This is a genomic window from Streptomyces sp. NPDC046985 (genome assembly GCF_040644415.1).
Lineage (GTDB): Bacteria > Actinomycetota > Actinomycetes > Streptomycetales > Streptomycetaceae > Streptomyces.
Genome location: NZ_JBEYWK010000012.1, coordinates 147,053 through 204,723 on the forward strand (window position 1 = coordinate 147,053; position 57,671 = coordinate 204,723).

45 protein-coding genes, 5 pseudogenes and 1 riboswitch (1 of these 51 cut by a window edge) are annotated in these 57,671 nt (G+C 72.2%); of the genes and pseudogenes, 13 read left to right on the forward strand and 37 right to left on the reverse strand.

All coding sequences use genetic code 11. The annotated features are described in order from the left end of the window. Positions 1–74 precede the first annotated feature (74 nt). The 6 genes from serA to ABZ861_RS17615 all read right to left on the reverse strand — a co-directional run bounded on the left by serA (position 75) and on the right by ABZ861_RS17615 (position 10,699). Positions 75–1,664, reverse strand: a complete 1,590-nt coding sequence (gene serA / locus ABZ861_RS17590; protein WP_361630808.1) for a phosphoglycerate dehydrogenase — start codon at positions 1,662–1,664, stop codon at positions 75–77. A 368-nt stretch (positions 1,665–2,032) separates the two neighbouring features. Next, positions 2,033–3,031 (reverse strand): ketol-acid reductoisomerase, encoded by a 999-nt coding sequence (gene ilvC / locus ABZ861_RS17595; RefSeq protein ID WP_361630811.1) that lies wholly within the window; start codon positions 3,029–3,031, stop codon positions 2,033–2,035. Between the two features lie 145 nt (positions 3,032–3,176). Then, positions 3,177–3,704 carry an acetolactate synthase small subunit gene (gene ilvN / locus ABZ861_RS17600; RefSeq protein WP_361630814.1) on the reverse strand — a complete coding sequence of 176 codons (528 nt, stop codon included), beginning with the start codon at positions 3,702–3,704 and terminating at the stop codon, positions 3,177–3,179. 43 nt (positions 3,705–3,747) lie between these two features. Beyond that, positions 3,748–5,601, reverse strand: coding sequence for an acetolactate synthase large subunit (locus ABZ861_RS17605; RefSeq protein WP_361630817.1), 1,854 nt, complete (start codon positions 5,599–5,601; stop codon positions 3,748–3,750). A gap of 278 nt (positions 5,602–5,879) precedes the next feature. Next, positions 5,880–9,260: an EAL domain-containing protein gene (locus tag ABZ861_RS17610; protein WP_361631044.1), complete on the reverse strand. Its 3,381-nt coding sequence runs from the start codon at positions 9,258–9,260 to the stop codon at positions 5,880–5,882. Positions 9,261–9,736: 476 nt separating this feature from the next. Beyond that, positions 9,737–10,699, reverse strand: a complete 963-nt coding sequence (locus ABZ861_RS17615) for a 2-hydroxyacid dehydrogenase (RefSeq protein ID WP_361630820.1) — start codon at positions 10,697–10,699, stop codon at positions 9,737–9,739. 77 nt (positions 10,700–10,776) lie between these two features. Here ABZ861_RS17615 and ABZ861_RS17620 point away from each other — a divergent pair, with 77 nt between their 5' ends. Both ABZ861_RS17620 and ABZ861_RS17625 read left to right on the forward strand, forming a co-directional pair. Beyond that, entirely contained in the window at positions 10,777–11,775 is a 999-nt protein-coding gene (locus ABZ861_RS17620; RefSeq protein ID WP_361630823.1) for an aldo/keto reductase, read from the forward strand. A gap of 199 nt (positions 11,776–11,974) precedes the next feature. Beyond that, on the forward strand, positions 11,975–13,135 hold the full coding sequence (locus ABZ861_RS17625; RefSeq protein WP_361630826.1) for a PQQ-dependent sugar dehydrogenase: 1,161 nt from the start codon (positions 11,975–11,977) through the stop codon (positions 13,133–13,135). A gap of 188 nt (positions 13,136–13,323) precedes the next feature. Here the strand turns inward: ABZ861_RS17625 and ABZ861_RS17630 are convergent, their stop codons facing one another. From ABZ861_RS17630 to ABZ861_RS17685, 12 genes and pseudogenes are all read right to left on the reverse strand, one after another. Beyond that, positions 13,324–14,046 (reverse strand): hypothetical protein, encoded by a 723-nt coding sequence (locus tag ABZ861_RS17630; protein ID WP_361630829.1) that lies wholly within the window; start codon positions 14,044–14,046, stop codon positions 13,324–13,326. Between the two features lie 41 nt (positions 14,047–14,087). Beyond that, positions 14,088–14,192, reverse strand: a pseudogene (locus ABZ861_RS17635) (RimJ/RimL family protein N-acetyltransferase); the annotation flags it as partial. Further along, positions 14,170–16,407 (reverse strand): MMPL family transporter, encoded by a 2,238-nt coding sequence (locus tag ABZ861_RS17640; RefSeq protein ID WP_361630832.1) that lies wholly within the window; start codon positions 16,405–16,407, stop codon positions 14,170–14,172. The pseudogene ABZ861_RS17635 and the gene ABZ861_RS17640, both read right to left, overlap by 23 nt. A gap of 247 nt (positions 16,408–16,654) precedes the next feature. After that, a pseudogene (locus tag ABZ861_RS17645) lies at positions 16,655–16,894 on the reverse strand (hypothetical protein); the annotation flags it as partial. Positions 16,895–17,872: 978 nt separating this feature from the next. Next, complete coding sequence (gene gatB / locus ABZ861_RS17650) at positions 17,873–19,387, reverse strand: Asp-tRNA(Asn)/Glu-tRNA(Gln) amidotransferase subunit GatB (protein ID WP_361630835.1); 1,515 nt, start codon at positions 19,385–19,387, stop codon at positions 17,873–17,875. Positions 19,388–19,402: 15 nt separating this feature from the next. Beyond that, entirely contained in the window at positions 19,403–19,645 is a 243-nt protein-coding gene (locus ABZ861_RS17655; protein ID WP_361630838.1) for a hypothetical protein, read from the reverse strand. Next, positions 19,642–21,144: an Asp-tRNA(Asn)/Glu-tRNA(Gln) amidotransferase subunit GatA gene (gene gatA, locus ABZ861_RS17660; protein ID WP_361630841.1), complete on the reverse strand. Its 1,503-nt coding sequence runs from the start codon at positions 21,142–21,144 to the stop codon at positions 19,642–19,644. The genes ABZ861_RS17655 and gatA overlap by 4 nt, the downstream gene beginning before the upstream one ends. Positions 21,145–21,149: 5 nt before the next feature. Then, positions 21,150–21,446, reverse strand: a complete 297-nt coding sequence (gene gatC / locus ABZ861_RS17665; RefSeq protein ID WP_006130840.1) for an Asp-tRNA(Asn)/Glu-tRNA(Gln) amidotransferase subunit GatC — start codon at positions 21,444–21,446, stop codon at positions 21,150–21,152. A 228-nt stretch (positions 21,447–21,674) separates the two neighbouring features. Continuing rightward, entirely contained in the window at positions 21,675–23,939 is a 2,265-nt protein-coding gene (locus ABZ861_RS17670) for a bifunctional diguanylate cyclase/phosphodiesterase (protein WP_361630844.1), read from the reverse strand. A gap of 314 nt (positions 23,940–24,253) precedes the next feature. Further along, positions 24,254–26,449, reverse strand: coding sequence for an NAD-dependent DNA ligase LigA (gene ligA, locus ABZ861_RS17675; RefSeq protein WP_361630847.1), 2,196 nt, complete (start codon positions 26,447–26,449; stop codon positions 24,254–24,256). 15 nt (positions 26,450–26,464) lie between these two features. Next, a complete protein-coding gene (locus ABZ861_RS17680) occupies positions 26,465–27,472 on the reverse strand; it encodes a methionine synthase (protein ID WP_361630850.1) in 1,008 nt (335 codons plus the stop codon). 73 nt (positions 27,473–27,545) lie between these two features. Further along, on the reverse strand, positions 27,546–28,235 hold the full coding sequence (locus ABZ861_RS17685) for an SDR family oxidoreductase (RefSeq protein WP_361630853.1): 690 nt from the start codon (positions 28,233–28,235) through the stop codon (positions 27,546–27,548). A gap of 357 nt (positions 28,236–28,592) precedes the next feature. Here ABZ861_RS17685 and ABZ861_RS17690 point away from each other — a divergent pair, with 357 nt between their 5' ends. Next, on the forward strand, positions 28,593–28,916 hold the full coding sequence (locus tag ABZ861_RS17690) for a DUF427 domain-containing protein (protein WP_361630856.1): 324 nt from the start codon (positions 28,593–28,595) through the stop codon (positions 28,914–28,916). 38 nt (positions 28,917–28,954) lie between these two features. Continuing rightward, positions 28,955–29,743 (forward strand): alpha/beta hydrolase, encoded by a 789-nt coding sequence (locus tag ABZ861_RS17695; RefSeq protein ID WP_361630858.1) that lies wholly within the window; start codon positions 28,955–28,957, stop codon positions 29,741–29,743. Between the two features lie 82 nt (positions 29,744–29,825). On the opposite strand, the gene mnmA is transcribed toward ABZ861_RS17695, so the two are convergent. From mnmA to ABZ861_RS17715, 4 genes are all read right to left on the reverse strand, one after another. Then, positions 29,826–30,956, reverse strand: coding sequence for a tRNA 2-thiouridine(34) synthase MnmA (mnmA, locus tag ABZ861_RS17700; RefSeq protein ID WP_361630861.1), 1,131 nt, complete (start codon positions 30,954–30,956; stop codon positions 29,826–29,828). A 74-nt stretch (positions 30,957–31,030) separates the two neighbouring features. Then, positions 31,031–32,200, reverse strand: a complete 1,170-nt coding sequence (locus ABZ861_RS17705) for a cysteine desulfurase family protein (protein WP_361630864.1) — start codon at positions 32,198–32,200, stop codon at positions 31,031–31,033. Between the two features lie 135 nt (positions 32,201–32,335). Then, positions 32,336–32,665: a DUF4190 domain-containing protein gene (locus tag ABZ861_RS17710; protein ID WP_361630867.1), complete on the reverse strand. Its 330-nt coding sequence runs from the start codon at positions 32,663–32,665 to the stop codon at positions 32,336–32,338. A gap of 80 nt (positions 32,666–32,745) precedes the next feature. Beyond that, a complete protein-coding gene (locus tag ABZ861_RS17715; protein ID WP_361630870.1) occupies positions 32,746–32,910 on the reverse strand; it encodes a hypothetical protein in 165 nt (54 codons plus the stop codon). Positions 32,911–33,030: 120 nt separating this feature from the next. Here ABZ861_RS17715 and ABZ861_RS17720 point away from each other — a divergent pair, with 120 nt between their 5' ends. After that, complete coding sequence (locus tag ABZ861_RS17720; RefSeq protein ID WP_361630873.1) at positions 33,031–33,657, forward strand: TetR family transcriptional regulator; 627 nt, start codon at positions 33,031–33,033, stop codon at positions 33,655–33,657. 37 nt (positions 33,658–33,694) lie between these two features. Here the strand turns inward: ABZ861_RS17720 and ABZ861_RS17725 are convergent, their stop codons facing one another. Beyond that, positions 33,695–34,573: a thioesterase family protein gene (locus tag ABZ861_RS17725; RefSeq protein WP_361630876.1), complete on the reverse strand. Its 879-nt coding sequence runs from the start codon at positions 34,571–34,573 to the stop codon at positions 33,695–33,697. 120 nt (positions 34,574–34,693) lie between these two features. Between ABZ861_RS17725 and ABZ861_RS17730 the strand changes: the two genes are divergently transcribed. Next, the gene (locus tag ABZ861_RS17730; protein WP_361631047.1) at positions 34,694–35,932 is read left to right on the forward strand and encodes an alpha/beta hydrolase-fold protein; all 1,239 of its coding nucleotides are present in this window, start codon (positions 34,694–34,696) and stop codon (positions 35,930–35,932) included. Here the strand turns inward: ABZ861_RS17730 and ABZ861_RS17735 are convergent. The 9 genes from ABZ861_RS17735 to ABZ861_RS17775 form a co-directional block, all read right to left on the reverse strand. Next, on the reverse strand, positions 35,841–36,497 hold the full coding sequence (locus ABZ861_RS17735) for a trimeric intracellular cation channel family protein (protein ID WP_361630879.1): 657 nt from the start codon (positions 36,495–36,497) through the stop codon (positions 35,841–35,843). The two genes, ABZ861_RS17730 and ABZ861_RS17735, sit on opposite strands and share 92 nt — an antisense overlap. Before the next feature lie 64 nt (positions 36,498–36,561). Further along, positions 36,562–37,953 (reverse strand): M1 family metallopeptidase, encoded by a 1,392-nt coding sequence (locus ABZ861_RS17740; protein ID WP_361630882.1) that lies wholly within the window; start codon positions 37,951–37,953, stop codon positions 36,562–36,564. Positions 37,954–38,058: 105 nt separating this feature from the next. After that, on the reverse strand, positions 38,059–39,834 hold the full coding sequence (locus ABZ861_RS17745) for a dipeptide ABC transporter ATP-binding protein (protein ID WP_361630885.1): 1,776 nt from the start codon (positions 39,832–39,834) through the stop codon (positions 38,059–38,061). Then, on the reverse strand, positions 39,831–40,889 hold the full coding sequence (locus ABZ861_RS17750) for an ABC transporter ATP-binding protein (RefSeq protein ID WP_361631050.1): 1,059 nt from the start codon (positions 40,887–40,889) through the stop codon (positions 39,831–39,833). The genes ABZ861_RS17745 and ABZ861_RS17750 overlap by 4 nt, the downstream gene beginning before the upstream one ends. 20 nt (positions 40,890–40,909) lie before the next feature. Next, positions 40,910–41,920 (reverse strand): ABC transporter permease, encoded by a 1,011-nt coding sequence (locus ABZ861_RS17755; protein ID WP_361630888.1) that lies wholly within the window; start codon positions 41,918–41,920, stop codon positions 40,910–40,912. 89 nt (positions 41,921–42,009) lie between these two features. After that, positions 42,010–43,755 carry an ABC transporter substrate-binding protein gene (locus ABZ861_RS17760; protein WP_361630891.1) on the reverse strand — a complete coding sequence of 582 codons (1,746 nt, stop codon included), beginning with the start codon at positions 43,753–43,755 and terminating at the stop codon, positions 42,010–42,012. Positions 43,756–43,781: 26 nt separating this feature from the next. After that, positions 43,782–44,780 (reverse strand): ABC transporter permease, encoded by a 999-nt coding sequence (locus ABZ861_RS17765; protein WP_361630894.1) that lies wholly within the window; start codon positions 44,778–44,780, stop codon positions 43,782–43,784. A 419-nt stretch (positions 44,781–45,199) separates the two neighbouring features. Then, a complete protein-coding gene (locus ABZ861_RS17770) occupies positions 45,200–45,997 on the reverse strand; it encodes an enhanced serine sensitivity protein SseB C-terminal domain-containing protein (RefSeq protein WP_361630897.1) in 798 nt (265 codons plus the stop codon). A 651-nt stretch (positions 45,998–46,648) separates the two neighbouring features. Beyond that, positions 46,649–47,452 (reverse strand): enhanced serine sensitivity protein SseB, encoded by an 804-nt coding sequence (locus ABZ861_RS17775; protein ID WP_361630900.1) that lies wholly within the window; start codon positions 47,450–47,452, stop codon positions 46,649–46,651. Between the two features lie 683 nt (positions 47,453–48,135). Continuing rightward, positions 48,136–48,236: riboswitch (glycine riboswitch) on the forward strand. Between the two features lie 152 nt (positions 48,237–48,388). Between ABZ861_RS17775 and gcvT the strand changes: the two genes are divergently transcribed. The 5 genes from gcvT to ABZ861_RS17800 all read left to right on the forward strand — a co-directional run bounded on the left by gcvT (position 48,389) and on the right by ABZ861_RS17800 (position 54,305). Further along, positions 48,389–49,516, forward strand: a complete 1,128-nt coding sequence (gene gcvT, locus ABZ861_RS17780) for a glycine cleavage system aminomethyltransferase GcvT (RefSeq protein ID WP_361630903.1) — start codon at positions 48,389–48,391, stop codon at positions 49,514–49,516. A gap of 155 nt (positions 49,517–49,671) precedes the next feature. Further along, positions 49,672–50,049, forward strand: coding sequence for a glycine cleavage system protein GcvH (gene gcvH / locus ABZ861_RS17785; RefSeq protein WP_361630906.1), 378 nt, complete (start codon positions 49,672–49,674; stop codon positions 50,047–50,049). Between the two features lie 17 nt (positions 50,050–50,066). Next, positions 50,067–51,341, forward strand: a complete 1,275-nt coding sequence (gene glyA, locus ABZ861_RS17790) for a serine hydroxymethyltransferase (RefSeq protein WP_361630909.1) — start codon at positions 50,067–50,069, stop codon at positions 51,339–51,341. A gap of 93 nt (positions 51,342–51,434) precedes the next feature. Further along, entirely contained in the window at positions 51,435–52,802 is a 1,368-nt protein-coding gene (locus tag ABZ861_RS17795) for an L-serine ammonia-lyase (protein ID WP_361630912.1), read from the forward strand. Between the two features lie 750 nt (positions 52,803–53,552). Next, positions 53,553–54,305, forward strand: coding sequence for a hypothetical protein (locus ABZ861_RS17800; protein ID WP_361630915.1), 753 nt, complete (start codon positions 53,553–53,555; stop codon positions 54,303–54,305). Positions 54,306–54,602: 297 nt separating this feature from the next. Here the strand turns inward: ABZ861_RS17800 and ABZ861_RS17805 are convergent, their stop codons facing one another. The 4 genes and pseudogenes from ABZ861_RS17805 to ABZ861_RS17820 form a co-directional block, all read right to left on the reverse strand. Beyond that, positions 54,603–54,905, reverse strand: coding sequence for a hypothetical protein (locus ABZ861_RS17805; protein ID WP_361630918.1), 303 nt, complete (start codon positions 54,903–54,905; stop codon positions 54,603–54,605). A 64-nt stretch (positions 54,906–54,969) separates the two neighbouring features. Continuing rightward, positions 54,970–55,405: pseudogene (locus tag ABZ861_RS17810) on the reverse strand (transposase). A 12-nt stretch (positions 55,406–55,417) separates the two neighbouring features. Next, positions 55,418–55,552, reverse strand: a complete 135-nt coding sequence (locus ABZ861_RS17815; RefSeq protein WP_361631058.1) for a hypothetical protein — start codon at positions 55,550–55,552, stop codon at positions 55,418–55,420. Beyond that, positions 55,498–55,635, reverse strand: a pseudogene (locus tag ABZ861_RS17820) (transposase); the annotation flags it as partial. The pseudogene ABZ861_RS17820 and the gene ABZ861_RS17815, both read right to left, overlap by 55 nt. 19 nt (positions 55,636–55,654) lie before the next feature. Here ABZ861_RS17820 and ABZ861_RS17825 point away from each other — a divergent pair. Then, positions 55,655–55,975, forward strand: a pseudogene (locus tag ABZ861_RS17825) (DUF5655 domain-containing protein); the annotation flags it as partial. Positions 55,976–56,069: 94 nt separating this feature from the next. On the opposite strand, the gene ABZ861_RS17830 reads toward ABZ861_RS17825, so the two are convergent. Further along, entirely contained in the window at positions 56,070–57,092 is a 1,023-nt protein-coding gene (locus ABZ861_RS17830; RefSeq protein WP_361630921.1) for a hypothetical protein, read from the reverse strand. Positions 57,093–57,514: 422 nt separating this feature from the next. Here ABZ861_RS17830 and ABZ861_RS17835 point away from each other — a divergent pair, with 422 nt between their 5' ends. Then, a protein-coding gene (locus tag ABZ861_RS17835) for a hypothetical protein (RefSeq protein ID WP_361630924.1) crosses the window boundary here: on the forward strand, positions 57,515–57,671 show its start. The gene runs 926 nt beyond the window's last position; 157 of the gene's 1,083 nt are visible here — the first part of the coding sequence; the start codon lies at positions 57,515–57,517; its stop codon lies off the right edge, out of view.

The window sequence follows — 57,671 nt, forward strand, 5'->3', positions numbered from 1 at the left end:
CCGGCTCCGAGAGCATACGAAGGCGCCGGGCGCCCCAGGGGTGCTTCCCCGGGGGCCCGGCGTCTTCGGCGGTGTCAGGTCAGGTTGATCGAGCGGGCCGAGGTCGCGCCGATCTCCGCGGCGACCTCTGTGAGGACGGCGGCCGGGACCGTGTCGTCCACGGTCAGCACGGCCAGCGCCTCGCCGCCCGCGGCCGAGCGGGCGACCTGCATGCCGGCGATGTTGACGCCGGCCTCGCCGACGATCCGGCCGACCGTGCCGACGACGCCCGGACGGTCCTCGTAGCGCAGGACGACCATGTGGTCGGCGAGCGCGAGGTCGACGTCGTAGTCGCCTACGGCGACGATCTTCTGAAGGTGCTTCGGACCGGCCAGGGTGCCGGAGACCGACACCTCCTCGCCGCCCGCGAGGGTGCCGCGCACGGTCACCACGTTGCGGTGGTCGGCCGACTCCGAGCTGGTGGTCAGGCGGACCTCGACGCCGCGCTCCTGGGCGAACAGCGGCGCGTTGACGTAGGAGACGGTCTCGGCGACGACGTCCTCGAAGACGCCCTTGAGGGCGGACAGCTCCAGCACCTTCACGTCGTGCTGGGTGATCTCGCCGTAGACCTCGACGTCGAGGCGGACCGCGACCTCGCCCGCGAGCGCGGTGAAGATGCGGCCGAGGCGCTCGGCGAGCGGCAGGCCGGGCTTGACGTCCTCGGCGATGACACCGCCCTGCACGTTCACCGCGTCCGGCACCAGCTCCCCGGCCAGGGCGAGGCGGACGGACCGGGCGACCGCGATGCCCGCCTTCTCCTGCGCCTCGTCGGTGGAGGCGCCCAGGTGCGGGGTGCACACCACCTGGTCGAACGCGAACAGCGGCGAGTCGGTGCACGGCTCCTTGGCGTACACGTCCAGGCCGGCGCCGGCGACCCGGCCGTCCTTGAGCGCCGCGTGCAGCGCCGCCTCGTCGACGATGCCGCCACGGGCGGCGTTGACGACGCGCACGCCCGGCTTGACCTTGTGCAGCGCCTCGTCGCCGATCAGGCCGAGGGTCTCGGGGGTCTTGGGCAGGTGGACGGTGATGAAGTCGGAGACCTCCAGCAGCTCGTCCAGGGACAGCACCTTGACGCCCATCTGGGCGGCGCGCGCGGGCTGCACGTAGGGGTCGTAGGCGACGACCCGCATGCCGAAGGCGGACATCCGCTGGGCGACCAGGGCGCCGATGCGGCCGAGGCCGACGACGCCGAGGGTCTTCTCGGCCAGCTCGACGCCGGTGTACTTGCTGCGCTTCCACTCGCCGTTCTTCAGCGCGGCGTTGGCCTGCGGGATGTTGCGGGCGGTGGCGAGGATCAGACCGCAGGCCAGCTCGGCGGCGGTCACGATGTTCGAGGTGGGGGCGTTGACGACCATCACGCCGGCCTTGGTGGCGGCGGCGACGTCGACGTTGTCCAGGCCGACGCCCGCGCGGGCCACGACCCTCAGCTTCTTGGCGGCGGCGACGGCCTCGGCGTCGACCTTGGTGGCCGAGCGGATCAGGATCGCGTCGACGTCGGCGAGGGCGGGGAGCAGTTCGGCTCGGTCCGCGCCGTTGCAGTGCCGGATCTCGAAGTCCGGGCCGAGCGCGTCGACGGTCGCGGGCGACAGCTCTTCGGCGATCAGTACGACAGGTTTCGAGCTCACGTGAGTCCTCACAAATCCATTGCGTGCGGACGGCCGTCCCGACGGCCGCAAGCGGAGGATGGGGTGCGGCACCCGCTCTTCCCCGGTGCCGCTCAGCCGCGTGGAAGACGCACGACGCTGTGGGCCTGACGCGTTGTTGTGCAGCAGTCTAGTGGCGACACGCGCGCCGTATCGCGCCGCTGCGGAAGGATCACCCGTCCGTGGCTGGACAGGGCGGAGGAGGGTGAAGGGGGCAGTGGGGGCGGTGGCGGCGGTGGGCGTTCGGGGCGGACGGCGCCGGCGCCCGGCGGGGCCGGCGTCGGCCTCTGGCGGGGCCGGCGTCGGCGCGAAGGGCCGGAGCAGACGCTCCGGCCCTTCGCCCGCGAGGCTTACGCCTCCTCGTTCACCCAGCTCATGAGCTTGCGCAGCTCCTTGCCGGTGGTCTCCAGCAGGTGCTCGGAGTCCTGCTTCTTGTACTCGTTGTACTTCTTCAGACCGCCGTGGTACTCGTCCATCCAGGTGCGGGCGAAGGAGCCGTCCTGGATCTCGGCGAGGACCTTCTTCATCTCGGCCTTGGTGGCGTCGGTGATGATGCGCGGGCCGGTGACGTAGTCGCCCCACTCGGCGGTCTCGGAGATCGACCAGCGCATCTTCTCCAGGCCGCCCTCGTACATGAGGTCGACGATCAGCTTCAGCTCGTGCAGGCACTCGAAGTAGGCGATCTCCGGCTGGTAGCCCGCCTCGACGAGGGTCTCGAAACCGGCCTTCACCAGGGCGGCGGTGCCGCCGCACAGCACGGCCTGCTCGCCGAACAGGTCGGTCTCGGTCTCCTCGGTGAACGTCGTCTTGATGACGCCCGCCCGGGTGCCGCCGATGCCCTTGGCGTAGGACAGCGCCAGCCCGAACGCGTCGCCGGAGGCGTCCTGCTCGACGGCGACGATGCACGGGACGCCGCGGCCCTCCTCGTACTGGCGGCGCACCAGGTGACCGGGGCCCTTGGGGGCGACCATGCAGACGTCCACACCGGCCGGCGGCTTGACGAAGCCGTAGCGGATGTTCAGACCGTGACCGAAGAACAGCGCGTCGCCGTCCTTGAGGTTCGGGGCGATGGACTCCTCGTAGACCTGGGCCTGGAGCGGGTCCGGCACCAGGATCATGATGACGTCGGCCTCGGCGGCGGCCTCCGCCGGGGTGACCACGCGCAGCCCCTGCTCCTCGGCCTTGGCCTTGGACGTGGAGCCCTCGTGCAGACCGACCCGGACGTCGACGCCGGAGTCGCGCAGCGACAGGGCGTGGGCGTGGCCCTGGCTGCCGTAGCCGATGACCGCGACCTTGCGGCCCTGGATGATGGACAGGTCTGCGTCGGCGTCGTAGAACAGCTCGGCCACTTGGGTTCTCTCCTTGGTGTGCGAGTGTGCTTCCCACCGTATGCCGGTGAGGGGCGGAGGGTCTGCGGGTCTGGAGTCCGGGGGTCTGGAGTCCGGGGGGCTCGGCATCCGGGCGGCCGGGGTCGCGGGGCCGCCCGGGGCGTCGTCAGGCCGACCGGTCCAGGGCGCGCAGCGACCGGTCCGTGATCGAGCGCGCGCCGCGGCCGATCGCGATCGTGCCGGACTGGACCAGCTCCTTGACGCCGTACTGCTCCAGCATCCGGAGCATGGCGGTCAGCTTGTCGCCGGAGCCGGTGGCCTCGATGGTCACCGCCTCCGGGGAGACGTCGACGGTCTTGGCGCGGAAGAGCTGAACGATCTCGGTGATCTGCGAGCGCGTCTCGTTGTCGGCGCGCACCTTCACCAGGACCAGTTCGCGCTGGACGGCCTGGCCGGGCTCCAGCTCGACGATCTTGAGCACGTTGACCAGCTTGTTGAGCTGCTTGGTCACCTGCTCCAGCGGCAGGTCCTCGACGCTGACGACGATGGTGATGCGGGAGATGTCGGTGTGCTCGGTGACGCCGACCGCGAGCGAGTCGATGTTGAAGCCGCGGCGGGAGAACAGGGCGGCGATCCGGGCGAGGATGCCGGGCGTGTTCTCGACCAGAACCGAGAGCGTGTGCTTGGTGGACATGACGGTCGTACCTTCCTGAAGTCCTCGTGCTGCCCGGGTGCTCTCAGTCGTCCTCGTTCTCGCCGAAGTCGGGGCGCACGTCCCGCGCGGCCATGATCTCGTCGTTGGAGGTGCCGGCGGCGACCATCGGCCACACCATGGCGTCCTCGTGGACGATGAAGTCGACGACGACCGGACGGTCGTTGACCGCGTTGGCCTCCTCGATGACCTTGTCGAGGTCGGCCGGGGACTCGCAGCGGATCGCGTGGCAGCCCATGGCCTCCGACAGCTTCACGAAGTCGGGGACGCGGGTGCCGCGGGCCTGGGGGTCGGCGCCGTCCTGGCCGGAGTGCAGGACCGTGTTGGAGTAGCGCTGGTTGTAGAACAGGGTCTGCCACTGGCGGACCATCCCGAGGGCGCCGTTGTTGATGACCGCGACCTTGATCGGGATGTTGTTCAGGGCGCAGGTGGTCAGCTCCTGGTTGGTCATCTGGAAGCAGCCGTCGCCGTCGATGGCCCAGACGGTGCGGTCCGGCCGCCCGGCCTTGGCGCCCATCGCGGCCGGGACGGCGTAGCCCATGGTCCCGGCGCCGCCGGAGTTCAGCCAGGTGGCGGGCCGGTCGTACTGGATGAAGTGCGCGGCCCACATCTGGTGCTGGCCGACGCCCGCCGCGAAGACCGTTCCCTCGGGCGCGAGCTGGCCGATGCGCTCGATGACCTGCTGCGGGGACAGGGAGCCGTCCCCGGGCTGCTCGTAGCCGAGCGGGTAGGTGTCGCGCCACCGGCTCAGGTCCTTCCACCAGGCGCCGTAGTCGCCCTGGCGGCCCTCGGCGTGCTCCCTCTGGACGGCCTGCACCAGGTCGGCGATCACCTCGCGGGCGTCGCCGACGATCGGCACGTCGGCCTCGCGGTTCTTGCCGATCTCGGCGGGGTCGATGTCGGCGTGGACGATCTTGGCGTGCGGGGCGAAGCCGTCCAGCTTGCCGGTGACGCGGTCGTCGAAGCGGGCGCCCAGGGCGACGATCAGGTCGGCCTTCTGGAGCGCGGTGACGGCGGTGACCGCGCCGTGCATGCCCGGCATGCCCACGTGCAGCGGGTGGCCGTCGGGGAACGCGCCGAGCGCCATCAGCGTGGTGGTGACGGGCGCCCCGGTGAGTTCGGCGAGGACCTTCAGCTCGGCGGTGGCCTTGGCCTTCAGGACGCCGCCGCCGACGTAGAGGACGGGCCGCCGGGCGGCGGTGATCAGCTTGGCCGCCTCGCGGATCTGCTTGGCGTGCGGCTTGGTGACGGGCCGGTAGCCGGGCAGGTCCATCACCGGCGGCCAGGAGAAGACGGTCTTGGCCTGGAGGGCGTCCTTGGCGATGTCGACCAGGACCGGGCCGGGGCGGCCGGTGGAGGCGATGTGGAACGCCTGCATGATCACCCGGGGGATGTCCTCGGCCTTGGTGACCAGGAAGTTGTGCTTGGTGATCGGCATGGTGATGCCGACGATGTCCGCCTCCTGGAAGGCGTCCGTGCCGATCGAGGAGGAGGCCACCTGGCCGGTGATGGCGACCAGCGGGACGGAGTCCATGTGGGCGTCGGCGATCGGGGTGACCAGGTTGGTGGCGCCGGGGCCGGAGGTGGCCATGCAGACGCCGACCCTGCCGGTGGCCTGCGCGTAGCCGGTGGCCGCGTGGCCGGCGCCCTGCTCGTGCCGGACGAGGACGTGGCGCACCCGGGTGGAGTCCATCAGCGGGTCGTAGGCGGGCAGGATGGCGCCGCCCGGAATGCCGAACACGGTGTCGGCGCCGACCTCTTCGAGAGAGCGGACGAGGGACTGCGCGCCGGTCACGTGCTCGGGCGCGGACGGGTGTCCGCCGGATCGGGGCCGCGGCTGCGGTGGGTGGGCCCCGGTGGCCTGCTCGGTCATCGGCATTCTCTTCTCGATGCTGAGGGTCTTAGCGAGGGCCTCGGGGAGGTTCTCGCGCGGGCGTGCAGGTCGGTTTCGGCCGTTTCGCACGGTGTGCGGCTGCGACGGGGCAGGCGCCCGTGCAACAAAAAACCCCTCGTGCCGTCAGGCAAGCGAGGGGAGCGCGCCGGGTGGGTCGCTGGGGTCCGGACTTCCGGTGTGTTCCCAGCTCAGCCGACGCGCTGTCCAAGTACGAGAATTCGGGTGCGCATGGAACAGACCCTCCCCCCGGCACGCACCCACTGTCAAGTAGGTGGGACGGGCGTCTCATCATGTGGTCGCAGCGCCGTCCCGCCTCCCACTACGGCCGTCATGCCGCCGGTGTAGCCGCCGGCGCCCCGGACCACGAACGCCGGTTCGACGGGTCCGCCGGGCACCGGATAGCGGCCGGCGCCGAGCGCCCGGCGCAGCGGGTACTCCTCCAGCGGGCCGGAGAAGGCCATGCCCTGTCCGTGGGTGCAGCCCATCGCGCGCAGGGCGGCCACCTGCTCGGGCAGGTCGACGCCGTCGGCGACGGACTGAAGGCCCAGGTCGCCGGCGATGCGCAGCAGCCCGCCGGTGATCTTGTGCAGCCGGGCGGACTCGACGACGCCCTCGACCAGGCAGCGGTCCAGCCGGAGCATGTCGACGGGGAGGCGGCGCAGGGCCGTGATGGCGCCGTGGCCGCTGCCGAAGCCGTCGAGCGCGATCCGCACGCCGAGCCGGCGCAGCGCGGCGAGGCGCCGCTCCAGCTCGTCCAGCGGTACCCGGGGGTCGGTGTCGGACAGCTCGATCACCAGGGCCCCGGAGGGCAGGCCGTGCCGGGTGAGCAGGGCCTCCACCGTGCTCGGGGGCAGCGAGCGGTCCACCAGGCGGCGGGCGCCCGTGCGCACCACCACCGACGGGCTCAGCCCGTCGCGGGCGCGCCCGGCGGCCTGCTCGACGGCCTGCTCCAGCATCCAGCGGCCCAGTTCGGCCGTCCGGTCGCTGTCGTCGGCCACCCGCAGGAACTCCGCCGGGGTGAAGAGCACCCCCTGCGAGGAGCGCCAGCGCGCCTGGGCCGCCACCGAGGTGATCCGGCCGGTCTCCAGGCAGACCACCGGCTGGTGCAGCAGCGCGAACTCGCCTTCGTGCAGGGCGGAGCGGAGCCGGGTGGCCAGCTCCGCCTTGCGCACGACGTCCTGCTGCATCGCCGGCTTGTACAGCTCGACGCGGCCCTTGCCCGCCGCCTTGGCCCGGTACATGGCGAGGTCGGCGTTGCGCAGCAGCTCTCCCGCGCCGAGGCCCGCCTCGGCGAACGCGACGCCGATGGACGCGGCGACCCGGACGTCGTTGCCGTCGATGAGGTAGGGCAGCGACAGGGTCACCCGGAGGCGGTCGGCGAGTTCCACGATGTGCCCCTCGCGGGCGGCGCGGTCGCGCGCGCCGTCTCCGACGATGAGGGCGGCGAACTCGTCGCCGCCCAGCCGGGACGCGGTGTCGCCCGACCGGACCGACTCGTGGAGCCGCCGGGCGGCCTGGATGAGCAGTTCGTCCCCGGCCTGGTGCCCGATCGTGTCGTTGACCGCCTTGAAGCCGTCCAGGTCGATGAAGAGCACGGCGGCGCCCTGGTCGGTGGAGCGGCGGCCGGACAGGGCCTGCTGCACCCGCTTGGTGAACAGCGAGCGGTTGGGCAGGTCCGTGAGCGGGTCGTGCTCGGCGTTGTGCTGGAGCTGGGCCTGGAGGCGCACGCGCTCGGTGACGTCGCGGCAGTTGAAGATCAGGCCGCCGTGGTGGCGGTTGACGGTCGACTCCACGTTGAGCCAGCGGCCGTCGCCGGAGCGGAAGCGGCACTCGATGCGGGTGGCGGGCTCCTCCAGCGGCGCGGCCACCAGGAAACGGCGCACCTCGTGCACCACGCAGCCCAGGTCCTCCGGGTGGATGAGACCGGCCAGCTCGGTGCCCACCAGTTCCTCGGCGGCCCGTCCGTACACCCCGCCGGCGGCCGGTGAGACGTACCGGAGGACGCCGTTGGGCGCCGCGATCATGATGACGTCGCTGGAGCCCTGCACCAGGGAGCGGAAGTGGTTCTCCTTCTGCGCCAGCTCCTGGGTGAGGCTGATGTTGTCCAGAAGCATGATCCCCTGGCGCACCACCAGGGCGAGCACCACGGCGCCGGCGGTGATCAGCACGACGCGGTCGACGCTGCGGCGGTTGAGCACGTTGTAGAGGATGCCCAGGGTGCAGACGGCGGCGGCGAGGTAGGGGGTGAGGGCGGCGAGGGAGCCGGCGATCGGCCGGGCGGCCGGGTACCGCGCGGCGTCGCCGCCCGGCGCCGGCGGCGAGCCGTGGGCGTCGTGCGGGGCCGTACGCGGTCCGGGCAGCCGGGGACGCGTGACGCGGGCGTGCCCGTCCGGGCCGAGAGCGCGCCCGTCCGGGGCGAAGGCGTACCCGTCGGGTCCGGGGGCGTGGCCGTCGGGCACGGCGGCGTGCCCGTCCGCGGTGACCGCGTGGCCGTCCGCCGCGGGCGCCGGTGCGGCGCCGGTCTCCGGGGCCTGGCCGTCGGCCACGCGCGCGTGGCCCTCGCCGCGGTCCGCGGCGGCCCACGGCCCGTCCCACGGCTGCGCGTCCGCCGCGCTCGGCGGCGCCGGGCGGCCGGTCCCGGACACGCTCCGGTGAGCGTCCCGCGCGGCGGCGCCGACCGACCGGACCTCCAGACGGTCCAGGCGGTCCATGCGGTCCATGGCGTCCATGCGGTCCACGCGACGGTCCAGGAGGTCCAAGCCGTCTCGGCGGCGGTCCAGGCGGGACGGGCCGCGTCCCTCGGCGGCCTGACCGGGGCGGCGCGTGACCCAGGGGGCGTACGCCAGGAGCAGGGAGCCGGCGAACCAGCCCGCGTCGAGCAGTTGCCCGGAGCGGTAGCTGTGGTGCATCAACGGCGAGGTGAACAGGGCGTCGCTCAGCACGGTCACGGCCAGTCCGCCGATCGCGGTGTTCACGGCGGTGCGGTTGACCGTCGAGCGCCGGAAGTGCAGCGCGAGCACCATGCTGACCAGGGCGATGTCCAGCAGCGGGTAGGCCAGGGAGAGCGCGGTGTGCGCGACGCTCGGCCCGTCGAACGTGGCCGCCTGGGCCAGCGCCAGGCTCCAGGAGAGCGTGAGCAGCGAGCCCCCGATGAGCCAGGCGTCCAGCCCGAGGCACACCCAGCCGGCCTTCGTCGCGGGCCGCTTGGCGAGGACCAGCAGGCCGACGATGGCCGGCGGGGCGAAGCAGAGGAAGAACAGGTCGGCGTAGCTGGGGCTGGGCACGGGTTCGTCGAGGACGACCTCGTACCACCCCCAGATCGCGTTGCCCAGGGACGCCATGGCCGAGGAGAGGGCGAACAGGAGCCACGCGGGCCGGAAGGTGACGCGCCGGTCGCGGGCGTACAGGAGGCAGGACACGGCGGCGGCGCCGGCCGCGGCGGCCAGCCCGAAGTCGCCCATGAACAGCGCGACCTCGTGCTCGCCCCAGTCGCAGGCGGAGCCGACGGCGTAGGTCGCGCACACCAGGGCCAGCAGGAGCTGGGGCACCGGACGGCAGGCGGAGGTGGGACCGGCCTGCGTGCGGGGCGGCGGCAGCGCGCCCGGCGACGACGGGGCGCCCAGCGCTCCGTCGAGCGCGGTCATGACCGGCGGCGGGGTCACCGCGGCGTCCCGGTCCGCGCCGCCGGGTCCCTAGGGTCCCGGCGCGCCGGCTGCGGGCGTCCGCGGCGGCCGCCGGGCCTGCGACAGGGGTGAGGGCCGTGCCGGCGGCGGCCCGGCGGACTGCCGTGACCGTCGTGGCAGGTCTGCCGGGCAGGCGGGCCGCTGTGCCGACCGGGTCTGCCCGCGGCCGTGCGCCAGGGCCTCCGGCGGCAGTCCCGCCGCACCGGATCGTTCGTCCATAGGCCGTGCATCGCCCGTCGCCCCCCTCGCAGTCAGGAAAACCGTCCCCGGCGCCGAGTGCTCACGGCGCAGCCCCTGTCGGGACGATACACCAGTCCGGTCACTCAGGGACATAGTTCCTCTACGCTCCGTGACGACCAGGGAAGACGCGGGCGCGTGCGGGCACGGACCGCGTCCGCGAAGTCGCGGAACGTGCTGACGGCGGGCCGCAGGACCCCCTAGGCGCCCGTCCGACCCGTCGTCAGAATCACGTTGTCGAGTGGCTCCCGGTTCACGAAGCGGTGTAGCTGCCGCGTCAGGAGCCGCTTGGCACGCGGCGCGAACGCCGACGTGGGGCCGCCCGCGTGCGGGCTGATCAGCACGCCTGGAGCATGCCACAGCGGGTGGTCCGCGGGCAGCGGTTCGGGATCGGTGACGTCGAGCGCGGCGGTCAGCCGCCCGCTCTCCAGTTCGCTCAGCAGCGCCTCGGTGTCGACGACCGGGCCGCGCGCGACGTTCACCAGGAGCGCTCCGGTCTTCATACGGGCCAGGAAACCGGCGTCCACCAGGCCGCGGGTGTCCGCCGTGAGGGGCGTGCACAGGACGACGACGTCGGCGTCCGGAAGCAGGGAGGGCAGATCGGCGTCCGGGCGCACTGGGCCGCGCGCCGTGGTGCGCCCGGAGCGCGCCACGCGCGCCACCCGAGCGACCTCGAAGGGCGCGAGCCGGTCCTCGACGGCGGCGCCGATGGACCCGTAGCCGACGATGAGGACGTTCTTGTCGGCCAGCGCGGGATGGAACCCTCCCCGCCACTGCCCGCGGTCTTGGTCCCGCACGAAGTCCGGGACGCCGCGCAGCGAGGCGAGGATCAGGGTCAGGGCCAGCTCGGCCGTGCTCGCCTCGTGCACGCCGCGGGCGTTGCACAGCAGCACCCCCGGAGGCAGGTCCCGTACCCCGGACTCCACGGCGTCGGTGCCCGCGCTCAGCGTCTGCACCACCCGCACCGAGCGCATCCGCGGGAACGGGCGCACGACGAGCGCCGCGGGCTGCATGTACGGCACCGCGTAGAAGACGCAGTCGGCGGGGTCGCCGGGGAACTCCTGGCGGCCGTCCTCGCCGCCGTTCCAGAAGAGGTAGTCCAGTCCTTCGGGAAGGCCCTCGATCGTCTCCGGCGGGAGGGGGAGCCACACGTCAGCGGTCATGTTCCCGAGGCTAAGCCAGGGGCGCGCGGGCGCAAACGTTAGGTTGGGGGCCGCAGGCGAGGGAGGGTTACGGCGAGGTGGAGCGCAGGACGATCGGCGCGGCGGCCCTCGCGGTGGGCGCCGTGGGACTCGGGTGCATGCCGATGAGCTGGGCGTACAGCGCCTCGCGGCAGCGGGGGGAGGAGTCGCTGCGCGCGGTGCGCCGGGCGCTGGACGCGGGGCCGGCGCTGCTGGACACGGCCGACATGTACGGCCCGTTCACCAATGAGCTGCTGGTGGGGCGGGCGGTGCGGGGGCGGCGGCCGGACGCCTTCGTCTCCACCAAGGTCGGTCTGCTCGTGGGCGATCAGCACCTCGTGGCCAACGGCCGCCCCGGCTATGTGAAACGGGCCTGCGACGCGTCGCTGCGGCGGCTCCAGACGGACGTGATCGACCTGTACCAGTTGCACCGCGCCGACCCGGAGGTCCCAGTCGAGGAGACCTGGGGGGCGATGGCGGAACTGGTCCGCGCCGGGAAGGTGCGAGCGCTCGGCCTGTGCGCCGTGGAGGCGCGCGACGGGCGCAAGGCCGGGGCCCGCCGTCACGACGCGACGGTCCGCCTGCTGGAACGGGTGCAGCAGGTGTTCCCGGTGAGCGCGGTGCAGGCGGAGCTGTCGGTGTGGTCGCCGCAGGCGCTGGAGTCCCTGCTCCCCTGGTGCGCGGCGCGAGGGGTGGGCCTGCTGGCCGCGATGCCGCTCGGAAGCGGCTTCCTGACCGGCACGCTGGTCCCCGGCGGGGGCTTCGAGCCGGACGACCTGCGCGCCCGTCATCCGAGGTTCACCGCCGAGATGATGGCCGCCAACCAGCCGATCGTCGCCGGTCTGCGCCGCGTGGCCGCCCGGCACGGCGAGGACGTCACCCCGGCCCAGGTCGCCCTGGCGTGGGTGCTGGCCCAGGGACCGCACGTGATCGCGGTCCCCGGCGCCAAGCGGGAGCGCTGGGTCGCCGAGAACGCGGCCGCGGCGGCCCTGCGTCTGACGCCCCGCGACCTGACGGAGCTGGGCGGCCTTCCGGCGGCGCAGGGCTCCTGGGACTGAAGTCCGAACAGGGCTCCCGGGACTGAGGTCCGAGCAAGGCTCCCGGGGCTGAGGTCCGAACAGGGCTCCTGGGACTGAAGTCCGAGCAGGGCTCCCGGGACTGATACCCGAGCGGACGCACCCCTCTGGGGGATGTGCCGACGGGGTAAGCGGTGTGAGGCTGGTGGCGGAGAAGAGAACCCGCCGGGCGGAAGGGGACATGATCGTGCCACGTCGAGCTGTCACGGGCGTGCTGGCCGCCGCGCTGCTGCTGGCGGCCGGATGCTCATCGGGAGGGCCGCTCCCGGGTCCGGGCTCGCCGCCCGGCCGCACTCCGGCCCGGTCCTCGTCCGCCGCGCCGGCCCCGGGCGAGAGCGCGCCGCCGGCCAAGGGCTCGGTGACGGTGCTGCGCACGGTCGCGCAGGGGCTGGACAGCCCGTGGGGCCTGGCCCCGCTGCCCGGCGGCGGACTCCTCGTCTCCTCCCGGGACAAGGCGACGATCACCCGGATCGACGAGAAGACGGGCGGCAAGACCGAGCTGGGGACGGTCTCCGGGGTGGCGCCGGAGGGCGAGGGCGGCCTCCTCGGCATCGCGCTCTCCCCGGACTTCGCCTCCGACCACATGATCTACGCCTACTTCACCTCGGCCTCCGACAACCGCATCGTCCGCATGCTGTACGACGCCGCGAAACCGGCCGGGGAGCAACTGGGCGCGCCCGACACGCTGTTCAAGGGCATCCCCAAGGGCGTCATCCACAACGGCGGCCGGATCGCCTTCGGGCCGGACGGCATGCTGTACGCGGGCACCGGAGAGAACGGCCGGGGCGAGCAGGCCCAGGACACCGCCTCCCTGGGCGGCAAGATCCTGCGGCTGACCCCGGACGGCGAGCCCGCCCCGGGCGACCCCTTCCCGCACTCCCCCGTCTACAGCTACGGCCACCGCAACGTGCAGGGGCTCGCCTGGGACCGCAGGCAGCGGCTGTTCGCGTCGGAGTTCGGCCAGGACACCTGGGACGAGCTGAACGCGATCAAGCCGGGCGACGACTACGGCTGGCCGGACGCGGAGGGCGCCTCCCGCGACCCGAAGTACCACGATCCCCTCGCCCAGTGGCACACGGACGACGCCTCCCCCAGCGGCATCGCCTACGCCGAGGGCTCGATCTGGATGGCCGGGCTGCGCGGCCAGCGGCTGTGGCGGATCCCGCTGCGGGGCGTCGCGGCCTCGGCCCCGCCCCAGGCGTTCCTGACCCGCGCCTACGGCCGCCTGCGCACGGTGGCCCCGGCCGGGGCCGACCGGCTCTGGCTCGTCACCAGCGACACCGACGGCCGCGGCGCCCCGAAGAAGGGCGACGACCGCATTCTGGAGCTGCGGGTGAGCTGAGGCCACGGGTGGGCTGAGCGCGCCCGCGGAGCGGAAGAGCCCGCAGAGCGGAAGAGCCCGCAGCGCGGAAGAGCCCGCAGCGCGGAAGAGCCCGCAGCGCGAACGAGGGGCCTCGCGGCGGCCGTCAGCGTGCTCACGACCGCCGCGAGGCCCCTCGGCGCACGCCCCGGGGCGTGCGCGTGGCCGGCTCAGGCGGACGGAAGTCCCAACAGGGCGTCGGTGTACTTCAGGACCGCCAGCAGCAGTCCGACGACGCCGAGGACGGCGCCCGCCCAGGCGACCGACTTGATCCACGGCGCCTGCGGGCGGCCCGGGGCGCCGAACGCGGGCCGCACGAGGACGACGGCGCCGACGACCAGCGCGGCGAGCGCGAACAGCCCGCCCCACAGCGCGGTGGCGTGCCAGGCGTCGCCGTAGACCGCCTTGATCTGCGCGCCGACGCCCGCGGAGGACGAGGTGCTGAGCTGGCCGATGAGCTGCGCGCGGGCTCCGGCGACGGTGCCGAGCCAGCTTCCGCTCAGCGAGACGAGGCCGAGCGCGGCGGAGACGACGGCGCCCGCGCCCTGCCCGACTCCGGAGGAACACGGCGCCCCGGCCTCCGCGTCGGCGGACTCGCCGGTCTCGCTCTCCGCCTCAACGGTCTCCTCCGCCTCAGCGGTCTCGGGGGCCTCAGCGGTCTCGGGGGCCTCGGCGGTCCCCTTGGGCTCCTCGGTCCCCTTGGGCTCCTCGGCCCCCTGGGGCTTCTCAGTCCCCTGGGGCGTCTCGGTGTCCTGGGGCTTCTCGGTGTCCTGGCCGGAGGCCGCGTCGGCCCCGGCCGGCTGCCGCGTCCGCGGCGCCTCCTGCGCGTCCTGCTCGGGCCGCGTCCCGGCGGCGGTCGCGGCTCCGGTCTGCTCTGTCGTCCTGGTACCCATGCCGGGCACCGTACGGACGCTGTATGAGAGTCGTCTTAATGGACGCACTCGCGCCCGCGGTCGAGGGGGGCGAGGAGCTCCTGAGCGTGCCAGGGACCCAGGGGGCGCGGGTGGGCGCCGTCCTCACCCAGGGATGTCGCGTACACCGGGCTGCGGCTCCTCGGTCAGTCGGGCCACGACCTGGCCGAGCCTCTCATGGGCGGCCCGGCACTCGGGCGGCTCGATGCTGATCCGGGGCAGTACGCGGTCCAGGCGGCGCGGCAGCCACCAGTTGGCGGGGCCCAGCAGGTGCATCAGGGCGGGCACGAGCAGGGTGCGCAGCACGAAGGCGTCCAGGGCGACGGCGACGGCGAGCGCGATGCCGAACATGGCGATCACCCGGTCGCCGCCGAGCACGAAGGAGAGGAACACCGAGATCATGATGACCGCGGCGGAGTTGATCACACGGCTGGTCTCGGTCAGCCCGATCCGCACGGCGCGGCGGTTGTCGCCGGTCTCCAGCCACTCCTCGTACATCCGGCTGACCAGGAAGACCTGGTAGTCCATGGAGAGCCCGAAGAGCACCGAGACCATGATGACGGGCAGGAACGGCTCGATCGGCCCGGCCCGCCCCAGGCCCAGGAACTCGCTGCCCCACCCCCACTGGAAGATCGCGACGACGACGCCGAAGGAGGCGGCGACGGCGGCGACGTTCATCGCGGCGGCCTTCACCGGGATGCCCACCGACCGGAAGGCGAGCAGCAGCAGGACGCAGCCCAGGCCGACGACGGCGCCGACGAACAGCGGCAGCCTGCCCACGATGACTCCGGCGAAGTCGTCGTAGCCGGCCGTGACCCCGCCGACCTGGAGATCGAGCGAGGTGCCGGTCTCGGCGCGCGGCAGCACCTCGGTGCGCAGCCGGTCGACGAGGTCGCTGGTGCGCTGCGACTGGGGCGCGGAGTCCGGGACGACGGTCAGATACGCGACGGCGCCGCCGGTGTCGTAGGTGACCGGGGTGACGTCGGCGACGCCCGGGGTGGCGCGCAGGGTGGCGTCCAGGTTGTCCAGGGCGAGCCGGTCCTCGCCGCCGTCGACGCGCGTCACCAGCGTGAGCGGTCCGTTGACGCCGGGGCCGAAGCCGTCGGCGAGCAGGTCGTAGGCGCGCCGGGTGGTCGCCGAGGCGGGGTCGTTGCCCTGGTCGGAGGTGCCCAGGCGGAGGGAGAGCGTGGGCAGCGCGAGCACGGCGACGACGGCCAGGGCGAGGGCGCCGAGCAGCTTGGGCCGGCGTTCGACGAACGCCGACCAGCGGGCGGCGAGCCCGGTGGGCAGCTCGGGCCGGGGGCCGTGCTCGGCGAGCCGGCGCCGCTCGCGCCGGCTCAGGGCGCGCGGGCCGATGAAGGACAGCAGGGCGGGCAGCAGGGTCACCGAGGCCGCCACCGTGAGCACGACGGTCGACGCGGCGGCCACCGCGACCCCGTTCAGGAAGCCCAGGCGCAGGATCAGCATGCCCAGCAGCGCGATGCACACGGTGGCGCCGGCGAAGACGACGGCCCGGCCGGTGGTGGCGACGGCCTGCGTGGCCGCCTCCGCGACGGTCAGCCCGCGTTTGAGGCCGCGCCGGTGTCTGGTGACGATGAACAGCGCGTAGTCGATGCCGACGCCGAGGCCGATCAGCATGCCCAGCATGGGCGCGAAGTCGGCCACCGTCATCGCGTGGCCGAGCAGCCCGATGGCGCCGTAGGCGGTGCCGACGCTCACCAGGGCGGTGGCGATGGGCAGCAGGGACGCGGCGGGCGAGCCGAAGGCGAGCAGCAGCACCACGGCGGCCACCGCCACGCCGACGATCTCGGCGAGGTGGCCGCCGGAGGACTGGGTGGCGCCGATCGCGCTGCCGCCCAGCTCCACCTGGAGCCCGTCGCCCTGCGCGGCCCTGGCGGCGTGCACCACCGCCTCGGCCTGCGCGGCGGGGATGTCCTGGGCGGGGCGGTCGAAGGCGACCGTCGCGTACGCGGTGCGCCCGTCGCGGCTGATCCGGTCGCCGTCCCGGGCGGCGGGGCCCTGGTAGGGGCCGGTCACCGAGGCCACGCCGGGCAGTCGCCCGATCCGGTCCAGGGCGCGGGTCATCCGCTGCTCCACGTCAGGGGCGCGGACGGCGCCGGACGCGGTGTGCCACACGACGGTGTCGCTGTCGCCGCCGAGTCCCGGGAAGCCGGTGCGCAGCAACTGGGCGGCGCGGCCCGACTCCGTCCCGGGGACCTGGTAGTCGTTGGAGTACGCCGAACCGGTCACGGCGGCGGCCGCGCTCACTCCGCCGAGGGCGAGGAGCCACAGCAGGACGACGACGAGGCGGTTGCGGACACACCAACGCGCGAGGGCTGCCACGAACGTGCTCCCAGGTGACTATGTGGAGGTCTTTGACCGGGAACAGTCGTCCATGAACGGAACGGCCCGCAAAGAACGCATGAGCAAGATGAAAACACTCTTGCAGGCGAAAATGATCCTTTAGGCGGTTCGTGTCCTTACTCACACCGGTACGACCCGATTCACCGGCGCGACGTCCGCGCCGAACGCGCGGCGGTCGGCGGTGCGCGGTGGGCGGCAGTGCGCGGTGGGCGGTGCGCGGTCGGGGTTACCGGTCGCCGAACGCCATCGCCATCGTCCCGGCGACCTGGAGCCACAGCGCCCACCGGGTACGGCCCCGGAAGCCGAGGACGGCGGCGAGCGCGCAGACGGCGGCGCCCGCGGCGAAGGCGGCGGGCACGGGAACGGGCGCCGCGTGGGCCAGGCGCAGCAGGGACGCGGCGAGCCCGGCGAGCGCCAGCAGCACCCCGACGCCGCCCGCCGCCCAGCGGGCGTGGCGAGCGGCCTCGGCACGGGTCCACGGGGACTCCCAGGAGGCCCCTGGAGACTCCCCGGACTCCCGGGACGCGCGGGCGGTCTCGTCCCGGCTCTCGGAAACCTCCCCGGCGTCCGCGGGGGCAGGAGCGGCCTCGGGTCCGCGAGCCGTCGTCTCGGCCGGGCTCCCGGGGCCCCCTCCGGCCTCCGCGGGCCGACGACCGGTCTCAGCCTCAACCCGGCTTGAGAGCACCTCTGCGACGCCCCCGGGCGCAGGGGCGGCCTCGGGTCCGCGAGCCGTCTCTGCGGGCCCCTCTGAGGCTTGCCCGTCGTGCCCGAGCGCGCGGGCGGCCACAGGGGCGGGAAGGAAAGCGTCCCGGCTCTGCGGCGCCTCCCCGGCCTCACCGGGACCGTCAACGGGCTCCTCGGCACGGCTCTCGGAAGCTTCCCGGGAGTCCCCGGGCCTGCGGGCGGCTACAGGGTCCGGAAGGGACGCGTCCGGGCTCTGCTGAGCCTGCCCGGCCTCAGTGGGGCCGTCAGCGGCCTCGGTCCGGCCTCTTGTCTCAGCCCTGTTTCCGGGGGTCTGGGCGCCGTGGGCGGGCTCGGGGGGCTGCGCCCCGCGTATGCCGGGGGGCGGGGCGGAATCGGCGGGTCCCTTCATGGCGGGCGAGCGTAGCGCCCCCGGTCGGGCCGCCGGAGGCGGGGGCGGTCGCGGGAGGGGCGAGCGCACGCGCGGAGGGCTAGCGCACGCGCGGGAGGCAGGCCCGCGCCGACTGTGCGGGGCGCGCACATGCGAGGGACGAGCGCACGCGCGGGAGGCCTCCCCGCGCCGACTGAGCCGACCCTGCGGGGCGAGCGCACAGTCGGGGGCGCGCACGCACGGGAGGCGCGCGCACGCGGGGGGGCAGGCTCAGGGCCGAGTGGCGCGGGGCGCCGGGTTGGGGGGCGTGTACACGCCGGGGGGCATGCATCGGGTGTGATGCATGCCCCCGGGGTCGTCGGCCGTGCGGGCTCAGGCCTCGTCGACGCCCAGCCGCTGGAGGATCAGCTCCTTGACGCGGGCCGCGTCGGCCTGGCCGCGGGTGGCCTTCATGACCGCGCCGACCAGCGCGCCGGCCGCCGCCACCTTGCCGCCGCGGATCTTGTCCGCGACGCCCGGGTTGCCGGCGATGGCCTCGTCGACGGCGGCGGTCAGCGCGCCCTCGTCGGAGACGACCTTCAGGCCGCGCCGGTCGACGACCTCGTCCGGGCCACCCTCGCCCGCGAGGACGCCCTCGATGACCTGGCGGGCCAGCTTGTCGTTGAGGTCGCCGCAGGCCACCAGCTCGGCCACCCGGGCGACCTGCCGCGGCGTGATCGCCAGCTCGTCCAGCGTGGTGCCGGACTCGTTGGCGCTGCGCGCCAGCTCGCCCATCCACCACTTGCGGGCGGAGGCGGCGTCCGCGCCGGCCTCGATCGTGGCGACGATCGGGTCCAGGGCGCCGGCATTGAGGATCGCCTGCATGTCGGTGGCCGAGATGCCCCAGTCCGCCAGCAGCCGGGTGCGGCGGGCCAGCGGCATCTCGGGCAGCGCGGCCCGGATCTGCTCCACCCACGCGCGCGCCGGAGCCACCGGCACCAGGTCGGGCTCGGGGAAGTACCGGTAGTCCTCGGCCTCCTCCTTGACCCGGCCGGAGGTGGTGGAGCCCGTGTCCTCGTGGAAGTGGCGGGTCTCCTGGACGATCACACCGCCGGAGGAGAGCACGGCGGCGTGCCGCTGGATCTCGAACCGGGCGCTGCGCTCGACCGAGCGCAGCGAGTTGACGTTCTTCGTCTCGCTGCGGGTGCCGAACTTGTCGGCGCCCTTGGGCATCAGCGAGAGGTTCACGTCGCAGCGCATCTGGCCCATCTCCATGCGGGCCTCGGAGACGCCGAGGGCACGGATCAGCTCGCGCAGCTCGCGGACGTACGCCTTGGCGACCTCGGGGGCGCGCTCGCCGGCGCCCACGATGGGCTTGGTGACGATCTCGATGAGCGGGATGCCGGCGCGGTTGTAGTCCAGCAGCGAGTGGGACGCGCCGTGGATGCGGCCGGTGGCGCCGCCGACGTGCGTCGACTTGCCGGTGTCCTCCTCCATGTGGGCGCGCTCGATCTCCACACGGAAGGTCTCGCCGTCTTCCAGGAGCACGTCGAGGTAGCCGTCGAAGGCGATCGGCTCGTCGTACTGGGAGGTCTGGAAGTTCTTCGGCATGTCCGGATAGAAGTAGTTCTTCCGGGCGAAGCGGCACCACTCGGCGATCTCGCAGTGCAGCGCGAGACCGATCTTGACGGCCGACTCCACGCCGGTCGCGTTGACGACCGGGAGCGCGCCGGGCAGGCCGAGGCAGACGGGGCAGGTCTGGGTGTTCGGGTCGGCGCCGAGCGCGGTCGAGCAGCCGCAGAACATCTTGGTCCTGGTGCCGAGTTCGACATGGACCTCTAGGCCCATGACGGGGTCGTAGGACGCCAGCGCGTCCTCGTACGACGCCAGGTCGGTCGTGGTGGTCACGGTGAAACTTCCCTCTCAGCCCAGCAGGACGTCGTCGTCGCCCAGCCGCTTCAGCTCGCGGTAGAGGACGGCGAGGCCGGTGACGATCGCGATGGCGGACACCGAGGCGTCGATCAGCCGCAGCGTGTCCTTCTCGGTGCGGGCCTTCTTGATCTGCTTGGCGACACCGAGCGCGCCGAACGCGGTGGTGGCCATCGACAGATACGTACCGGACTTCGACGTCTTGAAGCCCTTGGCCTTGGACAGTGCCTTACTCACAGCGACGGAGCCTCCTCGAGCAGCGGGTGCCCCCACTTTTCCACGAAGGCGGCCTCGACGGCCGCACCGACCGTGTACAGCCGGTCGTCCTTCATCACCGGGGCGATGATCTGAAGACCCACCGGGAGGTCGTCCTCCGGCGCGAGACCGCAGGGCAGCGACATGGCCGCGTTGCCCGCCAGGTTGGTGGGGATGGTGCACAGGTCGGCCAGGTACATCGCCATCGGGTCGTCGGCGCGCTCGCCGATCGCGAAGGCGGTCGTCGGGGTCGTCGGGGAGACGATCACGTCGACCTGCTCGAACGCCCTGTCGAAGTCCTGCTTGATGAGCGTGCGGACCTTCTGGGCGCTGCCGTAGTACGCGTCGTAGTAGCCGGAGCTGAGCGCGTAGGTGCCGAGCATGATCCGGCGCTTGACCTCCGGTCCGAAGCCCTCCTCACGGGTGAGGGAGGTGACCTCCTCGGCGGAGTGGCCGCCGTCGTCGCCGGTGCGCAGGCCGTAGCGCAGGCCGTCGAAGCGGGCCAGGTTGGAGGAGCACTCGGACGGCGCGATCAGGTAGTACGCGGCCAGCGCCAGGTCGAAGGACGGGCAGTCCAGTTCGACGATCTCGGCGCCCAGCTCCTTCAGCAGCTCCACGGCCTCGTCGAAGCGCTGCACGACGCCGGCCTGGTAGCCCTCGCCGCGGAACTGCTTGACCACGCCGACGCGCATGCCCGCCACACGGCCGTTGCGCGCGGCCTCGACGACCGGCGGGACCGGCTCGTCGATCGAGGTGGAGTCCATCGGGTCGTGCCCGGCGATCACCTCGTGCAGCAGCGCCGCGTCCAGCACCGTGCGGGCGCAGGGGCCGCCTTGGTCCAGGGACGAGGAGAACGCGACCATGCCGTAGCGGGACACCGCGCCGTAGGTCGGCTTGACGCCGACCGTGCCGGTGACGGCGGCCGGCTGGCGGATGGAGCCGCCGGTGTCGGTGCCGATGGCCAGCGGCGCCTGGAAGGAGGCCAGCGCGGCGGAGGAGCCGCCGCCGGAGCCGCCGGGGATCCTGGTGAGGTCCCAGGGGTTGCCGGTGGGGCCGTAGGCGCTGTTCTCGGTGGAGGACCCCATGGCGAACTCGTCCATGTTGGTCTTGCCGAGGATGACGACGCCGGCGGCCTTCAGCCGCTGGGTGAGCGTCGCGTCGTACGGCGGGATCCAGCCTTCGAGGATCCTGGAGCCGACGGTGGTCGGCACGCCCTCGGTGGTGAAGATGTCCTTCAGCGCGAGCGGGACGCCGGCCAGCGGGCCGAGCTTCTCGCCGCGCGCCCGCTTCTCGTCGACGGCGCGGGCCTGGGCGAGGGCGCCCTCGCGGTCCACGTGCAGGAAGGCGTGCACCTTCTCGTCGACGGCCTCGATCCGGGCGAGGTGGGCCTCGGCGACCTCGACGGCCGTCAGCTCGCCGGAGGCGATCTTCTCGGCGGTCTCGGCGGCGGTGAGCCTGATGATGCTGTTGCTGTCCGTCATGGCGGTCACTCCTCCCCCAGGATCTGCGGCACCTTGAAACGCTGCTGCTCCTGGGCCGGGGCGCCGGAGAGCGCCTGCTCGGGGGTGAGCGACGGACGGACCTCGTCCGCGCGCATGACGTTGGTCAGCGGCAGCGGGTGGGAGGTCGGCGGTACGTCTTGGTCGGCGACCTCACTGACGCGGGCCACCGCGCCGATGATGTCGTCTAGCTGTCCCGCGAAGTGGTCGAGCTCTTCGGGCTTCAGCTCCAGACGCGCCAGCCGGGCGAGGTGGGCGACCTCCTCGCGCGTGATGCCAGGCATGCAGCGTTCCTCTGAGGTGAGTGCGTGTGGTGTGGGGCCAATCCTATGGGGCCGGGCGCGGTGACCGTGAAACGGTTTCCCCGCCGTCTCCCCAACCGTCGTCCCTTCCGCGGCCCGCCCGCCGTCCTGTCCGCGGGTCCAACCTCCGTCCCTTTCGCGGGCCCGGCCGCCCTCCCGGCCGCCCTCCCGTCCGCGCTCCCGGCCGCCTCAGCCGCCCCGGCCGCCCGCTCACTCGTCGGACGCGGCGGCCGGGAGCGCCGCGGGGGGGCGGATCCAGCCCCGGGAGCCGCGGGCCCGCAGCCACGCCGTCGTCTCCTCCGGCGGCATCGCCGCGGCGACCAGCCAGCCCTGCACGGCGTCGCAGCCCAGGTCCCGCAGCCGCTCCCACGTCTCGTCGTCCTCGACGCCCTCGGCGACGACCAGCAGCCCCAGGGAGTGCGCGAGGTCGACGGTGCAGCGCACGATCTCGGCGTCCTCGGTGTCCACGGCGAGCCGGGCCACGAACGAGCGGTCGATCTTCAGCTCGCTCACCGGCAGCCGGCGCAGGTGCACCAGCGAGGAGTAGCCGGTGCCGAAGTCGTCCAGGGACATCTTCACGCCGTGCGCGGTGAGCCCGGCGAGCGTGTCGGCGGCGCGCTGCGGGTCCTCCAGCAGCACGTGCTCGGTGATCTCCAACTGGAGCGCTCCGGCCGGGACGCCGTGCCGGGCCAGGCGGGCGGCGACCGAGCCGGCGAAGCCGGGGGTGTGCACGTCGCGCGGGGAGACGTTGACCGCGACCGGGACGAGCAGCCCCTGGGCGCGCCAGGCGGCGACCTGGCCGAGCGCCGTCTCCAGGACGTACTCCGTCAGGTGGGGCATCAGCCCGGAGGACTCGGCGATCGCTATGAACTCGTCCGGCGGGACCTTGCCGCGCTCGGGGTGCACCCAGCGCACCAGGGCCTCCAGGCCGGCGACCTGGCCGTCGAAGCGGACCTTGGGCTGGTAGTGCAGCTCGACCTCGCGGGCGTCCAGGGCGCGGCGCAGGTCGCCGAGCAGCCCGAGCCGGTCCGGGGTGTTGGAGTCCCGCTTGGACTCGTAGACCTCCACGCCGGTGCGGTCCCGCTTGGCCTGGTACATGGCCACGTCCGCCCGCCGCAGCAGGCCCTCGGCGTCCAGGGCGTGGTCGGGGAAGACGGCGACCCCGGCGCTGGCCTCCAGGACGAGGGTGAGCCCGTCGAGGTCGAGCGGGGAGCTGAGAGCGGTCACCAGGCCGCGCGCGATCCGGGTCGCGGACGTCGTGGAGTCCGCCACGGGCAGTAAGACGGCGAACTCGTCGCCGCCCAGGCGGGCGGCCTCCGCTCCGCGCGGCAGCGCCTGCCGCAGCCGGTCGGCGATCTGGAGCAGCAGCCGGTCTCCGGCGAGATGACCGAGCGTGTCGTTGACCGAGCGGAAGCGGTCGAGGTCGATCAGCATCAGAGCGGTCCGGGCGCCGATGCGTTCGGCCCCGTCGAGGGCGGTCCAGATGCGCTCCAGCAGCCACTGCCGGTTGGGCAGCCCGGTCAGCGGGTCGCGCAGTTGCTCCTCGGCCCTGGCGCGGGCCATCCACAGGGTGGAGTCCAGGGTGATCAGCGGGACGGCGAACAGCGGCAGCAGCACCGGCCGGGTGGCGGCGACGACGCAGACCAGCGGGGCGATGCCGAGCAGGGCGACGGCGACCAGGCCCTGCCTCGCCAGGGCGGAGCGGGAGGCGGTGGGCAGTCCGGCGACGGGCGGGGTGTGCAGGTACCACTGGAGAACGCGGGTGACCCCGAGGTAGGCCGCGGCGGCCAGCGTCACCTCGGGGACGGCGTACGCGGTCCAGGCGGCCGGGTCCCAGGGGTGCTCGACGCTCGGCGCCTGGCCGAAGGCGCCCAGGACGAGGGCGGCGGCGGCCACGCCGAGGAGGTCCACCGCGCCGTGCAGCACGCCGGTGCGCCAGCGCTGGCGCCGGGCCGCGCCGACCAGGACGACCACGCTCAGGCTGACCAGCCCCGCGGCCGCCCAGCCGTAGCGCAGCAGCACGCCGAGGGTGAGGGCGGCGCCGGAGCCGGTGCCGCCCCACCAGCGGGCGCGGCCGAGCATGACCAGGTGGGCGACGATGACGCCGGTGAGCACCGCCAGCGACCAGCCGGCGGCGCCGGACGGGAAGGGGGCGCGCTCCCCGGTGACCGCCTCGCGCAGCGCGGCGCCCAGGACGATCCCGGCCGCCGCGACGACCGCGACGGGCAGCGACCGCCGGCACGGCGGCTTGACGGGCTCGGACTCCGGGAGCTGCGGGGGCTGTTCGGCGGCCGGCGCGTCCGCGGCGCGGACCTCGGTCACGGCGAACCGACCGGTCGTGTGCGCCGTGGGGTCGGCGCGCCGCGGCTGTTTGCGGGCGTCCGCACGCTCCCCCGTCCGCCCCGGGCGCCCACGCCATGCGCCGGCCACTCGGCGCAGCCGTGAGTCCGGGGCGGCGCTCTCGGTCGGTTCCATTCCCGTCCCTCTCACAGCCGGCGGTTCCCGCGCCATGCGGACCGACGCCCGACGTCACCGGGCGCGGCGCCGCGTCGGAAGACCCTTCCGCGTACTCCGCGTACTCCTCGCACTGGCCGTACTCGTCGTATTAGTCGTACTCGTCACACTTGTCATACTCATTGAGGAGACGGGGACGCCCCGGTCGCCTCCGGGCGCGGCGGGTGCGCTCCTCAACAGTAGGCCGCTGAAGGCTTCCACGGGCGGCGGTCGCCCGAATGCGCCCCGGCCACCCGTATGCATCTGGTATGCGCCGTACGGGCGGCCTTCAACCGCTACTCGCCGGTCGGAAGCGCGACTTCGGCCGCCGCGTCCGGTCCTCGCTCCAACAGCACGCCGAAACCGTCCTCGTCGAGGACCGGCACCTTCAACTGCATCGCCTTGTCGTACTTCGAGCCGGGGTTGTCGCCCACGACGACGAAGGACGTCTTCTTCGAGACCGCGCCGGTCACCTTGGCGCCCCGGCTCTGGAGCGCCTCCTTGGCGCCGTCCCGGGTGTGCTGCTCCAGGGTGCCGGTGACCACGACGGTCAGTCCTTCGAGCGGGCGGGGCCCTTGGTCCTCGCCGGCGCCCTGGTCCTCCAACGGGACTCCGGCGGCACGCCACTTGCGCACGATCTCGCGGTGCCAGTCCTCGGCGAACCACTCCTTGACGGCGGCGGCGATGATCGGGCCGACTCCGTCGGTCGCCGCGAGCTCCTCCTCGCTCGCCTCCTCGATGCGCTCCAGGGAGCGGAACTCGCGGGCCAGCGCCTGGGCCGCCACCGGTCCGACGTGCCGGATGGAGAGCCCGTTGAGGAACCGGGCCAGCGGGCGGTCCTTGGCCGCCTCGACGTTCTGGAGCAGGGCGAGGGTGTTCTTCTTGGGCTCGCCCTTCTGGTTGGCGAAGACCGTGACGACCTTCTCCTCGCCGGTCTTGGGATCGCGCTTGGGCAGACCGCTGTCGGGGTCCCGGACGTACGCCCGGATGGGCAGCAGCTTGTCCACGGTCAGGTCGAACAGGTCGCCCTCGTCGGCCAGCGGCGGCTCGGTCCCTTCCAGCGGCCGGGTCAGCGCGGCGGCGGCCACCGTGCCGAAGTGCTCGACGTCCAGGCACTCCCGGCCCGCGAGGTAGGACACCCGCTCGCGCAACTGGGCCGGGCAGGTGCGGGCGTTGGGGCACCGGAGGTCGATGTCGCCCTCCTTCATGGCCCGCAGCGTGGCACCGCACTCGGGGCACTCGGCCGGCATCACGAACTCCCGTTCGCCGCCGTCGCGCAGGTCGACGACCGGGCCGAGGATCTCCGGGATGACGTCGCCGGCCTTGCGCAGCACCACCGTGTCGCCGATGAGGACGCCCTTGGCCTTGACCACCTCCTGGTTGTGCAGGGTGGCGAACTCGACCTCGGATCCGGCCACCGTGACCGGCTGGACCTGGGCGTAGGGGGTGACGCGGCCGGTGCGGCCGACACCGACCTTGATGTCGATCAGCTTGGTGTTGACCTCTTCCGGCGCGTACTTGTAGGCGATGGCCCAGCGCGGCGCCCGCGCGGTGGAGCCGAGCCGCCCCTGGAGGCGGATCTCGTCGAGCTTGACGACCACGCCGTCGATCTCGTGCTCCACCGAGTGCCGGTTCTCGCCGTAGTGGGCGATGAACGCGCGGACGCCGTCGACGTCGTCGACCACCCGGTTGTGCGGCGAGGTGGGCAGCCCCCAGTCGTGCAGCACCGCGTAGGCCTGGGAGAGGCGGGTGAGGCCGGTGTACCCCTCCAGGGCGCCGATGCCGTGGACGACCATGTGCAGGGGGCGGGTCGCGGTGACGCGCGGGTCCTTCTGGCGCAGCGAACCCGCCGCCGCGTTGCGCGGGTTGGCGAACGGCTTGTCGTCGGCCTCGACCAGACGGCGGTTCAGCTCCTCGAACTTCTCCATCGGGAAGTAGACCTCGCCGCGGACCTCCACGAGGTCGGGCACGCGGTCGCCGCCGAGCCGGTCCGGGATCTCCGCGATGGTGCGCACGTTGGAGGTGATGTCCTCGCCGGTGCGGCCGTCGCCGCGGGTGGCCGCGCGGGTGAGCCTGCCGTGCTCGTAGGTGAGGTTGACGGCGAGCCCGTCGACCTTCAGCTCGCACAGGAAGTGGTACTCCTGCTCGCCCAGCTCCTTGGCGACGCGGTCGGCCCAGGCGGCGAGGTCGTCGTCGTTGAAGGTGTTGTCCAGGGAGAGCATCCGCTGCCGGTGGTCGACGGCCGTGAACTCCGTGGCGTACGAGCCCGCCACCTTCTGGGTCGGCGAGTCCGGCGTGCGCAGCCCGGGGTAGCGCTCCTCCAGCTCCTCCAGGGAGCGCAGCAGCCGGTCGAACTCGGCGTCGCTGACGACGGGGGCGTCGTGCACGTAGTACCGGAAGCGGTGCTCCTCGACCTGGTCCGCGAGCCGGGCGTGCCGCTCCCGCGCCTCGGCGGGCGCCGCTGTCTCCGCTTGCTGCTTGTCGCCGGCCACCGTGGTGTCCTCCCGTTACTCTGGGTCGTCCGCGAGGGATCTCGCCGCTCGGACGCAGTGGACCAGGGCCCGGCGCGCGTACCCGGGCGAGGCGCCCGCGAGACCGCACGCCGGGGAGAGGGTGACCGCCTCCGGGAGGAGCCCCGGTCGCAGCCCCAGCCTGCGCCACAGCGTTCTGACACCCATGACGCTACCGGCAGGGTCTGACAACGGGCCGTCGGTGGCGGGGACGACGCCGGCGATGAGGTGGGCGCCCGACTCCACGGCCTCCCCGATCGCCTCGTCGTCACGCTCGGTGAGCAGGGAGAAGTCGAAGGAGACCGCCGACACGCCGGTCCGGCGCAGCAGACCGAACGGCACGTCGGGCGCGCAGGAGTGCACCGCGACGGGACCGTCGGCGTGCACGGCGACGAGGTCGCGCAGCGCGGACTCGACGAGCTGCCGGTCCACGGCCCGGTGCGTGCGGTAGCCGCTGGCGGTCCGCACCTGTCCGCGCAGCACGGCGGTGAGGGAGGGCTCGTCGAGCTGGAGGACCACCTCGGCGCCGGGCGCCCGGCGCCGGACCTCGTCCAGGTGCAGCCGCAGCCCCTCGGCGAGCGAGGCGACGAGGTCCCGGCAGGCGCCGGGGTCGGACAGGGCGGCCTGGCCGTTGCGCAGCTCCAGGCCGGCGGCGAGCGTCCACGGGCCGACCGCCTGCACCTTCAGCGGGCCCTGATAGCCCTGCGTGTGCTCCTCCAGGGCGTCGAGATCCTCGCGCAGCCAGGAGCGCGCCCGCCGGGTGTCCCGCCCCGGCCGGTCACCGATCCGCCAGCCGCTGGGCTCCACGCGCGCGTACAGCTCCACGAGCATCCCGGCGGTCCGGCCGATCATGTCGGCGCCGGGCCCCCGGGCGGGCAGCTCGGGCAGGAAGGGGAAGTCCTCGAAGGCGCCGGTCGCCGTCTTGGCGGCCTCCCGGGCGTCCTCGCCGGGCAGGGAGCCGACCCCGGTGGCGGCGCCGAACCTGAACTGGGTGTTCTCGCTCACGGTAGGGAAGCCTACGCAGCGGCGGGCCGCCTCGCGCAACCGGCGGGGGCCGGTCCCGGCCGCCGGGGCCGGTTCAGCGTCCCGGGCGCACCGTCAGGTCGTTGACCTCGGCGTCGCGCGGCAGGTCGAGGGCCATGAGCACGGCGGTCGCGACGGACTCGGGGTCGATCCAGCGGTCCGGGTCGTACTCCTTGCCCTCCTGCTGGTGGACCTTGGCCTGCATGGGGCTGGCGGTGCGGCCGGGGTAGACGGAGGTGACCCGGACGCCGTTGCCGTGCTCCTCCTGGCGCAGGGAGTCGGCCAGCGCCTTCAGGCCGTGCTTGGAGGCGGCGTACGCGGCCCACTCGGCGTGGGCGCTCAGGCCCGCGCCGGAGTTCACGAACAGCACGTGGCCGCGCGCGGCGCGGAGCTGGGGCAGGAAGTGGCGGGTCAGCTCGGCCGGGGCGATCAGGTTGACGTCGAGCTGGTGGCGCCACGTCTTGGGGGTGAGGTCGCCGACCGGGCCGAGGTCGACGACGCCCGCGACGTGCAGCAGGGAGTCGACCCGGTCGGGCAGCGCCTGGTGGGAGAAGGCCCAGCTCAGCCGTTCCGGTTCGGCCAGGTCTCCGACGAGCGTGCGGGCGCCGGGGAACTCGGCCGCCAGCTCGCGGGCCCGGCCCGCGTCGCGCGCGTGCAGCACGAGGCCGTCCCCGCGCGCGTGCAGCCGGCGGGCGACGGCCGCGCCGATGCCGGAGCCGGCCCCGGTGATCACATGAGTAGCCATGCCCGCCATGCTCGCACCCGCGGCTCGGCGCCCGGCCGCCGCCTCCCGCGGCGCAGCGCGGGCACATGGGCCCCTCACACCTCCTTGGCGGCCCCTCCGCTCCTCCTGGGCGGCCCCGCGGCTCCAGCGCCCGGCCGTCAGCTCCTTCTCGGCGGCCCCGCAGCTCCGCGCCCGGCCGTCGGCGGCGGCGGAGGAGGACCTCCCGGCGGCCGCTTCGGGAGGGGAGCGGGAAGCGTCCCCCGAGGCCGCCTCCCGAGGGGAGCGGGAAGCGTCTCCGGCGGGCGCCGCGCGCACAGCGCCGGAAACGGCCCCGTGAGCTGCCGGGAAGAACTCCGCGCGCCCGAGCGCTCACCTTGTATGACTCAAGGACACACGATCACCGTCGAGCAGAGCGACGACCACGTGCGCGTGGTGCACGGCGGGCAGGTCCTGGCCGAGAGCGAGCACCCGCTGGTGCTGCGCGAGACCGGATGCCCGCCGCGCTACTACCTGCCGCCCGCGGACGTCCGCCTCGGCCTGCTGACTCCCTCCGAGACGCACACCCACTGCCCGTTCAAGGGCGACGCGTCCTACTGGTCGCTGCCGGACGCCGCCGACCTGGCGTGGGCGTACCCCGAGCCCAAGCCGGACGTGGCCCCCATCAAGGACCACCTGTGCTTCTACGACGTCGAAGTGTTGTGACCCCATGAGCCGCCCCGCGAGTGGCAGTCTTGACCGGCATGGAGACCAAGACGCTCTCGCCTGACGGCACTCCCCTCGCCTACCGCCGCACCGGCCGGGGTCCGGTGGTCGTCCTGGTCAGCGGCGCGATGTCGACGGGCGCCACCGTCGCGCCGCTGGCGGCGGCGCTCGCGGACCGCTGCACCGCGGTCGTCTACGACCGGCGGGGCCGCGGGGAGAGCGGGGACACCGCGCCCTACGCGGTGGAGCGCGAGGTGGAGGACCTGGCGGCGGTGATCGACGCGGTGGGCGGCGAGGCCGCGCTCTACGGCATGTCCTCCGGCGGCGCGCTGGCGCTGCGGGCGGCGGCGAGCGGGCTGGCGGTGAGCCGGGTCGCCGTGTACGAACCGCCGTTCGACGTGCGCGAGGGGCAGGAGCGGGAGCGCGCCGAGTACACCGTCGCCCTCGCCGAGGCGCTCGGGCGGGACCGGCGCGGGGACGCGGTGGAGCTGTTCCTGCGCAAGACCGGACTGGCCGAGCAGATGATCGCCAACGCCCGCCAGTCGCCGATGTGGGCCGGTCTGGAGGCGGTCGCGCCCACGCTGGCCTACGACGACGCCGTGATGGGCGACGGCACGGTCCCGGCCGACCTACTGGCCTCGGTCTCCATGCCGGTGCTGGCCGTCGCGGGCGAGGCGAGCCCGGAGCCGATGCGCGAGGCGGCCCGCCGGGTGGCGCGCGACGTCCCCGAGGGCGCCTACACCGTGCTGGACGGCCAGACCCACGCGGTGGAGCCGGAGATGCTGGCGCCGGTGCTGGCCGACTTCTTCGAGGCGTACGGCGGGTAGTGCGGTGACCGGGGAGGTGTGAGCCGGCGACCGTCTCGCGCCGCCGAGCTGTCCGCACAGCGCACCCGGCCGCCGGACGCGGTCACGCCGTCGTGGCCACAGACCGCCGGGTGGCGGCGATCGTCGCGGAGCCCACCACGCGGGTGCCGTCGTAGAGCACGACCGCCTGGCCGGGGGCGACGCCGCGGACCGGCTCGGCGAAGGCGACCCGCAGTTCGCCGTCGACCAGCTCCGCGGTGACCTCGCTCTCGCCGCCGTGGGCGCGCAATTGGGCGGTGTAGGCGCCCGGCCCGGTAGGAGCGGCGCCGCACCAGCGGGGCCGGATGGCGGTGAGGGCGTCGACGTCCAGGGCGGAGGCCGGGCCCACGGTGACGGTGTTGTCCACCGGGGAGACGTCCAGGACGTAGCGGGGCTTGCCGTCGGGGGCGGGAGTGCCGATGCGCAGGCCCTTGCGCTGGCCGACGGTGAAGCCGTACGCGCCCTCGTGCGTGCCGACTTTGGCCCCGGACTCGTCGACGATGTCGCCCTGCGCCACACCGAGGCGGCGGGCGAGGAAGCCCTGGGTGTCGCCGTCGGCGATGAAGCAGATGTCGTGCGAGTCGGGCTTCCTGGCGACGGCCAGGCCCCGGCGCTCGGCCTCCGCGCGGATCTCGTCCTTGGTCGTGACGGTGTCCCCGAGCGGGAAGAGCGCGTGCGCGAGCTGCCGGTCGTCCAGAACGCCGAGAACGTACGACTGGTCCTTGGCCATGTCGGAGGCGCGGTGCAGCTCGCGGGCGCCGTCCTCGCCGACGATCACCTGGGCGTAATGGCCGGTGCACACCGCGTCGAAACCGAGGGCGAGGGCCTTGTCCAGCAGCGCGGCGAACTTGATCTTCTCGTTGCAGCGCAGGCACGGGTTGGGGGTGCGGCCGGCCTCGTACTCGGCGACGAAGTCCTCGACCACGTCCTCGCGGAACCGGTCGGCCAGGTCCCAGACGTAGAACGGGATGCCGATCACGTCGGCGGCCCGCCGGGCGTCTCGGGAGTCCTCGATCGTGCAGCAGCCCCGCGCGCCCGTGCGGAAGGACTGCGGGTTCGCGGAGAGCGCGAGGTGGACGCCGGTGACGTCGTGGCCGGCTTCCGCGGCGCGGGCGGCGGCGACGGCGGAGTCGACCCCGCCCGACATGGCGGCGAGGACGCGGAGGGGGCGGGGGCGCTGCGGGGTGTCAGTCATAGCCCCTTCAGGGTACGGGTGCGCGGGAGGCGGAAGCGCCGGGCGTCCGCGGCGGCGCCGGGCGGCGGCGGCCCCTACGTCAGCCCCGCCGCTCGGGCCCGCTCGACGACCGGGCCGATGGCCTTGGCGACCGCTTCGACGTCCGCCTGGGTGGAGGTGTGGCCCAGGGAGAAGCGGAGGGTGCCGCGCGCGAGGTCGGGGGCGACGCCGGTGGCCAGCAGGACGTGGCTGGGCTGGGCGACGCCCGCCGTGCAGGCGGAGCCGGTGGAGCACTCGATGCCCTGGGCGTCCAGCAGGAGCAGCAGGGAGTCGCCCTCGCAGCCGGGGAAGGTGAAGTGGGCGTTGGCGGGGAGCCGTCCGCCGGGCGCCGGGTCGCCGCCGAGGACGGCGTCGGGCACGGCGGCCCGCACGGCCTCGACCAGGCGGTCCCGCAGCGCGCCGATGTCCCGGGCGAACCGTTCCTGCCGCGCGGCCGCGATCCGGCCGGCCGCCGCGAAGGACGCGATGGCGGGCGTGTCCAGGGTGCCGGAGCGGACGTGGCGCTCCTGGCCGCCGCCGTGCAGCACGGGCACGGGGCTGTGCTCCCGGCCGAGGAGCAGCGCGCCGATGCCGTACGGACCGCCGATCTTGTGCCCGGAGACCGTGAGGGCGGCGAGCCGGGAGGCGGCGAAGTCGACTGGGATCTGGCCGAACGCCTGCACGGCGTCGGCGTGCAGGGGGACGCCGAACTCGGCCGCGGTCTCGGCGAGTTCGCGGACCGGCAGCACCGTGCCGATCTCGTTGTTCGCCCACATGACGGTGGCCAGGGCCACGTCGTCGGGGTTGCGGGCGATGGCCTCGCGCAGGGCGCCGGGGTGGACGCGGCCGTGGGCGTCGACGGGGAGGTACTCGACGGCGGCGCCCTCGTGCTCGCCGAGCCAGTGCACGGCGTCGAGGACGGCGTGGTGCTCGACGGGACTGGCCAGCACCCGGGTGCGGGCCGGGTCGGCGGCGCGGCGGGACCAGTACAGGCCCTTGACGGCGAGGTTGTCGGCCTCGGTGCCGCCGGAGGTGAACACGACCTCGCTGGGGCGGGCGCCGAGGGCCTCGGCGAGGGTCTCGCGGGACTCCTCGACCGTGCGGCGGGCCCGGCGGCCGGACGCGTGCAGCGAGGAGGCGTTGCCGGTGACGCCCAGCGCGGCGGTCAGCGCCTCTGCCGCCTCGGGAAGCATGGGGGTGGTCGCGGCGTGGTCGAGATAAGCCATGGTGAGGCTGATTCTACGGGGCTTCCCCCGGGCTTCTGCGGGGCGGCCCCGGGTGGCGCCGGGTCGCGGGCGCCCCGGGCGGCCGGCCTCGGGCGGGCGCCTGCCGCCTCCCGGCGGCTTCGGCGCGCGACGGGATCAGAAGCTCCACGACACCGTGTGGTCCGCCTGCATCAGAGCCACGAGGACGACGAGGTCGGCGACGCCCAGGGCGAGGCCGAGGACGGCGCGGCCGCGGCGGGTCGTGCCCCGGCCCAGGGCCACCGCGGCGAGCACGAGGGCGATGGGGCCGAGGAAGAGGTTGAGCACGAGCAGGCCGAGCAGGCCGAGGATGAAGGACGCGACGGCCATGCCGTCGGCGTCGCGCGCTCCGGTGCGGGAAGCGGCCGGGGCGGTGCGGGGCGCGGCCGGGTCGGTGACGGTCGCGTGCGGAGCGGCGGCGGGTGCGGCCGGGGCGGTGAGCTGCATGGCGGATGACCTCCGACAGTCGGGCGGACGGGCGGACGGGCTGATGGGGCTGAGCAGGGCTGAGCAGGGGTGCCGGGGCGTCAGTGCGAGGCGTCGCGGCGGCGGGCGTGGCGCTCGCGGAGCGCGAAGACGCCGAGCCAGGCGGCGATCACGACGGCGGCCACGACGGAGAAGCCGAGCGGCGCGTGGGCCACGGCGCCCAGGGTGACGCCCAGCAGCATCAGCGCGGCGACGAGGAACAGCATGGGATCGGATCCCCCTCAGAAGTCTGGGTGAACGATTGTAGTAACAAGTGTTCACTGACTTGCAAGTCTAACGTGTCTCACCGCTTTTAAATTCGGGAGAACAGTTGTTAACTGCATGGCATGAGTCACACCCTCGGCATCCGGCAGGCCCAGAAGCAGAAGACCCGGCAGGCGCTCCTGGACGCCGCGCTGGCCCTGCTGGAGGAGCAGAGCCTGAGCAGCCTGGGCCTGCGCGAGGTGACGCGCGCCGTCGGCGTGGCGCCGACGGCTTTCTACCGGCACTTCCGCTCCACGGCGGATCTCGGCGTGGCGCTGGTGGAGGAGGCGCTGGGCAGCCTGCACCCGATGATCCGGACCACGGTGTCGGCGGCCGACGACAGCGAGCGGCGCATCGCGCGCGCGGTGGAATTGATCGACCGTCACGTGCGGGACTTCCCGGCCCACGTGCGGTTCGTCGCCCGGGAGCGGCACGGCGGGGTGCAGCCGGTGCGCGAGGCGATCCAGGAGCAACTGGTGCGCTTCGCCCGCGAGGTGAAGGGCGAGCTGGCCGACGACCCGCACGCGGCGGGCTGGAGCGACGACGACCTGCTGATGCTCGCCCACCTCTACGTCGACCAGATGCTGGTCACCGCCTCGCTCTTCCTGGAGGCCCTGGACGCCTCCCAGGAGGAGCGCGACCGGGTCGCGCAGGTCGCCGTGCGGCAACTGCGGCTGATCAGCGTCGGCCGCCGCCACTGGCTGGACTGACCGCCGCCCCGGAGCGCTCCGGGGCGGCGCTTCGCGATCAGCCCAGGCGGACGCGGGCGAGCTGGCGGGACTGGGCCACCAGGCGGTCGGCGCTGTCCCAGACCTCGGCGTCCTCCTCCAGGAAGCCGCCGGCGAGGTTGCGGGTGGCGATGGAGACGCGCAGCGGGCCGGGCGCGGGGCGGCAGCGCACGTGCACCGTCAGCTCGACGGTCGGGACCCAGCCCTTCAGGCCGAGTTCGAAGGCCGTCGGGGGCAGCGCGTCGACCGCGAGGAGCAGGGAGAGCGGATCGGCGTCGCGGCCGTCGGCGAGGCCGAACCAGGCGCGCATCTCGCCCTTGCCGGAGGGCGTGCCGAGCGCCCAGCCCAGGGTGGCCGGGTCCAGCTTGAGCGTCAGACGGTCGGCGATGGCCGAGCTTCCGGCCATCGGGGAGGGCCCGTCCTGCGAGCCGAGGCACTGCTCCATGGCCGGGATCGCGGGCGGCCGGGCCGCGGTGCGCACGTCGTCGGGGAGCGCGTCCAGGTCGCCGTAGGAGGCCAGCACGCGGATGCGCTCCACCTCGCGCCCGTCCTCGTCGTACTGGAAGAGGGACGCCTGGCCGGTGGAGAGGGTGCGGCCGGTGCGGACGACGTCCGTGCGCACGACGGCGGGTCCGGGCTGGGAGGCCGTGAGGTAGTGCGCCGAGACGGTGAACGGATCGGGGTGCGGCAGCGCGTCCGCGAGCGCGCGGCCGAGGACGGCGAGCAGATAGCCGCCGTTGACCGCCCCGGCGATCGTCCAGCCGGGCGACAGGTCGATGTCGTAGACGCCCGGGGCGCGCCGGGAGAGCGCGGTGTCCCGGTCGAACTCGCTGTCGCCGACCGCGGCCGGGCCGTCCTGAGCGGCCGGCACGACCGGCGCGGAAGCTGCTTCTGGCATACGCGAAACGTTACATCAGCCCTCTACTAAGCGGTAGCTTTGCTTTGCGGTCAGGCAATTTCTTGGTAAGTGTCCGTTCTCACCCGTAACCGCGGGGCCCTCATTCCCCTCTACCGGGACATGAGCCTCACCGGGACTCCGTTCCTGTACGCCACCGTCGCCCTGGCCGCGGTCGCCCTCGTCCTGCCGTTCGTCCTGTGGACGCGGCTGCGGGGGCCCAGGGCGCTGCGCGCCGCCGGCCGGGCGCTGATGCTGCTGTTCGCCCAGGCCACGGCCGTCACCCTGGTCTTCGTCATGGTCAACAACGCCAACAACCTGTACGACAACTGGGCGGACCTGCTCGGCACCGGCAACCACGTGCAGAAGGCCGCGAACCTGGGCGCCGACGGCACCGGCGGCATCGCCTACCGGACGCTGCCCCGGGTCAAGCAGACCTTCGGCCCGGCCGACGGACCCGGGATGCACGCGGCCGGCGGAGTGCGGGTCACCCAGCTCAAGGGCCGGGTCTCGGGGGTGAACGCCGAGGTCTACGTCTGGCTGCCGCCGCAGTACGGCCAGCCCGCCTACCGGAACCGGAAGTTCCCCGTGGTCGAGCTGTTGTCCGGCTACCCGGGCTCGGCGAAGGCGTGGTTCGGCTCGATGAAGGTGCACGAGCAACTGGAGCCGCTGATGAGAAGCGGCCGCGTCGCCCCGTTCATCCTGGTGGCGCCGCGCACCAACCTGGTCGCCAAGGCGGACACCGGCTGCGCCAACGTGCCCGGCACCGTGAACGCGGACACCTGGCTGAGCATCGACGTGCCGAAGATGATCGCCGACAACTTCCGCGCCCAGCCCGCCCCGCAGGGCTGGGCCGCCGCGGGCTACTCGGCGGGGGCGCACTGCGCGGCCAAGCTCGCCGTCGCCCATCCCGACCGCTTCCGGGCCGCGGTGAGCCTGTCCGGCTACAACGACCCGATCGGCGAGCACGCCTCGCTGGCCGCCCAGAGCCTCGCGATGCGCCGCGCGAACAACCCCTACTTCCTGCTGCGCCGTTACCGCAAGCCGCCGCACATCGCGCTCTACCTGTCCGGCGAGACCGGGGACGGCTACGAGGCCGGGGTGGCGCTGGAGCAGATCGCCAAGCCCCCCACGACCGTGCGCGTGGTGTTCCTGCCGCGCAGCGCGGGCGGGCACACCATGGAGCTGTGGCGGCCGCAGGTGCCCGAGGCGTTCCGCTGGCTGACCGCCCAACTGACCGGGAAGGGCGACCCGCCCCGCAAGGCCCGCGCTACTCCTCGCGCACGGTCGAGCGCCGGTTCCAGGCACGCGGCGCTCGCCAGTGGAAGCGCATCGACAGCAGCCGCAGGACGAAAGCGGTGACGACCGCGAGCGCGGTGGTCAGCGGGGTCAGCGCGTCGTAGCGGATGCACAGCACCACCACGGCGGCGCCGATGATCGCCGGGACCGCGTAGAGGTCGCGGTCCCAGCGCAGCAGTGAGGGCACCTCGTTGGCGAGCACGTCGCGCAGCACGCCTCCGCCCACGGCGGTCGCCAGGCCCAGGGCGGCCGACGAGGTGAGGCTGAGCCCGTAGTCGTACGCCTTCGTCGTGCCGGAGACGCAGAACAGGCCGAGCCCGGCCGCGTCGAAGACGTAGACGGCCCTCTGGATGCGCTCCACGTGCGGGTGCAGGAAGAAGACCACGACCGAGGCGAGCAGCGGGGTGACGAAGAAGCCGAGGTCGGTGAAGGCGGCCGGGGGCACGGCCCCGATCACCACGTCGCGGAACAGCCCCCCGCCCAGCGCGGTGACCTCGGCGAGCACGGCGATGCCGAAGACGTCGAAGTTCTTGCGGACGGCCAGCAGCGCGCCGGAGACGGCGAACACGAAGATGCCCGCCAGGTCGACCGAGTGCTGGACGGAGGGGCTGAACAGTTGCTGAATCACCCTGAATTCTTACCCGGAGCAGGGCGTGGACCTTGCTTCGCAAGGCCAGGCGAGCCGGGCGGGCTTACAGGGCGGGCTTTCCGGTCGTGCGGAGCCAGGTGTGGAAGAGGCCGTCCAGCCGCTGCCCGGAGACCTGTTCGGCCAGGCGGACGAAGTCGGCGGTGTCGGCGTTGCCGTAGCGGTGCAGCCTCGTCCAGGCGGGCAGCAGCTTGAAGAACGCCTTGTCGCCGATGCGTTCGCGCAGCGCCTGGAGCGTCATGGCGCCCCGCTGGTAGACCGCGCCGGCGAACATGGTGTCGCGCTGCGGGTCGGCCACCTTGACCTGCCAGAAGGCGTCGTCGGCCGGGATGGCGTCGTAGACGGCGCGGAAGGAGTCGTGCGCCGAGCGCGTGCCCTGGTGCTCGGCCCACAGCCACTGGGCGTAGGTGGCGAAGCCCTCGTTGAGCCAGATGTCCTTCCAGTGCTTCACCGACACCGAGTCGCCGAACCACTGGTGCGCCAGCTCGTGCACGATCGTGGTCTCGCTGCGCACCGCCGAGTAGGCCGGCTTGCTCTGCACCTCCAGCGAGAACCCGGCCTCGGGCATGTCGTCGACGATCGCCCCGGTCTCCTCGAACGGATACGGCCCGAAGACCCGCGACCAGTAGTCGGTGGCGGCGGCGGTGACCGCGTAGACGTCGACCTTGTTGCTGTCCTTCAGCTTCGGGTCGATGGCCACGTACATCGGGATGCCGCCCGGGGTCCGGCCGGTGCGCACGTCGAACTTCCCGATGGTGGCGGTGGCCAGATAGGTCGCCATCGGCCGGCTCTCGCGCCAGTGGGCGTAAGAGGAGCCGCCGCGGGTGTACGCGGAGACCAGCCGGCCGTTGGACACCCCGGTCAGGCCCTTGGGCGCCTTGATGCGGATGTCGTACGTGGCCTTGTCCGAGGGGTGGTCGCTGGAGGGGAACCAGGTCGAGGCGGCGTTCGGTTCGCAGGCCACGAACACGCCGTCGTCGGTCTTCATCCAGCCGTAGTGCGAGCCGAACACGATGGGGCCGCCGAGCGGCTCGGGTATGCCGCCGTAGGCGACGGTGACCGTGAAGGAGCGGTGCTTGCGCAGCGTCTGACGCGGGGTGATGCGCAGTTCGTCGCCGCGGCGGGTGAAGCGGGCGCGTCTGCCGTCCACGTCGACCCGGGTGACCTGGAGCTTCTGGAGGTCCAGGTCGAAAGAGGACAGGTTCTCGGTGGCGCGGGCGGTGAGCGTGGTGCGGCCGTCCAGGCGGCCGGTGGCCGGGTCGTAGGCGACGTCGAGGGCGTAGTGGCGGGCGTCGAAGCCGCCGTTGCCCAGCTCGGGGAAGTAGGAGTCGCCGATGCCTGGGGCGCCGTGGACGGGCGCCGAGGAGGCCGCGACGGTGAGAAAGGAGAGGGCCGCGGTGACTACGGCCCCGAGACGTGCCGAACGGGAGAGTGCCATGAGGTCATCCCTTCGCGCGTGCTGAGATCGGTTGATCGCACGGACGGGGTCGACTCTGCGCTCTCCCGTTCAGACATGGACATGACTTTGCCAAGTCGTCATGCCTCAGTCGTCACTTGACTCCTGACGGTCGCGGTCGGCGGACCCGGTGCTTCGAGGGCCCTTCGGCTCCGCGGCGCTCGCGGAGTCCTCGGCGGCCGCGGGGTCCTCGGCGCGCTCGCCCTCGCGGGGGCGTTCGGCGGCCGGAGCGGCCGCCGCGTCCTGCGCCGTGGGCTTCTCCACGACGGGGGACTTCTCGACCGGAGCGGGCTTCTCCGCCACGACGGGGTCCTCCGCCTCGGCGGGCTTCTCCGCCACGGCGGGCTTCTCCGCCACGGCAGGCTCCTCCGCCACGACGGGCTCCTCCGTCACAGCGGGCTCCTCCGCGACGGCGGGCTTCTCCCCCGCGACAGGCTCCCCCGCCACAACGGGCTTCTCCACCACGGCGGCCTCCCCCGCCACGACGGGCTCCTCCGTCACGACGGGCTCCTCCGTCGCAGCGGGCTCCTCCGCGACGGCGGGCTTCTCCACCACGACAGGCTCCTCCGTCTCGGCAGGCGCCGGTGTGGCCGAGGGGGTTTCCGCTATCTCCTCGGCGACCGCCGCCGACGTCTCGGCGGACTTGGCCAGGACCTCGTCGGCGACCAGCGCCGCGGCCTCCTTGGCGGCGGACAGCAGCACCGTCTCCTGCGGCGCCTGGTCCGCGAAGTCCTCCGGGTGGTGGCAGGCCACCCGCTGACCGGGCTTCAGCTCCAGCAGCACCGGCTCGGTCGTACGGCAGATCTCCGTCGCCTTCCAGCACCGGGTGTGGAACCGGCAGCCGCTCGGCGGGGAGATCGGCGAGGGCACGTCGCCCTTGAGCAGGATGCGCTCGCTCTTGGCGTTCTTGCGCCGGGGGTCCGGGATCGGGACGGCCGACATCAGCGCCTTGGTGTACGGGTGCATCGGCGCCCGGTACAGCGAGTCCCGGTCCGCCAGCTCGACGATCTTGCCGAGGTACATCACCGCGATCCGGTCCGAGACGTGCCGGACGACCGACAGGTCGTGCGCGATGATCACGTACGTCAGGCCCAGCTCCTGCTGGAGGTCGTCCAGCAGGTTGACGACCTGCGCCTGGATCGACACGTCCAGCGCGGACACCGGCTCGTCCGCCACCACCAGCTTCGGCTTGAGCGCGAGCGCGCGGGCAATGCCGATGCGCTGGCGCTGGCCGCCGGAGAACTCGTGCGGATAGCGGTTGTAGTGCTCGGGGTTGAGGCCGACCACCGACAGCAGCCGCTGCACCTCCTTCTTGACCCCGCCCTCGGGCTGGACGCCCTGGAGCCGGAAGGGGGCGCCGACGATGGTGCCGATGGTGTGCCGCGGGTTCAGCGAGGAGTAGGGGTCCTGGAAGATCATCTGCACGTCGCGGCGCATGGGGCGCATGCCGCCGATGCCGAGGTGCGTGATGTCCTTGCCCTGGAACTCGACCTTGCCGCCGGTCGGTTCGAGCAGCCGGGTGATCAGCCGGCCCATCGTCGACTTGCCGCAGCCGGACTCGCCCACGACGCCGAGGGTCTCGCCGGAGCGCACCTCGAAGTCCAGGCCGTCGACCGCGCGGACCGCGCCGACCTGCCGCTGGAGCAGGCCCTTCTTGATCGGGAAGTGCTTCTGAAGGCCGGTCACCTTGAGCAGGACCTCGCCGGGCGCGACCTCCCCGGCGAGGGCGACCGCGCCGGAGGCCGGCGCGGACCCGCCGTCACTCCGCGCGGGGACGTCCGCCGCGGCGCGCTCGGCGTCCCGGGCGTGCTCGGCCTTGGCGGCGGTCTGGGCGGTCTCTGAGGTCTCGGCGTTGTCGCTCACAGCTTCGGCGCAATCTCTTCGGTCCAGATCCGCTCCCGCTGCTCCGGCGTCATGTGACAGGCGGCCCAGTGCCGGTCGCCGATCAGGGCCAGCTCGGGCCGGACCGTGCGGGTGACGTCGTCCTTCGGGATGTCGGCGTACGGGCAGCGCGGGTTGAAGGCGCAGCCGGACGGGACGTTGATCAGGGAGGGCGGGGAGCCCTTGACCGGGATCAGCCTTTCCTGCTGCTCGCGGTCCAGGCGCGGCATCGAGCCGAGCAGGCCCCAGGTGTAGGGGTGGCGGGGCGCGTAGAACACGTCGTCGGCCCGTCCGCGCTCCACGCAGCGGCCGCCGTACATCACGAGGATGTCGTCGGCCATCTCCGCGACCACGCCCAGGTCATGGGTGATCATGATGACGGCGGACCCGAACTCCTTCTGGAGGTCGCGGATCAGGTCGAGGATCTGCGCCTGGACGGTCACGTCCAGTGCGGTGGTCGGCTCGTCCGCGATGAGCAGTTCGGGGTTGTTGACCAGCGACATGGCGATCATCGCGCGCTGGCGCATGCCGCCGGAGAACTCGTGCGGGTAGCTGTCCACTCGATTGGCCGGCTCCGGGATGCCCACCCGGTCCAGCATCTCCACCGCGCGCCGCTTGGCGTCCTTCTTGCCCACCTCGTGGTGGACCCGGTACGCCTCCACGATCTGCTGCCCGATCGTGTAGTACGGGTGCATGGCGGACAGCGGGTCCTGGAAGATCATCGCCATCTTCCGGCCGCGCAGCCGGCGGACCTCGTCCGGGTCGGCCGCGATGAGTTCCTGGCCGTCCAGCCAGACCTCGCCGGAGACGCGGGCGTTGGCCGTGCGGTGCAGGCCCATCACGCCCAGCGAGGTGACGGACTTGCCCGAGCCGGACTCGCCGACGATGCCGAGGGTCTGGCCGCGCCGGACGTCGAAGCTGACGCCGTCCACCGACTTCACCAGACCGTCGTCGGTGTCGAAGTGGATGCGCAGGTCCCGCACGGACAGGAACGCGTCGTCGGCGCCGGACGGGGCGACGGGGGCCGGTGCGTCCAGCGCCTCCTTTTCGAGCTTGCTCACGAGTACCTCACGCGGGGGTCGATGGCGGCGTACACCAGGTCGACGACGAGATTGCAGACGACGATGAAGAACGCGGCGACCAGGGTCACGCCCATGACGATGGGCAGGTCGTTGTCCTTGATCGCCTGGATGGAGTAGGCGCCGATGCCCTGGAGGGAGAAGACCGTCTCGGTGAGCACCGCGGTGCCGACGAGAGTGCCGAAGTCCATGCCGAAGATGGTGACGATCGGGGTCAGCGCGGCCCGCAGGCCGTGCTTGGTGACCACGGTGGTCTCCTTCAGGCCCTTGGCGCGGGCGGTCCTGATGTAGTCCTCGCCCATCGTCTCCAGCATGCCCGCGCGGGTGAGCCGGGCGTACAGGGCGGAGAAGAGGAACGCGAGGCTGACCCAGGGCAGCAGCAGGTGCCAGGCCCACTCGGCCGGGTTCTGGGTGAACGGCACGTAGTCGGTGCTGTCCCAGATCGGCCACTGGTAGACGAACAGCGCGTTGATGATCTGCCCGGTGAAGAAGATCGGCAGCGAGACGCCGGCCAGGGCGATGAACATCGACACGCGGTCGACCGGGCTGCCCTTGCGCAGCGCCGAGACGACGCCGGTCGTGACGCCGAAGATCAGCCAGATCACGGCCGCGCCGACGGCCAGCGAGAAGGAGATCGGGATGCGCTGGGTGAGCTGGGGCCACACCTCTACGTGGCTCTTGAACGAGTACCCGAAGCAGGGCGCGTCGCAGTGGGTCGCGTCCGGTCCGAACTTGTAGTCGGCGCCGGCGAACAGGCCCTTGAGGTAGTGCCAGTACTGCATGTAGATGGGCTGGTCGAAACCCAGGTTCCGCTTGATCGCGGCGACGGACTCGGGGTTGGCGTCCTTGCCGACGTACTGGGTGGCGAGCTGGGTGGCCGTCTGGCCGCCCAGGCGGGGGACCAGGAAGAAGATGGCGAAGGTGACTGCGCTGACCACCAGCAGCAGTACCACGGCGCCCAAGACGCGTCGGATGATGTACGCAGCCACAGCGTGCGGCTCCGGGAGGCCGGGACGGGAGTAGCCCGTCCCGGCCGCCCGGTGCCTTCACCTGCCTTTCAGGGGTATCCGGCCTGCTGTTACTTCGAGGAGCTCATCAGCAGGTAGTCGTACATGCCGAGGTACGCCTGGGTGACCGTGACGTTGGTCGCCGAAGTCGGCCGCAGCAGCAGGTTCTTGCGGTAGACGAGCGGCACGATGGAGGCGTTGTCGAGGACCATCTTGTCGATGTCGCCCCACGCCTTCGTGCGGGCCGCGGTGTCGGTGTTCGCGATGGCGTCCGACAGCGCCTTGTTGATCTTCGGGTCGTCCAGCTCGCTCAGGTTGTTGCCGCCCGAGGGCTTGATCGCCGTACCGGCGATGATCTGGTCGAGGAAGCCGTAGCCGGTCGGCCAGTCGGCGCCCCACGCCATCATCATCATGCCGAGCTTGTGGTCGTGCACGTAGCTCGGGACGCCGGCGAAGTTGGAGAAGTACTTGCCGGAGGGGAACTGCTTGATGTCGGCCGCGATGCCGACGCCCTTGAGCGAGTTCTGGATCGCCGTGGCGGCCGCCACCTCGGAGGGACGGTCGGCACGGGCGGTCAGCGTGGTGGAGAAGCCGTTCGGCTGCCCGCACGCCTTCAGCTCCGCCTTGGCCTTGGCCTGGTCGCCCTTGTGGTTCGGCGTGGCGTACGTGTCGAACTTGGTGTAGCCGTTGACGCTCGGCGGCAGCAGGGTGGAGGCCACGTCGCCCTTGGGCGAGCCGCCCATGGCGTCGAGCACCGACTGCTTGTCGAGCGCCCACTGCACGGCCTTGCGGCAGTGCGCGTTGTCGAACGGCTTCACGTGCTGGTCCAGCGCGATGTACGACGTGGCGCCCGCGTACGAGCCGTCGGTCATCTTGACGTCCTTGCCGGCCAGGACCTTGGGCTGCGTCTGCGGCTGCACACCGGTGCCCGCCGCGTCAGCCGTGATCTTGTCGGCGAGCAGGTCGTTGTCGACCGTGGTCGGGTTGACCTTGAACCGGATCATGATCTTGTCCGGCAGCGCCTTGCGGATCGGGTCCGTCTTCGGGTCCCAGTTCTTGTTGCGCACGAGGGTGGCGCTGCGGCCCTCCTCGTAGGACGAGAACTGGTACGGGCCCGAGGACACGATGTGCTGGACGTACTTCGCGCCGTCGTCCTTGGCCGCCGGGACCGGGGCGGTCTGCGAGAAGGTCGCCAGGTAGTCGAAGTCGGCGAACGGCTGGCTCAGCTTGAAGACGATCGTCTGCGCGTCCGGCGTCTCGATCGACTTCAGGCCGTCGGGCGACTTGTCCTTGTAGGGGCCCTTGTAGTCGGGGCCGCCCACGAGGTACGTCTTGAAGTACGTCGGGCCGTTGGACAGGGCCTCGGGCGCGAAGTTGGAGCGCTCGATCGCGTACTTGACGTCCTTGGACGTGATCGGCGTGCCGTCCTGGTACTTCAGGCCCGCGCGCAGGTGGTACGTCCAGGTCTTGGCGTCGGGGCTCGCCTTGCCCAGGGAGTCGGCGAGGTCCGGGACGACCTTGAGGCCGGCCTTGCCCGCCGCCGGCTGGAAGGTGGTGAGCGTACGCCCGTAGAGCCGGGAGAAGTTCTGCACCCAGCCGTAGTAGGTGTTGCCTCCGTCCAGGGAGTCCGGCACGTCGGAGTGCTCGTAGACGACCGTCCCCCCCTTCTTGCTCGAGGCGTTGACTATGGAGTTGAGCGCCGCGTCCTTCTTGCCGCTGCCGCCGTTGCCGCTGTCGCTGCCCCCGCCGCACGCGGCGGCGCCCAGCGAGAGCGCGAGAACCGACGCCACTGCGGCGGTCGTCCTGCTCGTCTTCACGTGAGGATGCCCCCTCTATCGATGGATCACTTGCTGCGAGGGTCGAGTGCGTCACGCAGCCCGTCGCCCAGCAGGTTGAACGCCAGGACCGTGATGAAGATCGCCAGTCCGGGCACGAACATGTACTGCGGATCCGCGGTGTAGAGATCCACGGCGTTGCTGAGCATTCCGCCCCACGATGCCTGCGGCGGGGCGATGCCGACTCCGAGGAAGCTCAGCGCGGCCTCGAAGAGGATGTTCGTCGGGATGATCAGGGTCGAGTAGACCAGGATCGGTGCGACGAGGTTGGGGAGCAGTTCGCGGAACAGGATGTACGGGCCGCGTGCCCCGAGGCTGTTCGCGGCCTCGATGAACTCCCGCTTGCGCAGGGTCATCGTCTGGGCCCGCACGATCCGGCCGATGTACGGCCAACTGAAGAAGCCGATCACGAAGATGAGCACGCAGATGCGCAGCGGCAGGCCGTTGAGGCCGAAGAACCCGTCCTGCACCGAGGCCGAGATGGCGATGGCGAACAGCAGCAGCGGGAACGCCAGGAAGGTGTCCATCAGCCTGCTGACGACGCTGTCGACCCAGCCGCCGTAGTAACCGGCGACGATGCCGAGCACCACGCCGATGACCACGGACAGCACGGTGGCGCCGCCCGCCACCAGCAGCGAGACCCAGGAGCCGTCGATGATGCGGGCGAGCATGTCGCGGCCGTACTGCGGGTCGACGCCGAGCAGGTGGTCCATGCTCATGCCGCCGAAGCCGCCCTTGGGCGACAGCAGGGCCGGGTCGATCAGGTTCTGGTTGAACTTGTCGGGGTCCAGACCGAAGATCCACTCGATCGGCTTGGCGAGGACCGCCATCAGCACGAGCAGGACGACGACCACGCCGCCGGCCACGGCCACCCGGTCCCGCTTGAACCGGGTCCAGGCGATCTGGGTGAGTGAACGCCCCTCGATCTGGCTTTTCTTGGCCCCGGCGAGCACGGCCTCCGGCTGCGCTCCGGCCTCCGCCCCGGTGGTCTCGATCGGTGCGGTCACAGTGACCCGACCCCTCTCGCGCCGGTGGTGACCGGCCCTTGCCCGCCGCTGTGCGCGGCTTGGTTCGCTTGTCTGCCGCGTGTCGGCCGCGGATGGGTGCGGCTCGGCTGTCCAGCGGATCCCCGATTGGGTGCGATCACAGGCTGAACGGCTTCGCGTCTGAGAGGCGAGTCTTCAACGGGCCTGCGATCACTCGCCAGATGTGAAGGGGAAAGTATGCGCAACCGTGATGCTGTTCGGAGGATTCCGTTATCCGGACGTGGGGTAACGGGGGCCGGACACGGTCTAGTTGGGACAGAAGGATGATTACGCCCTGATGGGGGCCAATCACCTCGGTCTACGCGCGCAGACGCACGGACGCGCCCGACAGGTGGGACGCGTGGGGAACGAGCGGGTGGAGGCGGGCCAGTGAGCGGCCGTCAGTACCCGCCGCCGACTGGCGGATAGCCGTAGCCGCCCGGCTGGTGCGCCGGGACCGCGCCGTGCGCGTCGCGGTCGTAGAACGGGCGGGAGTGGGCGCGCAGCCACATCGCGACCGGGTCGAACGCGTCGGACATCGCCACCGTCGACACCGCCAGTCCGTCCGGGACGGCGCCCACGGACTGCTGCATCATGGCCCGCACCGAGTCGACGGCCGGCGGCGACGTGTCGTACAGGTCGAGGCCGATGGCGAGGTACGGGGCGCCGAGCGCGGGCTGGACCCAGGCCCGGCGCAGCGAGCGCAGCGCCGGGGTGCGGTGGGCGTGCTGGGCGAGCAGCGCGTAGAACTGCGGGATCTCGACGGCCGGTTCGGACATCCGCAGCGGACCGGCGGGCTGGCGGTCCAAGCCGGTGGCGATGCGGCGCAGGTCCAGCCAGGGGACGCCGACGCCGCCGCCCGGGGCGTGCGGGTTGAGCCACAGGCCGTAGTGGTCGGGGTAGAGGGTGCGGGCGACGTCGAGGGCGTCCGCCACCTCGTAGGAGCGCGTCCAGCCGCTGGCCGACAGCTCCTGGGCGGAGGTCACGCACGGGACGTAGCCGTGCCCGGCGACCTCCATGTGCCCGTACTGGGCGTCGGGCGAGCCGGCCTGGCCGCGCCAGAGCAGCATCCAGACCTGCCCGGAGGACGGGGTCGCGAGGGCGTGCAGCAGCGCCTCGTAGGCGTCGTAGCGTCCGGGCGTCACCTGACGCAGCGTCTGCTCCACGTGCCCGGCCGCGGCCGTGCCGCTCGCGCTCACCTCGTACCGCCCCTTCGTGCCGCCCGTGCCGTGCAGGAGATCCCGCCGTCGCGACTCCGGTCGTCCGCCGGGAGGGCGGGCAGCGCGGCGAGCGCGGGTGCCTGGCGCCGCGGGGCGGGCGGTGGTCCGACGACCGTTCCTAGCTTAAGGCCGCGCGCGGGCCGGGCAGAGGCCGACGTCGCAAGGGGCGCGGATCCGCCCTCCGGCGGTCGGACGGAGCGCGCGGCGGTCGGCCGGGGCGCGTAGAGGGCCGTCCGCCTGGGTGCGCATGGGTCAGCCCGTCGGTGCGCGTAGACGTCGGCACGCCAGGGCGCGTACGGGGCGTCCGTCAGGGCACGTACGGGGCGTCTGCCACGGCGCGTAGAGGGCGGTCTGTGCGCACGTGCGGGGCCGTCTGACGGGGCACAGTCCGCGGCGCGCTCTCGACGGGGGTCCGTGCACGCGTGCGGGGCCGTCCGTCAGGGGCGCGTGCGGGGTGACCCGTGAGGGCGCGTGCGGGGTGACCCGTGAGGGCGCGTGCGGGGTGACCCGTGAGGGCGCGTGCGGGGTGACCCGTGAGGGCGCGTGCGGGGCGGCCGTCAGCGCGTGTACGGGTGGGTCCGCCTAGGCGCGTGACGTGGTGATCCGTCAGGGCGCGTACGGGGCGGTCCGTCAGGGCGTGTGCTGGTAGAAGGGCCGGACCCGTTCCTTCATCCAGGCGGCCACCGGGTCCTCGGTGACGTCCAGCAGCACCAGGTTGACCGGCCAGGCGACCGGGGCGGCGCTCAGCGCGCGGCCGAGGGCGTCGAGCGGGCGGGCGCGCAGGTCGCCGTCCCACTGGGACAGCTCGACGCCCACGAACATCACCGGCTCGGCCGTCTCTATCGCGGCCAGGCACCGGCGGGCGCTGACGACCACGCCGGTCCGCGCGAACTCGGCGGCGGCGGCGGCGAGGAAGTCCACCGGGTCGTCCTGCCAGTCGGGTTCGAACAGCCGGACCCGGCCGCCGGTCGCGGGCCCGTCCAGCGCGGACCGCCCGGTCCGGCACAGCTCCGCCACGGCCGGCGGGGGCAGCGGGACGCCCACCACGCCCTCCGGGTTCAGCGCGATGCCGACCTGCGGAGGCAGGCCGCGGGCGAACTCGGCGGCGGGGGCCACGGTGTAGGGCATGTGGGCGCCCGCGATCCGGCGGATCTGCTCCTCGGAGCTGAAGGCCGGCACGTACACCTGGCCGTCGATCTCCAGGGTGGGCAGGTCCAGCGGACCGCCGTGCGGGCCGCGGCCGCCGGGCAGCGGCACCCACAGGAAGCCGCGGCCCAGCGCCTCCACGATCCGTCCGGCGGACGCGGGGGCGCCGAGGGAGGCCGACAGCACCTCCTCCACCTCGTTGCCGGGCCACCCGCCGCCGGAGTGGGGGTGCGTCTGCACCGGGAAGTTCGCCGGGAAGTCCGCGGAGTATTCCGCCGGGAAGTCCATTCGCCTACCGCCTGCTGGGAACCGCTGCTGTGGTGGAAAGGCTAACCGGTACGACCGCCGGACCGGCCGACCCGCTCGCCCCGCGCTCCGGGCCGCCGGGCGCACGCGCTCCGGGCCGCCCGGCGCATCCGCTCCGCGCTCCGGCCCGGCCCGGCCCGGCACGGCTCGGCCGCCGAGCGCGCGCGGGCGCGGGTCCGGGGCGCGGGACGACGGGCCGCGGACGGGAGAGCGCGGCACGCGGGGAGGGGAACGGCCCCCGCGTGCCCGCGCACACCGCCCGTGCGGGGTCCGTCACCGGCCGGTGACGGCAGCGTGTCCGCGCGCGGCGGTGCGGGACGACGGGCCACTGCCGGGAGACCGCGGCACGCGGGGAGGGGAACGGTCTCCGCGTGCCCGCGCGCACCGCCCGTGCGGGGTCCGTCACCGGCCGGTGACGGCAGCGTGTCCGCGCGCGGCGGTGCGGGACGACGGGCCGCTGCCGGGAGACCGCGGCACGCGGGGAGGGGAACGGCCCCCGCACGCCCGCACGCACCGCCCGTGCGCGGTCCGCCACCAGCCGGTGACGGCAGGGTGTTCGCGCGCGGCGGTCATGTGCGGTCCGCCACCGGTCGGTGACGGAGATCGCGCTGCCCCCGGCGGGCCGGGCGTGCGATGATGAGTCCGCCAACTGCATACCGGCCGTTTGAATCCGCGCGGGAGAGTCCCCAGCAGCAGCTTCGGCTGGGGCGCCGAAGGAGCAAGTCCCTCCCTTGAATCTCTCAGGCCCCGTTACCGCGCGGGCGAGGCACATCTGAAAAGCGGGCCGCCGCGGCGGCCCCACCCACGGTGCAAGCCGTGACCGTCCGGCGGCGGTCAGGGCGAACCTCTCAGGTTTTCGATGACAGATGGGGAGGACACGAGTTCCGTCCTCGCCCGCCACGCCTGGGAGACCGCCCGATGAGCAGTTCCGCACCCCCTCAGCCCCGCCGCACCGCGCTGGACGCGCTGCACCGCTCGCTCGGTGCGACGATGACCGACTTCGCCGGCTGGGACATGCCGCTGCGCTACGGCTCCGAGCGCGACGAGCACCTGGCCGTGCGCACCACGGCGGGCCTGTTCGACCTGTCCCACATGGGCGAGATCACCGTCGCCGGACCGCAGGCCGCCGCCCTGCTGAACCACGCCCTGGTCGGCGACATCGCCTCCGTGGGCGCGGGCCGCGCCCGCTACACCATGATCTGCCGGGCCGACGGCGGCATCCTGGACGATCTGATCGTCTACCGCCTGGCCGAGACCACTTACATGGTCGTCGCCAACGCCTCCAACGCCCAGACCGTCCTGGACGCCCTCACCGAGCGGGCGGCCGGCTTCGACGCCGAGGTCCGCGACGACCGGGACGCCTACGCCCTGATCGCGGTGCAGGGCCCCGCCTCCCCCGCGATCCTCGCGTCCCTGACCGACGCCGACCTCGACGGCCTGAAGTACTACGCCGGGCTGCCCGGCACGGTCGCCGGGGTCCCGGCGCTGATCGCGCGCACCGGCTACACCGGCGAGGACGGCTTCGAGCTGTTCGTCGCCCCGGACGGCGCCGAGAAGCTGTGGACGGCGCTGACCGACGCCGGCGCGGACGCCGGGCTGATCCCGTGCGGGCTGTCCTGCCGCGACACGCTGCGCCTGGAGGCCGGCATGCCGCTGTACGGGCACGAGCTGACGACCGAGCTGACCCCGTTCGACGCCGGGCTCGGCCGGGTGGTCAAGTTCGGCAAGGAGGGCGACTTCGTGGGCCGCGAGGCGCTGCGGGAGGCCGCGGAGCGCGCCGAGCGGAAGCCGCCGCGCGTCCTGGTCGGCCTGGTCGCCGAGGGCCGCCGCGTGCCGCGCGCCGGATACCCCGTCGTCGCCGGCGGCGAGGTGATCGGCGAGGTCACCTCCGGCGCCCCCTCCCCCACCCTGGGCAAGCCGATCGCCATGGCCTACGTGGACGCCGCGTACGCCGCGCCGGGCACGTCGGGTGTCGGCGTCGACATCCGGGGCAGCCACGAGCCGTATGAGGTCGTGGCGCTGCCCTTCTACAAGCGGCAGAAGTGATCCCTTCGCCAGCGGCGTGAGTGCCGCCGCCGACGGCGCGCTCCGGCACGACCGCCGGCGGCGGGCGGTGGCACGGGCTCCACGCCCCGCCCCCGCACGCCCCTTCGCCGTCCCCCCTTCCTCAGCACCCCCCCGCGTACAGGAGAATTCAGGCCATGAGCAACCCCCAGAAGCTGCGGTACAGCAAAGAGCACGAGTGGCTGTCGCCCGCCGAGGACGGCGTCGCGACGGTCGGCATCACGGAGTTCGCGGCCAACGCGCTCGGCGACGTCGTCTACGCCCAGCTCCCCGAGGTCGGCGACAGCGTGGCCGCGGGCGAGACCTGCGGCGAGCTGGAGTCCACCAAGTCGGTGTCCGACCTGTACTCGCCGGTCGGCGGCGAGATCACCGAGGTCAACCAGAACGTGGTGGACGACCCGTCGCTGGTGAACTCCGAGCCCTTCGAGGGCGGCTGGCTGTTCCGGGTGCGGGTCGCCGACGAGCCGGGCGACCTGCTCACCGCCGACGAGTACACGGCCCAGAACGCGGGCTGAGGAGCGGACGCGAGCAGATGACTGAGCACACCACCGTTCTCGACACCCCCCTGCACGAGCTGGACCCGGACGTGGCCGCCGCGGTCGACGCCGAGCTGCGCCGCCAGCAGTCCACGCTGGAGATGATCGCCTCGGAGAACTTCGCGCCGCTCGCGGTGATGGAGGCGCAGGGCTCCGTTCTGACCAACAAGTACGCCGAGGGCTACCCGGGCCGCCGCTACTACGGCGGCTGCGAGCACGTCGACGTGATCGAGCGGATCGCCGTCGACCGGATCAAGGCGCTGTTCGGCGCCGAGCACGCCAACGTGCAGCCGCACTCCGGCGCCCAGGCCAACGCGGCGGCGATGTTCGCGCTGCTCAAGCCCGGCGACACGATCATGGGCCTGGACCTCGCGCACGGCGGGCACCTGACCCACGGCATGAAGATCAACTTCTCCGGCAAGCTCTACGCCGTCGTCGCCTACCGCGTGGGCGAGGACGGCCGGGTCGACATGGCCGAGGTGGAGCGGCTGGCCAAGGAGTCCCGGCCGAAGCTGATCGTGGCCGGCTGGTCGGCCTACCCCCGGCAGCTCGACTTCGCCGCGTTCCGCCGGATCGCGGACGAGGTCGGCGCGTATCTGATGGTCGACATGGCGCACTTCGCCGGTCTGGTCGCGGCGGGCCTGCACCCCAACCCGGTGCCGCACGCCCACGTGGTCACCACCACCACGCACAAGACGCTGGGCGGTCCGCGCGGCGGGGTGATCCTGTCCACGGCCGAGCTGGCGAAGAAGATCAACTCGGCGGTCTTCCCCGGTCAGCAGGGCGGCCCGCTGGAGCACGTGATCGCGGCCAAGGCGGTGGCCTTCAAGGTCGCGGCCAGCGAGGACTTCGCCGAGCGCCAGCGCCGTACCCTGGAGGGCGCGCGCATCCTGGCCGAGCGCCTGGTGCGCGAGGACGCCCGCGCGGCCGGCGTGGACGTGCTGACCGGCGGCACCGACGTGCACCTGGTCCTGGTGGACCTGCGCGACTCGGAGCTGGACGGCCAGCAGGCCGAGGACCGCCTCCACGAGGTCGGGATCACGGTCAACCGCAACGCGGTGCCGAACGACCCCCGGCCGCCGATGGTCACCTCCGGTCTGCGGATCGGCACGCCCGCTCTGGCGACCCGCGGCTTCACCGCCGAGGACTTCGCCGAGGTCGCGGACGTGATCGCCGAGGCGCTGAAGCCGTCGTACGACGCCGAGACGCTCGCGGCCCGGGTGCGCGCCCTGGCCGACAAGCACCCGCTCTACCCGGGTCTGAACAAGTAAGTCACCCGAGAGGGGCGCCGCGCCCACCCGGCGGATTCCGGGGGCCGCGCGGCGCCCCGCCCCTCGCACCGCCCCCGCATCAAGGAGTCATCCGTGGCCATCTCGGTCTTCGACCTGTTCTCGATCGGCATCGGCCCGTCCAGCTCCCACACGGTCGGCCCGATGCGCGCCGCCCGCATGTTCGCCAGCCGGCTGCGCAGCGAGGACCTGCTGGAGCAGGCGGCCTCGGTGCGCGCGGAGCTGTACGGCTCCCTCGGCGCGACCGGCCACGGCCACGGCACGCCCAAGGCGGTGCTGCTCGGCCTGGAGGGCGACTCGCCCCGCACGGTGGACGTGGAGAGCGCCGACGAGCGGGTGGAGAAGATAAGGGCCGGAGGCCGGCTGCGCCTGCTGGGCGAGCACGAGATCGCCTTCTCCTACGACGACGACATGGTCCTGCACCGCCGCGAGACCCTTCCCTACCACGCCAACGGCATGACCCTGTGGGCGTACGACGCCTCGGGCGCCGAGCTGCTGAGCAAGACGTACTACTCGGTCGGCGGCGGCTTCGTGGTCGACGAGGACGCGGTGGGCGCGGACCGCATCAAGCTGGACGACACGGTGCTGAAGCACCCCTTCCGCACCGGCGACGAGCTGCTGCGACTGGCCCGGGAGACCGGCCTGTCGATCTCCTCGCTGATGCTGGAGAACGAGCGGGCCTGGCGCACCGAGGAGGAGATCCGCGAGGGCCTGCTGGAGATCTGGCGGGTGATGCAGACGTGCGTGCGCCGCGGCATGAGCCGCGAGGGCATCCTCCCCGGCGGCCTGAAGGTGCGCCGGCGCGCCTCCGTCACCGCGCGCCAACTGCGCGCCGAGGGGGACGCGGCGGCCCGCTCGATGGAGTGGATCACCCTCTACGCGATGGCGGTGAACGAGGAGAACGCGGCCGGCGGCCGGGTGGTCACCGCCCCCACCAACGGCGCGGCCGGCATCATCCCCGCCGTCCTGCACTACTACATCAACTTCATCCCCGGCGCCGACGAGGACGGCGTGGTCCGCTTCCTGCTGGCCGCGGGCGCGATCGGCATGCTCTTCAAGGAGAACGCCTCCATCTCCGGCGCCGAGGTCGGCTGCCAGGGCGAGGTCGGCTCGGCGTGCTCGATGGCGGCGGGCGCGCTGGCCGAGGCGATGGGCGGCACGCCGGAGCAGGTGGAGAACGCCGCGGAGATCGGCATGGAGCACAACCTCGGCCTGACCTGCGACCCCGTCGGCGGCCTGGTGCAGATCCCGTGCATCGAGCGCAACGGCATGGCCGCGGTCAAGGCGGTCACCGCCGCCCGCATGGCCCTACGCGGCGACGGCTCCCACAAGGTCTCCCTGGACAAGGTCATCAAGACGATGAAGGAGACCGGCGCGGACATGTCGGTCAAGTACAAGGAGACGGCCCGGGGCGGGCTCGCGGTGAACATCATCGAGTGCTAGGGGGATGGGCCCTGACCAGCGCGTTCGTGTCTTTCAGCGCTGTCAGGGCCTTCCCTGCCTATCGGGTGGAAAGTCCCTGGAAACCCCCTAGGACAGACGTGAAAGTCCCTGAAAAGTCCCTGGGATGTCCCCGTAGGACTTGGCTGATCACCGTTGCGGTTGGCCAACTTCCAGGCTGATCTGGCGCTCTTGCGGCCGACTCAGGTAGTGGTGAAGTGGGTACACGCCAGGTAGCGAAACCTATGCATTACGAGTTGTCCGGTCTCGCTCCTGGAGCGTCCGCCCCTCGCCCCGAACGGCTGGACAGGCGCCTACTCGCGCCCATGTGGACGGTGGCGGACGCTCCAAGACGGAGCAGGTACCGAGACCACGGTGCTGCTGGTCTCGGCCTCTAACCGCCGTGCCCCAATCGCTACAGATAGGAAGCTGCAACCCGATTGCTTCTGGAGCCAATGGGGAGGAAAATTGTTCTGCTCAAGTGTGGACGTCATGGGGAAGGTGTCGTCTCGGTAGGGTGGGGGCATGGGGACGGATCGTCGCACTTTTGGATCTTGGCGCCTTCGAGGTGGCCGCTACGAGCAACAGGGTTTGCCCGTTGAGGTCTTGGCAGAGTTCGCCAGGTATGAGCGTCTCGTGGTCGACGTGGCACGCGGATTGTACAAGCAGCGACACACCACGCGAATGAGGGTGCCTAGGGGTTTCGCGTCCTCTTTCTCTCTCCGCCTTTCGGACATCCAGGCCGGAAGCGTAGTGCCCATTCTTGAGCGTGCCACCAATGAGACTGACACCCTCTTCGATGAGGACTCAGGCATTTTCGACGAGGCACGCATCCTAATTCAAGACACTTTGCGCTCTATCCAGTCCGGATCCGGCATTCCGCGGACCTTCCCGCCGCACGCACTTCGCGAATTCTCACGATTCGGACGCAGCTTGCAGGATGACGAATCAATCGTCTTCGACAGTGGCAGCCCGTCCGAAGTGATCTACTCGCAATCAGTCCGCCGATTGATTCACGAGAAGGCGCGCCTTGAGCGATTCGAGATTGAAACGCTCATCGCAGGGCAGGTCATCGGAGTAAACGCAGAAAAGGGCACATTCGATTTCCGCCTATCTAGCGGGAAACAAGTACTGGGGCGCTTCTCCTCCGACGACATCGTCGTGGACCTTAAGCAATACCTAGATCGATCAACAATGGCTCCCACGGTCGCCGTTAATGCCGTAGCAATTCAGTCACTAGATGGCGACTTTATCGAGATTCAGGACATTCTGTCGATCGAACCAGTTCTGCCACCTGAGTGGTCAGAGCGTCTCCTGACATTGCAGACTCTTGAAAATGGCTGGCTCGATGGCATCGGCAAGGAAGTAAGCAGAAAACTACTGCGACAAGTCGAGTCCATTCTCTTGAACTCCTTGATGCACAGGTCGAGCGACCATACATTTATCCGACCGAGGAGGGCGGGGTCCAGCTGGAGTGGCCATTCACCCGAGGTGAGGTCACGCTAGTAATTCTCCCAGAGGAAAAGGTGGACGTGTATGCCTTTTCGAAGGAAGACGATACTGACAGCACTAAGACGTTCCACTGGCGGAACCTAGAAAGCATCACAGAATTCGTGACCGGGGGGATCACCCAGTATGGCGACTGACGGCCCAAATCTTCGGCCCGGCGAGCTTGAAATATCGACCCAGGACGAGAAACTTTGGCGCCAAGTGAATCCTAGCTGGGTCCACGACGGCCGGGTCAGTAGCCAACTCTTTCGACCCACACCTAAGGATACCGGTGAAGTATCGGTGACAAGGTCATCACTGGTCACCCCTGAAGCAGCGCACCAGCATCACACCGGGACGCTTGGTTACGCCTCGGTCGGCGTTTTCTGTGTAGAGGTAGGCGAGGTTAACGAAGCCAGCCTGAGAGTCATTGACGATGCCCAAGTTGATGACGGAGAAACCCGTCCACCTGCCCACGCGTACGTCGATTACAAACTGATTGACTCGAAGAAACTTCAGCAGAGGCGCGCCAGCATTCTTCGCGATAAAGCCGAAAAGCACGGGTGGCAATACGGACCCATGAAGCATTAGAACTTCAAGGACCGCGCCAATTGCCACAGCATCTGGGTCACCCTGCGAATTCCTCGAAACCGCGTTTACTGACCTTAAATGCGTGATGTCGTCATGGTGGTTGGTGTCGGAGGCCGGTGCCGGTGAAGCAGCCGTCGAGGACATCGGGGCGGTACTGGAGCTGGCGTAGACCGCGACGGACGGCGGTGATCAGGTCGTCGGGGTCGGCGAAGGCGCGGTTGGCTGTGGTGGTGCGTCGTAGGACGGACCAGATGCCTTCGACGGGGTTGAGGTCGGGTGCGTAGGGCGGCAGTTGGAAGACGGTGAGCCAGTCGCGGTCGGCGATGTAGCGGTGCATTCCGGCCGTGAGGTATGTGTTGAGGTTGTCCCAGACCAGCACGATCGGGCCGCCGAGCTGCTGGTGGGCGGTCTGGATCAGGTCGTGGCAGTCCTTCCAGGAGAAGCTCTTGCGTCCGTCCCTCGGGCCGGGCGTCCAGGCAGGGCCGGTAGATCAGCCGGGAGGATTCGCCGGCTTTATAGCAGGCCAGCGCTGCGACCGATCAGCGGCGGCGGGAGCGGCCCCGCACGCGGACCACTGGGGTGTGGCCGCGCCGGGACCAGGTGCGGGTGGTCGGCGGCGTCATCGAGAATCCTGCTTCGTCTTCGAAGACGAGCCAGGCGTCGAGGGCCGCCACGATTCTTCCACGCCGGACCAGGTCTCCTTCACCCAGCCGGCCACCGCGCTCTCGTCCCGCTCGATCGCCCACCGGGCGGGGACCGTGGCGACTCCCAGCCTCGTCCCGGCGTGCCTGCGGGACCTGTACGCAGAACTGGACGACGCGCTCACGGCGTGGGGTGATGTCGAGGTTGCACCCCTCCAGCATTACATCGCCTACCGGCGGCTGGTGAACGTGGCGTCGGTGATCTTCCATCCGAAGCACGAGACGATCGTCTATCTCAGACTCCACCCGGACACCGTCACGTTGGAGGAGGGTTTCACCCGGGACATGCGCGGGATCGGGCACCTTGGGATCGGGGATCTGGAGGTAGGCGTCGCCTCGGCGGCCGACTTGGAGAAGGCGGCACCGCTGATCCGGCGGGCGTTCGAGGCGGCCTGACGCATCACTGACTGCGCCGCCTCGCTGGTCCGCGATGAGCGCCCTGTCTCTGCACCAGCGGCGCCGCAGTCATCGCTCTCCCTGTATCACGCACCTACGCCGCGCCGAGGCCGCAGAGCCCAGCAAGGACAACCGGAGACAGGATCTCTGTGAATCCTGACTCGGGAAGGCGGCGCAGGATCGCCTGCCAGAGTTCTGGGTCCAGTCTCGAACCAGGCCGCTTTGCTTCGGCGCGGATATCAAGGATGGCCGTCTTGTCCTGGTCTCCAAGGACGAACTGCTGGTCTCCGCCCCAGCTTTCATCGGTATCACCGCGGAACCGTTTGAGATGAAGGGGGAGGCCGAACGTGGGGTGGACCAGGGCCGCAACGATGTTGTGTGGTCCCGGCCCCTGCCCGCGAACGTGGGAGGAGCGCAGGACCAGCCGCGCCCCGTCACCGCCGCCGTGGTAGCCGTCGACGAAGAAGGTGTTGGACACGGTGTGCAGGAGGGCGACACGGCGTAGCAGCCCGCTGCCCAACCACGCACCACGCTTCTGTACCTGGGTGAATTCGTCGTTCACGTCCTCCCACCTGGCGTGATGTGCGCGCTCCGCGTCAGTCCACGCGCTTGACGAGGACTGCCAGCACAGGAGTGTGGGATCCGGATCGATCCATCTATCGATCATCCTTGCGACAGCGTTGCGCCAGAGGGTCGCGGGCAGGCCGGTCAGCCGCAGCCGGGTGTGCGTACCGAGGACACGCAATTCCACTGCGGTCCGGTCGCGTTGTGTGATGCGCAGGCCGGGCACGCCATGGACCTCATCGTCCGAGACGTACGTGGGCAGCAAGTTGAGGAGGATCTCGGCCGCCCGCTCTTCGCTCTCCACCCGAAGGGCGATGCCATCCGGCTCGGGGTACACCGCGGCGATGCCAAGGGGATAGCGGGTATAGCAGTTCCGGAACTCCAGGAGGCTCACGAGCACGCGCGCCTCCAGATACTGCTGAGCGCCCGAAGCGGCTGGAGGGACGAGCGCTGCTCCGGGTTCAAGCAGATCGATCGCACGGCGGGCTTGCTGGACGCTCTCGCCTGTGTAGCGACACCGGAGCAAGGAGGCGTCTTGTTGCATCGTGCTCATGGGTCTCTCCTGAACGCCTCGGCCCAGGGCGTGGAAAAATTGAGATCCCAGTGGATGCCTAGAAAGGGTCTGGAAACCGGTTCACCCGAGCCTGGAGATTAAAGGGCCGATGTGTCTCCGGGGAGCGGTGGTCAGCCGCACCATGAAGATAGCAGTGCTTACGTCCAGCCTCTGCCCGTTTGCCGAAGTTAGGCGCATTCTTCACCCGGACGGCTGTAGGCGCTTGCCATATACAGCGCAGGCACCTACGGTCCAGTCTGGGTTGAGGGACCCCTCGTCGTGCGCCTCCGGATCGATCGCGCAGCGTGTCGAAAGCCTTAGCGCCCTCTCTGTGCTCCTGCACTCCGTACGACCATCGTTCTCGCAGGCAGTGGCTCATTCCGCGCTGGGGATCCGGCAGCGCACGACGGAAGGGAGCTGCCATGCCCAAAGACGAATTGATCGCCCTGTGCTGCCGTTACACCGGGGAGACCTGGTCCGGAGCGAAAGAGCGAATCGGGCAGCAGCCGAACGGAAGCCCGCTCATCCCTGCCGCCTTTGGCGAGCAGGCGATCCTTGAAAGCAAGTTGCTGCGGGCGT

Coding starts and splice junctions, on each gene's coding strand:
- ilvN (WP_361630814.1), bottom strand. CDS start 3,704: ATGTCCACCAAGCACACGCTCTCGGTTCTGGTCGAGAACACGCCCGGC.
- ABZ861_RS17605 (WP_361630817.1), bottom strand. CDS start 5,601: ATGCCGATGACCGAGCAGGCCACCGGGGCCCACCCACCGCAGCCGCGG.
- ABZ861_RS17610 (WP_361631044.1), bottom strand. CDS start 9,260: ATGACCGCGCTCGACGGAGCGCTGGGCGCCCCGTCGTCGCCGGGCGCG.
- ABZ861_RS17615 (WP_361630820.1), bottom strand. CDS start 10,699: ATGACCGCTGACGTGTGGCTCCCCCTCCCGCCGGAGACGATCGAGGGC.
- ABZ861_RS17625 (WP_361630826.1), top strand. CDS start 11,975: ATGATCGTGCCACGTCGAGCTGTCACGGGCGTGCTGGCCGCCGCGCTG.
- ABZ861_RS17630 (WP_361630829.1), bottom strand. CDS start 14,046: ATGGGTACCAGGACGACAGAGCAGACCGGAGCCGCGACCGCCGCCGGG.
- gatA (WP_361630841.1), bottom strand. CDS start 21,144: ATGACGGACAGCAACAGCATCATCAGGCTCACCGCCGCCGAGACCGCC.
- gatC (WP_006130840.1), bottom strand. CDS start 21,446: ATGCCTGGCATCACGCGCGAGGAGGTCGCCCACCTCGCCCGGCTGGCG.
- ABZ861_RS17670 (WP_361630844.1), bottom strand. CDS start 23,939: ATGGAACCGACCGAGAGCGCCGCCCCGGACTCACGGCTGCGCCGAGTG.
- ABZ861_RS17685 (WP_361630853.1), bottom strand. CDS start 28,235: ATGGCTACTCATGTGATCACCGGGGCCGGCTCCGGCATCGGCGCGGCC.
- ABZ861_RS17690 (WP_361630856.1), top strand. CDS start 28,593: ATGACTCAAGGACACACGATCACCGTCGAGCAGAGCGACGACCACGTG.
- ABZ861_RS17695 (WP_361630858.1), top strand. CDS start 28,955: ATGGAGACCAAGACGCTCTCGCCTGACGGCACTCCCCTCGCCTACCGC.
- mnmA (WP_361630861.1), bottom strand. CDS start 30,956: ATGACTGACACCCCGCAGCGCCCCCGCCCCCTCCGCGTCCTCGCCGCC.
- ABZ861_RS17705 (WP_361630864.1), bottom strand. CDS start 32,200: ATGGCTTATCTCGACCACGCCGCGACCACCCCCATGCTTCCCGAGGCG.
- ABZ861_RS17710 (WP_361630867.1), bottom strand. CDS start 32,665: ATGCAGCTCACCGCCCCGGCCGCACCCGCCGCCGCTCCGCACGCGACC.
- ABZ861_RS17715 (WP_361630870.1), bottom strand. CDS start 32,910: ATGCTGTTCCTCGTCGCCGCGCTGATGCTGCTGGGCGTCACCCTGGGC.
- ABZ861_RS17720 (WP_361630873.1), top strand. CDS start 33,031: ATGAGTCACACCCTCGGCATCCGGCAGGCCCAGAAGCAGAAGACCCGG.
- ABZ861_RS17725 (WP_361630876.1), bottom strand. CDS start 34,573: ATGCCAGAAGCAGCTTCCGCGCCGGTCGTGCCGGCCGCTCAGGACGGC.
- ABZ861_RS17730 (WP_361631047.1), top strand. CDS start 34,694: ATGAGCCTCACCGGGACTCCGTTCCTGTACGCCACCGTCGCCCTGGCC.
- ABZ861_RS17740 (WP_361630882.1), bottom strand. CDS start 37,953: ATGGCACTCTCCCGTTCGGCACGTCTCGGGGCCGTAGTCACCGCGGCC.
- ABZ861_RS17775 (WP_361630900.1), bottom strand. CDS start 47,452: ATGGACTTCCCGGCGGAATACTCCGCGGACTTCCCGGCGAACTTCCCG.
- gcvT (WP_361630903.1), top strand. CDS start 48,389: ATGAGCAGTTCCGCACCCCCTCAGCCCCGCCGCACCGCGCTGGACGCG.
- gcvH (WP_361630906.1), top strand. CDS start 49,672: ATGAGCAACCCCCAGAAGCTGCGGTACAGCAAAGAGCACGAGTGGCTG.
- glyA (WP_361630909.1), top strand. CDS start 50,067: ATGACTGAGCACACCACCGTTCTCGACACCCCCCTGCACGAGCTGGAC.
- ABZ861_RS17830 (WP_361630921.1), bottom strand. CDS start 57,092: ATGAGCACGATGCAACAAGACGCCTCCTTGCTCCGGTGTCGCTACACA.